Annotated in this window: 55 protein-coding genes, 1 tRNA gene and 1 pseudogene (1 of these 57 running past the window's edge); 20 read left to right on the top strand and 37 right to left on the bottom strand. The window is 29.5% G+C overall.

The genetic code is table 11. The annotated features are described in order from the left end of the window. From L8X28_RS05485 to L8X28_RS05540, 12 genes and pseudogenes are all read right to left on the bottom strand, one after another. Window positions 1–753, bottom strand: a pseudogene (locus L8X28_RS05485) (hypothetical protein); the annotation flags it as partial. 3 nt (window positions 754–756) lie between these two features. Beyond that, window positions 757–2,502, bottom strand: a complete 1,746-nt coding sequence (locus L8X28_RS05490; RefSeq protein ID WP_263665751.1) for a discoidin domain-containing protein — start codon at window positions 2,500–2,502, stop codon at window positions 757–759. Between the two features lie 25 nt (window positions 2,503–2,527). Then, the gene (locus L8X28_RS05495; RefSeq protein ID WP_263665752.1) at window positions 2,528–4,528 is read right to left on the bottom strand and encodes a heparinase II/III family protein; all 2,001 of its coding nucleotides are present in this window, start codon (window positions 4,526–4,528) and stop codon (window positions 2,528–2,530) included. An 8-nt stretch (window positions 4,529–4,536) separates the two neighbouring features. Next, complete coding sequence (locus tag L8X28_RS05500; protein WP_263665753.1) at window positions 4,537–7,584, bottom strand: glycosyltransferase; 3,048 nt, start codon at window positions 7,582–7,584, stop codon at window positions 4,537–4,539. A 5-nt stretch (window positions 7,585–7,589) separates the two neighbouring features. Continuing rightward, entirely contained in the window at window positions 7,590–8,231 is a 642-nt protein-coding gene (locus L8X28_RS05505; protein ID WP_263665754.1) for a class I SAM-dependent methyltransferase, read from the bottom strand. Then, window positions 8,231–9,478, bottom strand: coding sequence for a UDP-N-acetyl-D-mannosamine dehydrogenase (wecC, locus tag L8X28_RS05510; protein WP_263665802.1), 1,248 nt, complete (start codon window positions 9,476–9,478; stop codon window positions 8,231–8,233). Before wecC ends, L8X28_RS05505 begins: the two co-directional genes overlap by 1 nt. Next, complete coding sequence (gene wecB / locus L8X28_RS05515; RefSeq protein ID WP_263665755.1) at window positions 9,474–10,619, bottom strand: non-hydrolyzing UDP-N-acetylglucosamine 2-epimerase; 1,146 nt, start codon at window positions 10,617–10,619, stop codon at window positions 9,474–9,476. Before wecB ends, wecC begins: the two co-directional genes overlap by 5 nt. Window positions 10,620–10,665: 46 nt before the next feature. Further along, window positions 10,666–11,622, bottom strand: coding sequence for a KpsF/GutQ family sugar-phosphate isomerase (locus tag L8X28_RS05520; protein ID WP_412175528.1), 957 nt, complete (start codon window positions 11,620–11,622; stop codon window positions 10,666–10,668). An 8-nt stretch (window positions 11,623–11,630) separates the two neighbouring features. Next, window positions 11,631–13,274 carry a polysaccharide biosynthesis/export family protein gene (locus L8X28_RS05525; protein WP_263665756.1) on the bottom strand — a complete coding sequence of 548 codons (1,644 nt, stop codon included), beginning with the start codon at window positions 13,272–13,274 and terminating at the stop codon, window positions 11,631–11,633. Next, window positions 13,274–14,389: a capsule biosynthesis protein gene (locus tag L8X28_RS05530; RefSeq protein WP_263665757.1), complete on the bottom strand. Its 1,116-nt coding sequence runs from the start codon at window positions 14,387–14,389 to the stop codon at window positions 13,274–13,276. Before L8X28_RS05530 ends, L8X28_RS05525 begins: the two co-directional genes overlap by 1 nt. Beyond that, on the bottom strand, window positions 14,379–15,050 hold the full coding sequence (locus L8X28_RS05535; protein ID WP_263665758.1) for an ABC transporter ATP-binding protein: 672 nt from the start codon (window positions 15,048–15,050) through the stop codon (window positions 14,379–14,381). Before L8X28_RS05535 ends, L8X28_RS05530 begins: the two co-directional genes overlap by 11 nt. After that, window positions 15,047–15,823 carry an ABC transporter permease gene (locus L8X28_RS05540; protein WP_263665759.1) on the bottom strand — a complete coding sequence of 259 codons (777 nt, stop codon included), beginning with the start codon at window positions 15,821–15,823 and terminating at the stop codon, window positions 15,047–15,049. Before L8X28_RS05540 ends, L8X28_RS05535 begins: the two co-directional genes overlap by 4 nt. A gap of 81 nt (window positions 15,824–15,904) precedes the next feature. On the opposite strand from L8X28_RS05540, the gene L8X28_RS05545 reads away from it, so the two are divergent. Beyond that, the gene (locus L8X28_RS05545) at window positions 15,905–16,702 is read left to right on the top strand and encodes a ferritin-like domain-containing protein (RefSeq protein ID WP_263665760.1); all 798 of its coding nucleotides are present in this window, start codon (window positions 15,905–15,907) and stop codon (window positions 16,700–16,702) included. A gap of 3 nt (window positions 16,703–16,705) precedes the next feature. Here the strand turns inward: L8X28_RS05545 and L8X28_RS05550 are convergent. From L8X28_RS05550 to acpP, 4 genes are all read right to left on the bottom strand, one after another. Continuing rightward, window positions 16,706–16,781: transfer RNA gene (locus L8X28_RS05550), tRNA-Phe, on the bottom strand. A gap of 68 nt (window positions 16,782–16,849) precedes the next feature. Continuing rightward, window positions 16,850–17,785, bottom strand: coding sequence for an acetyl-CoA carboxylase carboxyltransferase subunit alpha (locus tag L8X28_RS05555; RefSeq protein ID WP_173787871.1), 936 nt, complete (start codon window positions 17,783–17,785; stop codon window positions 16,850–16,852). A 1-nt stretch (window position 17,786) separates the two neighbouring features. Beyond that, entirely contained in the window at window positions 17,787–19,001 is a 1,215-nt protein-coding gene (locus L8X28_RS05560; protein ID WP_263665761.1) for a beta-ketoacyl-ACP synthase II, read from the bottom strand. Window positions 19,002–19,027: 26 nt separating this feature from the next. Continuing rightward, on the bottom strand, window positions 19,028–19,261 hold the full coding sequence (gene acpP / locus L8X28_RS05565) for an acyl carrier protein (RefSeq protein WP_039617517.1): 234 nt from the start codon (window positions 19,259–19,261) through the stop codon (window positions 19,028–19,030). A gap of 145 nt (window positions 19,262–19,406) precedes the next feature. On the opposite strand from acpP, the gene tenA reads away from it, so the two are divergent. Continuing rightward, window positions 19,407–20,072: a thiaminase II gene (gene tenA / locus L8X28_RS05570; RefSeq protein ID WP_263665762.1), complete on the top strand. Its 666-nt coding sequence runs from the start codon at window positions 19,407–19,409 to the stop codon at window positions 20,070–20,072. A 15-nt stretch (window positions 20,073–20,087) separates the two neighbouring features. On the opposite strand, the gene feoB is transcribed toward tenA, so the two are convergent. The 7 genes from feoB to L8X28_RS05605 all read right to left on the bottom strand — a co-directional run bounded on the left by feoB (window position 20,088) and on the right by L8X28_RS05605 (window position 28,135). Then, on the bottom strand, window positions 20,088–22,112 hold the full coding sequence (gene feoB / locus L8X28_RS05575) for a ferrous iron transport protein B (RefSeq protein WP_263665763.1): 2,025 nt from the start codon (window positions 22,110–22,112) through the stop codon (window positions 20,088–20,090). Further along, window positions 22,112–22,339 (bottom strand): FeoA family protein, encoded by a 228-nt coding sequence (locus L8X28_RS05580; RefSeq protein ID WP_039617512.1) that lies wholly within the window; start codon window positions 22,337–22,339, stop codon window positions 22,112–22,114. The genes feoB and L8X28_RS05580 overlap by 1 nt, the downstream gene beginning before the upstream one ends. A 93-nt stretch (window positions 22,340–22,432) precedes the next feature. Then, window positions 22,433–23,773 (bottom strand): MmgE/PrpD family protein, encoded by a 1,341-nt coding sequence (locus L8X28_RS05585; RefSeq protein WP_263665764.1) that lies wholly within the window; start codon window positions 23,771–23,773, stop codon window positions 22,433–22,435. 6 nt (window positions 23,774–23,779) lie between these two features. Beyond that, window positions 23,780–25,144 (bottom strand): adenylosuccinate lyase, encoded by a 1,365-nt coding sequence (gene purB, locus L8X28_RS05590; RefSeq protein WP_220566812.1) that lies wholly within the window; start codon window positions 25,142–25,144, stop codon window positions 23,780–23,782. A 3-nt stretch (window positions 25,145–25,147) separates the two neighbouring features. After that, complete coding sequence (metC, locus tag L8X28_RS05595; RefSeq protein ID WP_263665765.1) at window positions 25,148–26,317, bottom strand: cystathionine beta-lyase; 1,170 nt, start codon at window positions 26,315–26,317, stop codon at window positions 25,148–25,150. A gap of 12 nt (window positions 26,318–26,329) precedes the next feature. Further along, entirely contained in the window at window positions 26,330–27,769 is a 1,440-nt protein-coding gene (gene dcuC / locus L8X28_RS05600; RefSeq protein WP_220566810.1) for a C4-dicarboxylate transporter DcuC, read from the bottom strand. Between the two features lie 3 nt (window positions 27,770–27,772). Then, the gene (locus tag L8X28_RS05605; protein WP_044598311.1) at window positions 27,773–28,135 is read right to left on the bottom strand and encodes a Rid family detoxifying hydrolase; all 363 of its coding nucleotides are present in this window, start codon (window positions 28,133–28,135) and stop codon (window positions 27,773–27,775) included. Window positions 28,136–28,302: 167 nt separating this feature from the next. On the opposite strand from L8X28_RS05605, the gene L8X28_RS05610 reads away from it, so the two are divergent. Beyond that, window positions 28,303–28,977, top strand: coding sequence for a transcriptional regulator (locus L8X28_RS05610; protein WP_133319588.1), 675 nt, complete (start codon window positions 28,303–28,305; stop codon window positions 28,975–28,977). 3 nt (window positions 28,978–28,980) lie between these two features. Here the strand turns inward: L8X28_RS05610 and L8X28_RS05615 are convergent, their stop codons facing one another. The 4 genes from L8X28_RS05615 to L8X28_RS05630 form a co-directional block, all read right to left on the bottom strand. After that, window positions 28,981–30,312, bottom strand: a complete 1,332-nt coding sequence (locus L8X28_RS05615; protein WP_263665766.1) for an anaerobic C4-dicarboxylate transporter family protein — start codon at window positions 30,310–30,312, stop codon at window positions 28,981–28,983. A gap of 20 nt (window positions 30,313–30,332) precedes the next feature. Then, entirely contained in the window at window positions 30,333–31,730 is a 1,398-nt protein-coding gene (gene argH, locus L8X28_RS05620; RefSeq protein WP_263665767.1) for an argininosuccinate lyase, read from the bottom strand. Window positions 31,731–31,902: 172 nt separating this feature from the next. Further along, window positions 31,903–32,364, bottom strand: coding sequence for an ankyrin repeat domain-containing protein (locus L8X28_RS05625; RefSeq protein ID WP_263665768.1), 462 nt, complete (start codon window positions 32,362–32,364; stop codon window positions 31,903–31,905). A gap of 51 nt (window positions 32,365–32,415) precedes the next feature. Beyond that, a complete protein-coding gene (locus L8X28_RS05630) occupies window positions 32,416–33,840 on the bottom strand; it encodes a catalase (protein ID WP_263665769.1) in 1,425 nt (474 codons plus the stop codon). A gap of 218 nt (window positions 33,841–34,058) precedes the next feature. Between L8X28_RS05630 and L8X28_RS05635 the strand changes: the two genes are divergently transcribed. The 3 genes from L8X28_RS05635 to acpS all read left to right on the top strand — a co-directional run bounded on the left by L8X28_RS05635 (window position 34,059) and on the right by acpS (window position 35,664). After that, complete coding sequence (locus L8X28_RS05635) at window positions 34,059–34,697, top strand: transcriptional regulator (RefSeq protein ID WP_220566805.1); 639 nt, start codon at window positions 34,059–34,061, stop codon at window positions 34,695–34,697. A 65-nt stretch (window positions 34,698–34,762) separates the two neighbouring features. Continuing rightward, window positions 34,763–35,308 (top strand): flagellar basal body-associated protein FliL, encoded by a 546-nt coding sequence (gene fliL / locus L8X28_RS05640; protein WP_133319594.1) that lies wholly within the window; start codon window positions 34,763–34,765, stop codon window positions 35,306–35,308. Further along, window positions 35,308–35,664, top strand: a complete 357-nt coding sequence (acpS, locus tag L8X28_RS05645; RefSeq protein ID WP_263665770.1) for a holo-ACP synthase — start codon at window positions 35,308–35,310, stop codon at window positions 35,662–35,664. The genes fliL and acpS overlap by 1 nt, the downstream gene beginning before the upstream one ends. 8 nt (window positions 35,665–35,672) lie before the next feature. Here the strand turns inward: acpS and fabG are convergent, their stop codons facing one another. After that, window positions 35,673–36,416 (bottom strand): 3-oxoacyl-ACP reductase FabG, encoded by a 744-nt coding sequence (gene fabG, locus L8X28_RS05650; protein ID WP_220566803.1) that lies wholly within the window; start codon window positions 36,414–36,416, stop codon window positions 35,673–35,675. A 14-nt stretch (window positions 36,417–36,430) separates the two neighbouring features. Beyond that, on the bottom strand, window positions 36,431–37,909 hold the full coding sequence (gene gpmI, locus L8X28_RS05655) for a 2,3-bisphosphoglycerate-independent phosphoglycerate mutase (protein WP_263665771.1): 1,479 nt from the start codon (window positions 37,907–37,909) through the stop codon (window positions 36,431–36,433). Window positions 37,910–37,987: 78 nt separating this feature from the next. Between gpmI and mraY the strand changes: the two genes are divergently transcribed. Continuing rightward, window positions 37,988–39,046: a phospho-N-acetylmuramoyl-pentapeptide-transferase gene (gene mraY / locus L8X28_RS05660; protein ID WP_263665772.1), complete on the top strand. Its 1,059-nt coding sequence runs from the start codon at window positions 37,988–37,990 to the stop codon at window positions 39,044–39,046. Further along, window positions 39,046–40,245 carry a UDP-N-acetylmuramoyl-L-alanine--D-glutamate ligase gene (gene murD, locus L8X28_RS05665; RefSeq protein WP_263665773.1) on the top strand — a complete coding sequence of 400 codons (1,200 nt, stop codon included), beginning with the start codon at window positions 39,046–39,048 and terminating at the stop codon, window positions 40,243–40,245. Before mraY ends, murD begins: the two co-directional genes overlap by 1 nt. Here the strand turns inward: murD and L8X28_RS05670 are convergent. Further along, on the bottom strand, window positions 40,237–41,100 hold the full coding sequence (locus L8X28_RS05670) for a LysR family transcriptional regulator (RefSeq protein WP_263665774.1): 864 nt from the start codon (window positions 41,098–41,100) through the stop codon (window positions 40,237–40,239). The genes murD and L8X28_RS05670 overlap by 9 nt on opposite strands. 106 nt (window positions 41,101–41,206) lie before the next feature. Between L8X28_RS05670 and L8X28_RS05675 the strand changes: the two genes are divergently transcribed. Beyond that, window positions 41,207–42,244, top strand: coding sequence for a YeiH family protein (locus tag L8X28_RS05675; protein ID WP_263665775.1), 1,038 nt, complete (start codon window positions 41,207–41,209; stop codon window positions 42,242–42,244). Window positions 42,245–42,301: 57 nt separating this feature from the next. Here L8X28_RS05675 and L8X28_RS05680 read toward each other — a convergent pair whose 3' ends face one another. Beyond that, entirely contained in the window at window positions 42,302–43,138 is an 837-nt protein-coding gene (locus L8X28_RS05680; RefSeq protein ID WP_263665776.1) for a universal stress protein, read from the bottom strand. Between the two features lie 19 nt (window positions 43,139–43,157). Next, entirely contained in the window at window positions 43,158–44,258 is a 1,101-nt protein-coding gene (prfB, locus tag L8X28_RS05685; RefSeq protein WP_039617474.1) for a peptide chain release factor 2, read from the bottom strand. 76 nt (window positions 44,259–44,334) lie between these two features. On the opposite strand from prfB, the gene rimO reads away from it, so the two are divergent. Together rimO and tilS are read left to right on the top strand one after the other, a co-directional pair. After that, window positions 44,335–45,651: a 30S ribosomal protein S12 methylthiotransferase RimO gene (rimO, locus tag L8X28_RS05690; RefSeq protein ID WP_263665777.1), complete on the top strand. Its 1,317-nt coding sequence runs from the start codon at window positions 44,335–44,337 to the stop codon at window positions 45,649–45,651. Next, window positions 45,641–46,603, top strand: a complete 963-nt coding sequence (gene tilS, locus L8X28_RS05695; protein WP_263665778.1) for a tRNA lysidine(34) synthetase TilS — start codon at window positions 45,641–45,643, stop codon at window positions 46,601–46,603. The genes rimO and tilS overlap by 11 nt, the downstream gene beginning before the upstream one ends. Here the strand turns inward: tilS and L8X28_RS05700 are convergent. From L8X28_RS05700 to L8X28_RS05710, 3 genes are all read right to left on the bottom strand, one after another. Further along, window positions 46,584–47,951: a phosphomannomutase/phosphoglucomutase gene (locus tag L8X28_RS05700; protein WP_263665779.1), complete on the bottom strand. Its 1,368-nt coding sequence runs from the start codon at window positions 47,949–47,951 to the stop codon at window positions 46,584–46,586. The two genes, tilS and L8X28_RS05700, sit on opposite strands and share 20 nt — an antisense overlap. A gap of 1 nt (window position 47,952) precedes the next feature. Further along, the gene (locus L8X28_RS05705; RefSeq protein WP_133319607.1) at window positions 47,953–48,951 is read right to left on the bottom strand and encodes a hypothetical protein; all 999 of its coding nucleotides are present in this window, start codon (window positions 48,949–48,951) and stop codon (window positions 47,953–47,955) included. A gap of 253 nt (window positions 48,952–49,204) precedes the next feature. Further along, on the bottom strand, window positions 49,205–49,414 hold the full coding sequence (locus L8X28_RS05710) for a hypothetical protein (protein WP_039662706.1): 210 nt from the start codon (window positions 49,412–49,414) through the stop codon (window positions 49,205–49,207). A 168-nt stretch (window positions 49,415–49,582) separates the two neighbouring features. On the opposite strand from L8X28_RS05710, the gene L8X28_RS05715 reads away from it, so the two are divergent. The 6 genes from L8X28_RS05715 (at window position 49,583) to L8X28_RS05740 (ending at window position 53,327) form a co-directional block, all read left to right on the top strand. Beyond that, the gene (locus tag L8X28_RS05715; RefSeq protein ID WP_263665780.1) at window positions 49,583–50,074 is read left to right on the top strand and encodes a TM2 domain-containing protein; all 492 of its coding nucleotides are present in this window, start codon (window positions 49,583–49,585) and stop codon (window positions 50,072–50,074) included. 51 nt (window positions 50,075–50,125) lie between these two features. After that, on the top strand, window positions 50,126–50,383 hold the full coding sequence (locus tag L8X28_RS05720) for a hypothetical protein (protein WP_263665781.1): 258 nt from the start codon (window positions 50,126–50,128) through the stop codon (window positions 50,381–50,383). A 30-nt stretch (window positions 50,384–50,413) separates the two neighbouring features. Continuing rightward, a complete protein-coding gene (locus L8X28_RS05725) occupies window positions 50,414–50,920 on the top strand; it encodes a hypothetical protein (RefSeq protein ID WP_263660686.1) in 507 nt (168 codons plus the stop codon). A gap of 120 nt (window positions 50,921–51,040) precedes the next feature. Next, window positions 51,041–52,615 carry an ABC-F family ATP-binding cassette domain-containing protein gene (locus L8X28_RS05730; protein WP_263665782.1) on the top strand — a complete coding sequence of 525 codons (1,575 nt, stop codon included), beginning with the start codon at window positions 51,041–51,043 and terminating at the stop codon, window positions 52,613–52,615. Beyond that, on the top strand, window positions 52,612–52,944 hold the full coding sequence (locus L8X28_RS05735) for a hypothetical protein (RefSeq protein ID WP_039617462.1): 333 nt from the start codon (window positions 52,612–52,614) through the stop codon (window positions 52,942–52,944). Before L8X28_RS05730 ends, L8X28_RS05735 begins: the two co-directional genes overlap by 4 nt. A gap of 50 nt (window positions 52,945–52,994) precedes the next feature. Further along, on the top strand, window positions 52,995–53,327 hold the full coding sequence (locus tag L8X28_RS05740; RefSeq protein ID WP_263665783.1) for a hypothetical protein: 333 nt from the start codon (window positions 52,995–52,997) through the stop codon (window positions 53,325–53,327). Window positions 53,328–53,346: 19 nt separating this feature from the next. Here L8X28_RS05740 and L8X28_RS05745 read toward each other — a convergent pair whose 3' ends face one another. Continuing rightward, window positions 53,347–53,928 (bottom strand): IMPACT family protein, encoded by a 582-nt coding sequence (locus L8X28_RS05745; protein WP_263665784.1) that lies wholly within the window; start codon window positions 53,926–53,928, stop codon window positions 53,347–53,349. Window positions 53,929–54,002: 74 nt separating this feature from the next. Between L8X28_RS05745 and galU the strand changes: the two genes are divergently transcribed. The 3 genes from galU (at window position 54,003) to L8X28_RS05760 (ending at window position 56,632) form a co-directional block, all read left to right on the top strand. Then, window positions 54,003–54,833 carry a UTP--glucose-1-phosphate uridylyltransferase GalU gene (gene galU, locus L8X28_RS05750; RefSeq protein WP_263665785.1) on the top strand — a complete coding sequence of 277 codons (831 nt, stop codon included), beginning with the start codon at window positions 54,003–54,005 and terminating at the stop codon, window positions 54,831–54,833. Then, window positions 54,823–56,046: a glucose-6-phosphate isomerase gene (locus L8X28_RS05755; RefSeq protein ID WP_263664823.1), complete on the top strand. Its 1,224-nt coding sequence runs from the start codon at window positions 54,823–54,825 to the stop codon at window positions 56,044–56,046. The genes galU and L8X28_RS05755 overlap by 11 nt, the downstream gene beginning before the upstream one ends. Window positions 56,047–56,176: 130 nt before the next feature. Continuing rightward, window positions 56,177–56,632, top strand: a complete 456-nt coding sequence (locus L8X28_RS05760) for a Dps family protein (protein ID WP_263665786.1) — start codon at window positions 56,177–56,179, stop codon at window positions 56,630–56,632. A 337-nt stretch (window positions 56,633–56,969) separates the two neighbouring features. Here the strand turns inward: L8X28_RS05760 and L8X28_RS05765 are convergent, their stop codons facing one another. Beyond that, window positions 56,970–57,671: the 3' portion of a 2,3,4,5-tetrahydropyridine-2,6-carboxylate N-succinyltransferase gene (locus tag L8X28_RS05765; RefSeq protein WP_263665787.1), read on the bottom strand. It continues 462 nt past the right edge of the window; only the last 702 of its 1,164 coding nucleotides appear in the window; the start codon falls outside the window, past its right edge; the stop codon is at window positions 56,970–56,972.

Consider the following 57,671-nt stretch of genomic DNA (forward strand, 5'->3'; position numbering starts at 1 on the left):
AATTTCATTATGTTTTAATATAGATTTTCTAACTTCAATTAAAGGATCTATATCTTTTTTTAAATCATAAATATCCCTCCAAATATAAAAATCCGTATTTAATTTATAATCAATAGCTATAGGCACAACTGGAAAACGAACATCAAAGTTAAAATTATTATCAACCCATATATCCCAATCATCTCCATAATTTGAAATCCAAAAAAGATCTGTCTCTTGAAAAAACCTAAAATCAGCAACTTTGCATCTTCTAAATATATTTGATCCAATAAATACAAAATTTTCTGGTAATCCTGATGTCATTTTTAACATCTCTCCACCTGAATACACACTAATAAATTCTTCTAACAAAAAAGGTGTGGCAAACAACAAATCAAATCTTAAAAAAATATAATAATCATATGTAAAACATTTTTCTTTTTCATATTCTTTTCTTAATTTATAAACTCTTTTTATAGAAGCATCTCTTCCATAAAAAACATCTTTTTTTTCTATAATGTATCTTTTAGGCTTATACAAAGACAATAGTTCTTTTATATCTTCTTTTGTAACACTAACATGATTTAATTTTGCATTAAATAATCTTCTAGAAGGACCCATACCATCAGTTGTATTCAATTCATCCCAAGTATGAAAAAAAATATCAATATTGCTGGCAAAAGTATAATTCGGATGTAAAATATTTTTTACAAAATATTCATAGGTTTTTTTATAAGTTCTAAGATGGCCATAAAAATGAATTGCAATTTTCATTGGCTAATCCTTGTAAATCTTAAATTTATCATACTCTTTCATTTTTTCAAAATTATTAAAGTACTCATAAAATTTAAATAAAATATGACCTAAGGAATATGTTATATTTTCAATATTTAAATCTTGTAATAAATTAAAAAAAATTATTTGAGCTAATGGTTGCCTATTGTATCCAGATTGTGTCTCACAAGGTAATTTACTAAATATAGTCTCCATTACAATGTTATAATCTTGTTTCATATAAAAAGATATTTTTTGCTCAGCAATATCCATATTACCATAAATTAATGCAAGTTTTGTCTGTTCTATAATATATATATAATTTTCTGGATCGTTTTCAAAGGCCTTATTTAAAATTTCATTTTTTATTTCATAAGAAAAATTATAATTATCTTTAATTGTAAAGTATATATATGCAAAAGAAGCTGCTCTATGTAGATTATTAATCTGCATTTTTGAATTAAAAATTATGTCTAGCTGCTCTTCTATTGAAAACAAATCAGTAAATCTTTTAATTTTACAATCTCCTATTAAACAAGCTAGTTTCATATATAATGATGATTTAGAACAAAATACAGATTTCAAATTTGATAATAAACACAAATCAAAAAATATTTTTTCCATTTCACCTTCTATTTTAATACCCTGGAAATCACTAGATAAAACTATAAAATCATTACCATATAAAATATTAATAGAATTTTTTAATTTGGCAATAACCTCTTCATCTGGACCAATTAAAACTATCTTTTTGCCACTTTGATATAATTCAAAAACTAGCTTTTCAACCAACTCCAAGGGAAAAAATCTATCAAATAACATATCATGAAATATTACTTTTCTATAATCATATCTCATGATATTATCTCCATTGCGAATATGAATTCCCACATATTTATCAAAATCATTTGTTTTAAAATACTGAATAATTTTTCTATATTTTTCTGTAAAACAAATTTCTCTCCATAATTTTTTACATCTTTCAAAATAATCATGGACACCAATACACTCATGATTTATTATATCTGCCTTCCAATATCCCAGCATTTCTCCAAAACAACCTTCGGAAATATTTTTTATATCTATAACATTAATTGGCTCTATAAAATCTATCTTCCTATTTGTATAAGAGTATTTTTTCAGAAAATTAAAATTAAAAATATTCTCTTCTTTTTCAACAAAAACATCATATTTATCTTTTTTACTTCTAGGTAACCACCACAATCCAAATTTAAATCCTGTTTTTTCAGCTAAATACATAGCATTTAAAACAGCTATCATTCTAGCACCAAAACCATCTTGTCGGGTAGGAATTATAATACCTTTATACTTTCTTATAAAAATTTGAACTTTTTTTAACTTTAAAGAATTTTTCCCTTGAAGTGAAAATTTTACGTATCTTGCAGATATTCTTTGAGATAAACTAATCTCTATAGAATTTAAATTATTCCACACAAATAAATCTTTTTCAATATATTGCCAATGCTCCTTATCATTAGAAACATAAACTTCTAATGTTTTTATTGCTTCTGGATCTATTGAACTATTATAAACAATAATAGTCTCTATTTTATGTTCTGATTCTAAATCTATCATCCACCATGGATTAAATTCGCAAGCAGTACAACTACTATAAGGTATTTTTTGATTATATACACAAGGATTAACTGCCCTACAAGCATCATTTTCTCTAGACATTTTACATACAGAACTTTGTGTTGCTATTTTTCCTATGGCAATATCTATCAAATCATCTTCTTTCCAAAACATAACTTTAATTTACTCCCTCTAAAGTATTTTTATTCATTTCAATCAATTCTATCTCAATACTTCCTGAAGACAAAGCAGGAAGCATAAATATTATTTTTTCATCACTATTATTTTCGACTAAATAATACCTATCAAAACGCAATTTAACTCCTTTAATAGAAGTGATATAGTAATATGAACAAAATTCATTATTTTTATCAATAGGATTTATTTTTATCAATAAATATTGAGATTTTATCAACAAAGGAATGTCATGTTTAATTTTGCAATGCTCTTTATTCTCTAAAACAATACTTAACTTTTTAGCAACAGTAGAGCAAAGCAAATCCAATGTAGACTTGATTACGCATATATACTGTTGTTCATAGCACATTAAACTAAAATCATTTTCATCTATCATAGAAGCATTTCTTGTTAAAGAAAATATATTAGAAAAAAATACATTTTTTCCAGTTTTACGTGTTCTAAGATTTTTTATAGGAATATATTTTTCATTATTTTCTCCAGCAATTCCACCGAGAATATTTAGTCCATTTTTATCTTTATAAAATTTTAACTCAGAAATTTCTATTTCGTCATCTAATGTAATATGATAATACATTTTATAAGTGTTATTTCCATCTACTATTTTTATATAATCTTTTTCAATACTAAAAATACAATCGCTAGAAAAATTCCAATTTTGAATAAATATTTCACTCTTAATGGAAATTATTTTATCAACGACAAAAAAAATATCTTTTTTAATATCAATATAAATTGCTCTAAAACGACTTACATTTTCATAAGGTTTATCTTGAAATACATAATAACTTTTATCTTTATAAGATAAATTTATCATTAAATAAGTTTCACTATTCCATAAAAATTTTCTAGCTTTCTCTATGAAAACAACATTATGCGATAAAGGACTTTGCAAAAAGGTTCTATAAGGAGTTTTCTGATATCCTCCAAAACCGCCATCTACTAAAACCATTTTATTGTTAAAAAAATAAGTTAAACTCATATGATCATTATGACCATGAATAATTCTAGCTGGACCAAATCTAATAGAATACTGAGATGCATTATTTTCCCAAGAACTTCTTCCAAAAACATATCCTCTCTTATAAATTTGTGTCAAAGGATATGATTTATCTGCTAAGATTTGCTCACAATACCATTTTAAATCATCATTCATTATTTTAAAATTTGGAGCAATATAAGGAGTATCTCCTAGTGGAATATATTTTCCACTAGGAGTTAAGGAATACTTCAAAAAGACACTTGCCTTTTTTATCATCTCTTCTAAATTTAAACTTTGGCACACATTTATAAAATTAAATAAATTTAAAACATATGAAAATCTAGACATATTGTAATGATGATACATTATAGCTTGTTCGTTAGTGACACCTTCTTCGTCAAAAGCGTGGTTAAAATTATCCATTATTCTATATATGATTTTATCCTGAATATTCCATTTTTTAAAAACAAATTCAGTCTTTAACAAAATAATATTTTGATCTAATCCATGGTTCCAGTTTCCATCATAATTTTCATCATTTAATAGATATTCCATATGTTTTTCTATACTTGCAATAAGCCAAAATGGTACTTGCTGTTTATCTATTAAACAATAACAAAGCAATAAAAAATCTAATCTTAAAGCTACAGTGTGTCCTGACCACACTTGTTCATGTTTATTGATGGTTTTATTGTCCCATTCCCACCAATTTTTTATATGCCAAAGAACTATTTCTCGAGATTCTTTTGTTATAATTTTATTATGCAATGGTAAAATTAAAGATCTAGATAATGTATGAAAATGCCACGCTTCCGATGATTTCATAAAAAAAGTCTTGTCCCAATCTTTTTCAGATGTGACCAAAAAATCTGAAATTTTATTACCACTATGACCTTTTAAATATCCTTGTTTCACTTTTGTATATTCTGCATTTAAGACATCAAATTCAATTTCTTGATATAATTCCGGAAAAAAAGATTCTAAAAACGAGTTTTTCATAAATTTTCCTATAAAACTTTTTCCTTCAATTCTTGATATATTTTTACATTATTATATCTATTTTTTACAATATCTATATTTTTTTTTCTTAACGACTCTCTGCTGTTATAATTTAAAACAAATTTTATATAATCTAAAGCACTCTGAACATCTTTAATAATCCATTCTTTTGTATATATTTTTTCTGCTTCTTCCCAATTCCACAGTATAGGAATACATCCAGATATAACACCATCGGCCAATGCATAATGAAATGACTCATGATCACTAGGAGATAGAATAAAATCTATTTTTTGATACCATTCGGGCATATTATTACCATACTCATCAAATACCACTGCATTTTTCAACGCAATATTTTTTTCGATTCGATCATATTGTTTATAGTAATATTCAAGCTCACAAACCCTACCTGGAGCGTGCATCCACTCATATTGCTCAGGTCTCATACCTTTAATATATAATTTAGCCTCTGGATATATTTTTAATATATTTTCTAACAAATCTAAAGCTCTATCTAAACGTTTGCTCTGCGGTGTAATACCCACCATACCAAAATTTAAACCAATTTTTTTATGCAAGTCATTACATATAAAGTCATCCATTAATACATAATTTGGAATAACACATGTTGTATTTTCTTGCCAACCAAAAATATCTGATGCTAACTTTCTAATCCTCTCTGATACAAAAATAATTTTATCAACATTTTCTATGTTTAGCTGGTGACCAAATTTCACAGCCTTTTGTCTCACTTCCTGTGCATGGATGCGAACTATAAGTTTATTGTTTTTTGAGATATTTTTTGAATACCAGACAGCATTAGATAAACCCCATTCGCAAAAAATCACATCTGAATTATGTACACAATATTTACTTCTATCTAAATATTTATTATCCCCCCATTCCCATAGATCCTTATCCACCATAAAACCTATAGACTTTAAATAAGAATAAAAATGATCTATAAATTTATAGTCATGGCTTGCAATTGTAATTTTTTTATTTTTTACATCACTAAGTTTATCTTCAAAAAAATTCTTGCGATTGTCAAATAAATATGGAAAAACCAACGCTTTGTAGTCAATTTCAACTTGGTTTTTATTTTCTATAACACTCTCTAACTCATCAATTTCATTAATAAAATATGGATATTGCTTACCAAAAAGCTTCTTATTGATTATATTAGGATAGCAAATTATAGGTTTTTCCAAAACTAATGATTCTAAAATTTTTGTTGAAATTTCAAGAGTGCTCTGTTCAAAATATTTTGGTCTAAAGCCGTAAAGATAATCTACAGAAGATAATTTTTCTAATGTTTGATTACGATTTAAATTTGGATAATACTCAACAAAATTATAAACTAAGCATTTCTTAATTTTTTCAATAAATTCAGGATAATCGTCAAAATCACTTCTTGCGCTAATTTTACTAGATATGATCAATAATTTTATTTTTTTACCCTTATCGTTTAACTCTTTAACTTTTAAAATTAATTCTAAAACACCCCATTCAGGTTGAATTTTTCCACCATAACCTATAATAATTTCATCTGATTTTTTTATATATTTTTGTTTTACATTTGTATTTTTATCAAAAACAACTGGTGGAAAATAAAAACTCTTATTAAATTTAATATTTGTTTTTTGCTCTACAAATTCTTTCATTTCTTGGGTTTGCCATAACCAAAAATTAACATGACGATTAATATTTTTTAGAAGATCTCCTGCTAACTCTTTTAACTGTATACCATTTTTATTTAATATATAAAAATCAGTTAAGTATGGAACCAATCTGTATTTAAAATTATTATTTTTGGTAAGTTCGTGTGTAACTGCTATACCTCTGGTTATCAAAAGTTGAATATTTGGTGTAACATAATCTATATAATTTAATATTTGAGATATTTCAGATACTGATAATTCTTCTCTTATATTTAAATCTTTTGGCTCTAAAATCAAATAATTATTTTGTATATTAGGCATAAAATTGGAAATAATCAAATTATTTTGTATATTAACCTTAGAAAAAATAATTACATGTGCATCTAAAATAGCTAAATTAAAAATAGAAGATAACCACACCGAAGAACCATCAACAACATTAAGATTTATATCTCCATATAACAAGATAATAGGCTTATCTTGATTTTTTTTAACAAAATCACTTAACTTTTTGTTAGCATAAACTGTTTTATATAAATCTATCGTTTTAGATTCTAAAAGCTTTTGTTTATTAGTTTGATTTTTGTTAAAAAAACTAAACATTTTTTTTATTTTCAAAGCCATCTTAATTATTTTTTGTTGTTTTAATTGATTATATTTAAATTCATAAAAACTAGCTATACGCTTATATTTTAGCCTAGAACCTTTATAGTCTTCTAGCTCTTTAAGGCATTTTTCATATAATCGCTTATATTTTAGCCTAGAACCTTTATAGTCTTCTAGCTCTTTAGATAAAATTTCATTAGATCTTATTTGCTCTTCATATGTTATTTTATAACTATCCAATTCTTTAGATAAAATTTCATTAGATCTTATTTGCTCTTCATATGTTATTTTATAACTATCCAATTCTTTAGAAGAAGTTTCGTACAATCGTTTATATTTCAATCTAGAACCTTTATAGTCTTCTAGCTCTTTAGATAAAATTTCACATCTTTGATTAAGTATTAATTTTTCATCATTATAATAGATATCAGTATTTTTTAATGCTAAAATTGCTACCAAGTTAAGATTGGTATCTTGGATATTAATAATTTTTAATTTGCACCTACTAAATAAATTGGCTAAATTTGTATATGTAATTATCTCTTCCTTGGTACAAAAACAGACTGTAGCTAAATCTAAATTGAATATTTCTTTAAAATTAATCATATTAGCAATATCAACCAATACTATTGTTTTATCTTCTACATCTTGTAAATTACTACTATAAGGTAGAACAAACTCCTCTGAAATTTTACAATATATCTCAATATTGTTATCTTCAATCAAATTAACTACTTTATTAAAACCACTATCTTTAAAGTAATTTAAAATATCAACAATTCTCATAATAATCAACCTTTTCTATGAAAAACCATAAAACTATTTTTATTTGATAAGATATTATACGGAACCACATTTTTTAAAAAAAACCCAAAAGGTTCTAATACTTTACTATATCTTTTTTTATTGCGGTATTTTATATATTTAATTTTTTCACCAATTGTTTTTTCACTATCAACCGCATCTATATAATCAGAAATAATAATTATAGAATTATTTTTAGCGTGATATGCTAAATTTTTTACAGATTTTTCCCATAAATTATCTTCGACTATATGAAACATTACATCTATGCATACAACCACATCAAAAGCCTTATTTAGAACAAAATTATCAAGATCATCTTGTTTAAAAAAAATTTCCGGATAATTTTCTTTACAAAAACTAATTGCATTCACACTACTATCTATTCCACTTACAATATGTCCTGAAGAAAAAAGTCCATTGGAAAAAAAACCCTTTCCACACCCTGCATCTAAAACTTCTAATGATTTTTTTCCAATATAATATTTATTAATCAATTTTAAAATCATTGATAATCTATGAATATAAAATTCAAAATTTTCGTAATTACTTATTCCTTTATCTCCTCCTGAATACAGACCTAATTTTCCATGCCTTTGATTCCAAAAATCGATAAGATTATTTTTCATTATAAATTACCACAAAAATTTAAAATATTTTTCCCATAAGAAATATCATTTTGGACTTGCATAAATTCTCTATGCTTCACTAATATTGCAACAACATCTGCTTCATTTAATGCCTCTTCTAAAGAAACTAATTTTATATTTACTTTATCTTGTAATTTTAGCGGAAGTTGTTTTATGTTTGGCTCTACAACTAATATTTGATTAGCATCATCATTTGCAAGTTTAATAACTATATCCAAAGCTGGAGATTCTCTTAAATCATCAATATCTGGTTTAAATGCTAAACCCAAACAAGCAATTTTGGGCTGTGATAAATTTTTTACCTTTTCTTTGATTTTTTGTATGACAAAATTTGGCTTATCGCTATTAACCTCCCTAGCTGTTTTTATCATTTTAGCTTCATTTGGATTTTGATGTACTATAAACCACGGATCTACTGCGATACAATGTCCACCAACTCCACAACCAGGTTGTAAGATATTTACTCTAGGATGACGGTTGGCAAGTTTTATAAGCTCCCATACATTTATATCTAATTTGTCACATAAAATAGATAATTCATTAGCAAAAGCTATATTCACATCTCTAAAAGAATTTTCTGTAAGTTTTGCCATTTCTGCTGTCCTAGCATTTGTTTTAATGCATTCGCCTTGAACAAAAATTTTATATAGATTTATTGCTTGTTCTGTGCATTGCTGTGTCATACCTCCTATAATTCTATCATTTTCAACAAGTTCTCTTATAACTTGTCCAGGTAAAACTCTTTCTGGACAATGAGCTATTTTAATATCAGATTCTTCACCGATTTGATGAGGAAAAGTCAAATCAGGCCTTTCATCTGCGAGCCATTTGGCCATTTGTTCCGTTGCTCCAACTGGGGATGTTGACTCTAAAATCACTAAATTTCCCTTCTTTAGGACTTTTGCTACTGATTTTGATGCTGCCTTAATGTAATCCAAATTGGGCTCATGATCTTCCCCTTTAAAAGGAGTTGGTACTGCAATGATAAAAGCATCTGCTTCATCTGGCAATGTTGCTGCTTTAAGATAACCATCTCTCACAACAGCATGCACCAAAATATCTAATTCAGGCTCTATAATATGAATTTTTCCTTGATTTATAGTATCTACTACTTGTTGATTTATATCTACACCTAAAACTTTAACTTTTCTACTAGCAAAAACAGCAGCTGTAGGAAGCCCTATATATCCAAGACCTATTACACAGACTTTGTTAAAATTATTAATCACAACAATCTCCTTTTTTTATTAATACCTCTATAATTTTCTCACAAGCGTTACCACTACCATAAGGGTTACTTGCTTTACTCATTTTTTTATATTCATCTTCATCATCAATCAACTCTTGAGCTGCTTTAATGATACCGTTTTTACAAGTACCCACCAACTTCACTGTTCCAGCTTCTATAGCCTCTGGTCTTTCCGTTGTTTCACGCATTACTAATATAGGTTTTCCAAGACTAGGAGCTTCTTCCTGCACACCGCCAGAATCCGTAATAATAAAATAGCAATTTGACATAAGATACACAAACTCTTCATATTTAAGAGGATTTACTAGATAAATATTAGAAATATTTACAAGAAGTGCTTTTACTGGCTTTTGTACATTAGGATTTAAATGAACAGGATAGACTATGTCAATATTTGGATTATTAATTGCTATAGTTTTTAATGCCTCACAAATTTGTAAAAAACCTTCACCAAAATTTTCTCTACGATGTCCTGTAACTAAAATAAATTTTCTGCTGTTATTTATTTTATATTTATTTTCAATAGAAGATAAAATTTTTGTCTCAAATGCTGTATCATTTTTTATTTTTTCTATCATATAAAACAATGCATCAATAACTGTATTACCAGTTACGAAAATATTCTTTTTATCTTTTCCTTCTTTTATAAGATTTTCAGCACTTTTAGTTGTTGGAGCAAAGTGAATACCTGATAAAATACCAACAATTTGTCTATTTGCTTCTTCTGGCCAAGGATTGTAAAGATTATAAGTCCTTAACCCTGCTTCAATGTGTGCTACTTTTATTTTTTGATAAAAAGCTGCCAATGCTGTAGCACTTGCAGTAGTAGTATCTCCATGCACTAAAACAACATCTGGTTTGAAATCATTCAATACATTTTTCATACCACAAAGAATTTTAAAAGTAACATCATACAGATCTTGATTTTCACTCATGATATTTAAATCATAATCTGGCTTAATATTAAAAACATCTAGAATTTGATCCAACATTTGTCTATGTTGTGCAGTTACACAAATTTTAAAATCTACATCATTTCTATTTTCCATTATTTTAACTAATGGAGCCATTTTTATAGCCTCTGGTCTTGTTCCAAAAACAACTAAAACCTTTCTCATTTAAGCCAAATCCTTTTTTTATATTTTTTTAATATATCACAAAGTTTCACACATTACCTATCGCATAAAGTTGTATAATACCTACTATTTTTTCATCTTGAGTGACAACTATTTCTTTTATTTTATGTTTTAACATAAGCTCTTCTGCTTCACTTGCCATAGCACTTGCTTCTATAGTTTTAGGTTTTTCACTCATGATTTCTTTAGCTTTAAAATCAAATCTTGGCTTACCGTTTGCCCTTAAAGCTCTTCTTAAGTCCCCATCTGTGATGATTCCAACTAGCTTTTCATTTTCAAGTACTATACAAAGTCCTAACTTACCACTAGTCATCACATCAACTAATTCATTAAATTCACTCTCAGGATTTACTATAGGTAGATTATTTGACACCATCAAATCACCCACCCTAGTTAAAAGCTTTCTACCCAAGCTTCCCCCTGGGTGAAATAAAGCAAAATCATCAGGTCTAAAATTCCTTGCTCTCATCAAAGCTACTGCTATAGCATCACCCATAGCTAAAGTGGCCGTAGTAGAAGAAGTTGGAGCAAGCTGAAGCGGGCAAGCTTCTTTTTTTACTGCTATATTTATAAAAATATCTACTTGTTTAGCTAGGGTAGAGTTTTGATTTCCCGTCATGACAATTAAAGGAATTTTTCTTTTTTTAATCGCTGGTATGAGTTTTAAAACCTCTTCAGTTTCTCCTGAATTTGAAATAGCCAAAAGTACATCCTCGCTTGTAAGCATACCAAGATCTCCATGCAAAGCTTCACCCGGATGCATAAAAAAGCTCGGGGTACCTGTGCTAGCTAAGGTTGCAGCTATCTTAGCCCCTATATGGCCTGATTTACCCATACCACTTATTACACATCTACCTTTGATAGATAAAATCAACTCAACCGCTTTATTAAAATCTTCATCTAAGTTATCACATAAATCTAAAATCGTTTTTGATTCTATCTCAAAAACTTCTTTGGCTATTTTAATCGCATCTATTTGGTTCATCTGAATTCCTATATATTTAACACTACATTAGTTGCAATAGCTATTTGATATAAAATTTGTGTTAGCATGCTAAAAATTTGGAGATTTTGACTATCTACTTTTGGTAAAACTAAAATAGAATCTCCCGCTTTGATATCTACTGAACTTCTACTGCTGTATTTAGTTGCTTTACCATTAGCATTGATTACCAAAACTCTTGATATATCAGCCCTATCGCTAAAACCACCCGCTAGGTTAATATAATATCTTAATTTTTCTTTATCCATATATACAAATGCACCTGGTATAGAAACTTCACCTTGAACCAAAACAAGATTATTTTTACTAGGTACATTTATCACATCACCTTCTTCTAATACTATAGAATTATACGCTTTGACATTGTCTATAACGATTTGTCCTTTTGGTTGAGCTTGTTTTGCACGCGCAATAAATTCTAAAATTGTTTTAGCTTGAGTAGCTCTAATGCTAGCTTGCTCAGCATTAACCGAAGAACTTGTTAGAGCTAATGTTTCAAGTTCTTTAAGTTGAGCTTCGATAAGTTGTTTTTGGGTAGCTGCTACACTTTTTCTAAAAACTTGCAAAGCATTAATGTTTGATTGATCATTAACTATAATCATTTTAGCAAGTTCAGCTAAAGTTGTGCCTTTTTTTATCACCACCGAGTGCAAACCACTATGCTCACCTTCTATACTAATACTAATATTTTGCGCAGTATAATCAGGTCTAAATTCTATCTCATCGCCATTGTATAATTTCACACCTAAAAACTGCTTTTTGCTGTAAGCATCCACATGTAATTTATGATCATCTCTATAGCTTTTTACCACAGCATTAGTTACTATAGGTTTAGCTCCTGCGACTTTGGCTATATCTTCTAAATTTAAAATATCATTACTTAACTCAAATCTAAAAGGCTTTTGCACATCTCCTTCAACAAAAACATACTTTTGCACACTACTCACTAAAATCACATCACCCATTCTAAAAGGAAAAAGATCAAGCTGACCCTTAAGTAAAAAATCATACAAGTCTACTTTTTTAATAACTTTATTATCTCTTAAAATTTGAATATCTCTAAAACTACCATATTCTAAATTAATTCCACTTGCTTTATCTAAATACTGTATAATAGAATCTGAACTTAATCCTTGATAAAGGCCTGGTTGATTCACATTTCCTGTAACAAAAACTGATACATTTTGATAAATATCCATATCTGCATATACATAGACATTGCTTTTATAAATTTTATTAATAGCTTTTGTAATAACTTGCACCAAAGCACTATTTTTCACACCCAAAAGATTAATAGCACCTACTTTTGGTATGAAAATATTTCCTTGAGAATCTACTGTTAAGGTTTGTATAAACTCTACTGCACCCCAAATTTTTACATTAATCCTATCGCCTACTGCTAGTTTATAATCAGGATTATAAACATGTTGAGTAAATTTAGTAAAGTTTCCATTAAACAAATGCGCACCAAAAACTTTAGCATTTATAATTACTGTTTTATTTAAATCACTTTGTAAAAATTCTTTATCTTGAATTTGCTTTATACTATCTGCTTGTGTTTTTGCAATTTGAGAAACATCTACCGCTGAAAATAAAAACAAAGGTAAAAGTAAAAGTAAAAATATCTTTCTCATTAGTATCTATGCTCCTCTATAATCATTTTAATAAATTTAACAATTCCATAAATCAAAGATAAAATCATAAAAGCTGTGAGTATATTATACAAAGCTTCTGGGTATTTAGCACTTTGAGGTAAACTTGGACTTTGCACTATAACCACCTGCTTTATCTTTCTTAAAGCTTCTATCCTAGCACTCTCATAAGCTTTTAATGCAGCTGTATAAGCACTTTCTGCAAAACCTGCTTCTATGGTTAGATCTTGAAATTTAGCTGCAAGATCGTTGAGTTTTTGAGAGGATTTTGGGGATGAAACTTTGGATTTTTCTTTTTGAAGTTGTTTTTTTAAAGCTGTGATTTCACTTTTTATAGTAACAATTTGTGGTGCATTATCATTTATATAACTTTGCATCATTAAAAGCTCAGCTTCTTTGGCTGCTATTTTTGATTCAAGTTCAGCTATGAGTTTTAGAGTACTTTCTGCTTGTTTGAGCGGATCAAATACTCCATATTTATTTTGAAAAGCCAAAAGCTCATCTTTAGCCTTTTGATATCTTTTTTTAAATTGCAAAAGCTCTTCTTCAGCAAATCGCATTTGATCTCTTGCGGCTTTATGTGAAATTTCATTGATAAATTTTTCACTTTCTTTAACTATAGTTGAAGCTATCAAATGTGCACTTTTTGGGTCAAAACCTTCAACTTCTACACGCAAAAGCCCATTAGCTGAGTTTTCTTGAGTAATTTTAACACGGTTTTGATAATACTTTAAAAACTCTTCCTGATTAGCTGATGAGGAAACACTATAAAAAAAATCAAGTTTTTGTTTTTGATATAACTCACGAATTTGAACTTTTTCTTCTAAGATATTTAACATATCTAAAGAATGAATATAAGATTTTAAATAATTAATATCCTCGCTTGAAAAAGAATTATTAGTCAAAAATACGGCAATTCCAGTAATAGCTCCGCTATCCCCTGTGGTTGATTTCACACTTAAAACACTTTCGCTCACATAGCGATTTGCTGCTATAAAAATATAATAAAATACAACAAATGCTGTCAAAATCAATACTATTTTAAAAGAATTAAATATTTCTAAATTTTTAAGTTTTTTTAATAACTCATTTTGCATTTATTTTTCCTTGATACACCGCTATACCCTCATCTACATCATCATATATAGTAGCTTGTCCATCTTGCATGAATATAATTTTATCACACCATTGTTTAATTTCAGCTACATTATGCGAAACCATGATAACTTTTGACCTACTTAATTTTTCTTTATAGATTTTAGAACTTTTTTCTCTAAATTTAGGATCTCCCACAGCACCTGCCTCGTCAATTAAATAATAATCAAAATCAAAAGCCATACTTAAGCCAAAAGATATTCTAGCACTCATACCTGCTGAATAAGTATTCATAGGCTCATCGAAAAATTTTCCAAGCTCAGCAAAATCTTCCACAAATTTAATCTTTTTTTCTAAAGCCTTTCCCTTGTAACCATATACTCTAGCCACAAAGCGTGCATTATCTCTTGCTGAAAGTCTGTGTTGAAATGCGCCTGCCAAACCTAGAGGCCAAGATAATTTTTTATTAGTGATAATCTTACCTCTATCAGGAAGCAAGGAGCCACTTAAAAGTTTCATTAAAGTAGATTTTCCAGCACCATTGCGTCCCATTAAACCTATACTGCAATTTTCAGGAAATTCAAAACTTAAGTTTTTAAAAACATAATGCCTTCCACCATTGCGTAAAGGAAAAGATTTTGTTAAATTAACTAATTTTATCATCGTACCGCTATCAACTTTTCTCTAGTAAAATAATAAAAAAATAATCCCAAAAACAAAATCACACTTAAACATGCAATAGGATAATAGTAATTATAATCATCAAGTAATGGATAATTTTGAAAAAAATTATATTTTAAAAGTTCCATAATATGTAAAAGTGGATTGTAATATAAAATGTCTAAAATAGGTTTTGGAACTATCCATATAGGAAATACTACCAAAGTCGTCCAATATAAAATAGCATTTAAATAATTTAAAGCCATTTTTAAAGGCTCTGCAAAATGTCCTGCTATAGCAAAACACATTCCCATAGCAAAACCAAATACTACAAGCAAAAAGAATGAAAACATCACTTCTAAAAAATGCTTAGGTATAACTTGCATATGTAAAAACCAACCTGCTAAAAACATTACACAAATAAAAATAGTAAAATAAATACAAAACTCAAGCAATGCTCTTGCAATAAAAACATGTATGGGACGAATAGGTTTATAAGCAAAAAGAGCTAAATTTGCACCTATGCCATTTAAAAGCTGATTAATAATGCTTCTAAACATAAAAAAAGGTATAATTCCTACTGCTAAAAACAAAAAGATAGAAACACCTTCGGGCATGATTTGATGATGAAATTCTCTAATAGCTGTTATAATGGAAGTGATTACCAAAACCACCATCATAGGCTCTCCAATCACCCAAAAATAGCCCAAATATTTATTAATACCAAATCTTGTCTTTAACTCTCTAAAAAAAAGAGCATGTATGACATTAAACATATTTTTAGCAAACCTTTTTAAATTTTCAAAATTTTTATATTATACTTTTTTATCTTATATAATATTTAACAAGGTTTAAAAATGAAAAGAAATTTTTTTGAGGAATTAGAAAAAATTTTATATCACAAAGATATTTTTAAAAAGATTGAATTATTTAATGAATTTTATGAAAATTTTAAATCTAATTTGTATGATTTTAATCATTCTCACGACACAATCATTTGTGAAAACTCACAAGTTAAAATCCTTCATCCTATGAAAATAAGGCGTCCAAAAGAGGCAAATAGTACTTCATCTTTAGCTAAAATATTACATTCAGTTGCACATATAGAATATAGTGCTATAAATTTGGCTTTAGATGCTAGTTATAGATTTAAAAATTTGCCATTGAAATTTTATCAAGATTGGCTTGAGGTAACTGATGAGGAAATTAAGCATTTTTTACTTTTAGAAAAAACTTTAAATGAACTTGGTTTTAAATATGGAGATTTCTATGCCCATGATAATCTTGAAAAAGCCTTATTTTTAACCAAAGATAATCTTGCTCACAGAATGGGCATAGTACATAGAGGACTTGAAGCAAAAGGACTTGATGCCAATCCTTTTGTCTTAGAAAAATTAAACACAACTAATCATCCTATAAAAAGTTTATTTGGTGAAATTTTTACCATTATATTAAATGATGAGATTAAACATGTAAATAAAGGAGATTTTTGGTGGAATTATGCAAAAAATGAAAATGATGATTACCTTGATCTTTGCGCCAAATATAAAGAATTTAATCTTTTAGGAAAAGTATATAACAAAACAGCTAGAATACAAGCAGGATTTAGTGAAAATGAACTTCAAAAATTAGATGATTTTTATAATAGAAAATGAAGATGGTGGTTAGAGGCAGAATCGAACTGCCGACACGCAGATTTTCAGTCTGCTGCTCTACCGACTGAGCTATCCAACCACTGAATTGAAGTTGTAATTATACAATAGTTTTTTTAAAAAAAGTTGAAATTTGCATAAAAATGCAAATCATTCAGCAAAAGCTCCAAATTTAAAGATTTTTTGCATTCTTAATGCAGCTAATTCACGTTTATCGTATTGTTCTAACTCTTCTATAGCTTTTAAGACATAATCACTTAAATTTTTAATCGCGTTTTCTTTATCTCTATGAGCTCCACTCATTGGCTCTTCGATAACATCATCTATTAAACCTTGAGTTTTTAAATCATCAGCAGTTACTTTCATGGCTTTAGTTGCAGCTTCACTTTTTGATGGATCATTCCATAAAATAGCAGCACAACCCTCAGGTGAAATCACAGAAAAAACTGAATTTTTCATCATAGCAAGTTTATCAGCTACTCCTATAGCCAAAGCACCACCACTTCCACCTTCGCCTATAACTACTGCTATAGTGATTGTTTTAAGGGCGCTTAACTCATATAAATTTCTAGCTATAGCCTCACTTTGACCACGCTCTTCAGCACCCACTCCTGGGTAAGCACCTGGAGTATCCACTAAAAACAATACCGGTATGTCAAATTTTTCAGCCATTTTTGCCACTCTTAGAGCTTTTCTATAACCTTCAGGATGAGGCATACCAAAATTTCTATGAAGCTTATCTTTAGTACCTCTACCTTTTTGTTCACCTATAACAATAATTTTTTTCCCACCTATATAACCTGCATAACACACAATAGCAGGATCATCTCTAAAAGCACGATCGCCATGAATTTCATAAGCGTCACTTAGTATAGCTTGAATATAATCAAGCGCATAAGGACGATCAGGATGTCTTGCAAGCTGTAAGCGTTGGTAATCGCTTAAATTTTTATAAACTTTTTGAGTTTCTTTTTCAAGATTTTTTTCTAAAATTTTTACTGCTTCATCATCGCCTTTGATTTTAGCATTTGCTAAATCCTCATCAATTTGCTGAATATTTTTTTCAAAATCTAAATAAGAAGCCATATTAATCTACTTTTTTGAAGATCACACAACCATTTGTTCCACCAAAACCAAAAGAATTACTCATTACAACATTAACTTCGCTTTTTCTTGCAGTATTTGGTATATAGTCAAGATCACAATTTTCATCTGCTACAATTTGATTGATAGTTGGTGGTAATACACCTTGATCAAGTGCCATTAAAGAAATAACAGCTTCAATAGCACCAGCAGCACCCAAACAATGGCCTGTTTGACCTTTTGTAGAACTAACTAAAGGAATTTGATCTTTGAAAAGCTCTTTAATAGCTGCTGTTTCATTTTTATCATTTACTGGAGTAGAAGTTCCGTGCGCATTAATATAATCTACTTTTGGATTTCCTGCCATTTTTAAGGCTTTTTTCATAGCACGCAATGGCCCTTCTAAAGTAGGTGAAGTGATATGATGTGAGTCCGCACTTTCGCCAAAACCTACCAACTCAGCATAAATTTTAGCTCCACGCTTTTTAGCAGCCTCATACTCTTCAAACACTAAAGCACCAGCACCTTCACCCATTACAAAACCATCTCTTTCTTTATCAAATGGTCTTGAAGCCTTAGCTGGATCATCATTTCTAGTAGAAAGAGCTTTCATAGCAGCAAAGCCACCTATACCCACAGCACAAATGGCTGCTTCAGCACCTACTACAAGCATTTTATCTGCATTGTCTAAAGCTATGCTTTTATAAGCTTCGCCTATAGCATGAGTTCCTGCTGCACAAGCAGTTACGCATGAGATATTTGGTCCTTGTAATCCATGCTCGATTGAAATAATCCCACCAAGCATATTAACTAAAGCAGATGGTATGAAAAAAGGAGTAATTTTACGTGGTCCACGCTGTGCGCAAGTAACGGAATTTTTTTCTATATTTGGTAAACCACCTATACCAGCTGCTGAAACTACACCAAATTCTTCTTTATTTAAAGTTTCATCAAATTTAGCATCTTCCATAGCTTCTTTTGCTGCTTTAATACCAAGTTGTATAAAACGATCTATTTTTTTAACCTCTTTAGCATCACAGACACTTAAAGGATCAAAATTTTTTACTTCAGCAGCAATTTGCACTGGAAAATCAGTGGTATCAAAAAGAGTGATTTTATCAACGCCACTTTTGCCATCACAAATTGCTTTAAATGAGCTATCTTTGTCTAAGCCAAGAGCATTGATCATTCCTATACCTGTTACTACAACGCGTTTCAAACCGCACTCCTTATTAAAAATTAAAATTATTTTTGAAGATTTTCTATATAATTAACAACATCTTCAATTTTTACTAGTTTTTCAGCATCACTGTCTGGAATTTCCACATCAAATTTTTCTTCTAAAGCCATAACTAATTCAACAACATCCAAAGAGTCAGCACCTAAATCTTCAATGATTTTAGATTCCATTTTAACTGCATCTTCATCAACACTAAGTTGCTCAACAACTACTTTTTTTACATCATCAAAAATTGCCATTTTTATCTCCTAGTTTAAAAAATTAAAACGCATTTTACAATAAAAAAATAAATTTCTTGTTTAAAAAGTTAAAAATTAAAGATTATTACGAAAAATTTAATTATCTGTGTTTAAATAAAAGCTTAAATTTTAGCAAAGGAAATTTATGCTTTTGGATAAACTTATAAAAGAAAATAAAAAAACTTGGGAGCAATACATCTATCATGAATTTGTAAAAAAACTTCAAAATGGTACTTTAGAAAAAGATACATTTTTGTTTTATCTTAAACAAGATTATATTTTTTTAAATAATTATGCAAAATGCTATGCTTTGCTTGCTTTAAATGCAAATAACGCTAAAGAAATTCAATTTGCCATTAAAAATCAAAACTACACTTTAGAAGGAGAATTGGAACTTCACAGAAGTATTTTAAAACTAGGCATTGATGTAGAAAAACTTGACTATAAAGATGAAAGTTTAACTAATATTGCTTATACAAGATACTTACTAAGTGTGGGACAAAATGGAGATTATTTGGATATGCTGTGTGCTTTGAGTGCTTGTGCTATAGGTTATGCATATATAGGGGAAGAAATTTATAAAGGACTTAATGAAAAAAGCTTAGAAAATCATCCTTACAAAGAGTGGATTTTAACCTATGCAGGTAAAGAATTTCAAGATGAAATTAAAGAATTTAAAGACTTTTTTAATTCTTATGCAAATAGCATTAGTGAAGAAAAATTTAAAAAATTAAACGAAATTTTTTATACTACTATAAGACTTGAAACGGCCTTTTGGCAACACTCTTTAGAGCAAAAAATGGAAATTTAATCATCATAAAGATGATTAAATTATCAATTTAGTAATATTAATCCCTACAAAAGCGATCAAATACGCACATAAAGATGTAAATATAAAAAGATACCATACATACTTTTTATTTCCTGCTTCTTTAGCAAAAACTATAGTTGCTGCAAAGCAAGGATTATAAATCATAACAAAAAGTATAAAAGCTACTGCTGTGCTAAAAGGGATGTTTTCTTTTATAGCCTCTTGTAAATTTAAACTTGTCTCATCAACTTCATCGCCTAAAGAATAAAGCACGCCCATAGTAGAAATCATCACTTCTTTAGCCGCTAAACCACTTACCAAAGATACACTAAGTTTCCAATCAAAGCCAAGTGGTGCAAAAATAGGCTCTATTGCTTTGCCAAATTGTCCAAGATAACTATTTTCTATCTGAAGCTCTTGAGTTAAAGCATCTTGAGTATTATTTTCTTGTGCAGGAAAATTACTCGCAAACCAAATAAGCAAAGAAGCTATCAAAATAAATGTTCCTGCTTTTTTTAAATACATTTTGGCTTTGTTAAACACCATAAACCATACCAAATTCCAATTTGGCATTCTATATTTTGGCATTTCCATTACAAAAGGTTCATCTTGTCCTCTAAAAGCGCTCATTCTTAAAATCTTAGCTGCAATCAAACCCAAAAACGCACCCAAAAGATAAATCCCAAAAAGATAATTTCCCGCCACATCAGCAGGAAAAAACACTCCAACAAAAAGCACATATACAGGAAGTCTTGCGCCACAACTCATAAAATTAATAATAAAAAGAGTTAATAGTCTATCTTTTTTATTTTTTAAAGTTCTTGTAGCCATAAATGCAGGTACTGAACAGCCAAAACCCGTGATTAAAGGGATAAAACTTTTACCATGTAAGCCAAATTTGTATAAAATTCCATCTAATAAAAATGCAACCCTAGCCATATATCCAGTTGTTTCAAGCAAGGCTATACCAAAAAATAAAATCATAATATTTGGTAAAAAAGTTATAACCGCACCAACCCCACCTAAAACACCATCAGCTAAGGCTGAAGCGATAAATTCATTGCTAATATTATTTTTTACCATATCACCTAAATTAGCAAAAAACATTTCTATATAATCCATAGGGATTTGACCTAAAGTAAAGGTTAGTTGAAATAAAGCCCACATAAAAAACAAAAATATAGGAATTCCTAAAAATTTATTGATTAAAATAGAGTCTATTTCTTTAGTATGATTTTTATACTTAACACCCTTACTTAAAACTTTAACACATATACCATTTGCAAAAGCAATCAGTTCTTCTTTAAAAATACTTTCCATATCTTTGCTATGATATGCCATATAAATTTTTTCTAAAGCTTCATCAAGTATTTTTCTCAAAGCGTGTGAAATGACTATATTGGCTTCATTTTTAAGTAAAGCAAGCGCCAAATCTTTTGTAGAAAAATCTAAATAAGTAATTTCATTTTGATTTAAAAATTCACTTATTTTTGCAAGTTCTTCTTCTATGATATCACTATAAACACGCTCTTTGGCTTCAAATTTAGCTTCATGGGTTGAAATGATTAAATCCAAAAGTGCATTTAGATTTTCTTTAGTTTTAGCGCACACGCCAAGACAAGGTGTATTTAGAAGTTGAGATAAAATTTTAAAATCTATACTAAAACCTTCATTTTTAGCTTCATCTTGCATATTTAAAGCCATAATCATTTTGATTTTAGCTTCTATTAAAGATGCGCTTAAAATCAAATTACGCTCTAAATTTGTAGAATCAAGCACATTTACTACAAGATCAAAATTACCCTTTTTTAAAAAATCTTTTGTAATTTTTTCTTCTTCGCTATAACCATCTAATGCATAAGTTCCTGGTAAATCTATAAATTTAAACTCATAATTTTTATAAATTAATCTAGCCTCAGCCTTTTCAACCGTAACACCGCTAAAATTTCCAACTTTCATATTAGCTTTGCATAGTGCGTTAATTAATAAACTTTTACCAACATTTGGCTGACCTACTAAAGCAACGATGATTTCTTTCATTAAAACTCTTTTGAAATTTGTATTATTTTTGCTTCACTTGAGCGTAAAATCACGCAAGTTGTATCAAGTTCTACCATAATAGTAGAATTTGCAATAGAAGAGCGAATTTTTTTAACTTTTTTGTTTTTTGCAAAACCAAAACTAAAAAGTCTTGCTTGGAGTTGTTTATCTGCTTCAAAGCCTACTATAAGAGCTTCTTCATTATCTTTTAATGTATCTAAAGTCATGTTTTTCCTTACAAAAACTAAGATAAAACATTATATAAAAAATTAAATTATTTCTTTTTTAAAATAATAAGCAATCTCAAAAAAATGAGATTGCTAGAAATCAAAATCATTTAGATTTTCTAAATTTTGAAGCTTTTTGACTAATTCCTCAGCCTTTTCTAAAGAAAGTGCTATGCTAGCATTAGAAAGAAATTTATCTTTTAATTCATCAAAACTTAAAGGATTATCAAAATTTCCTTTATTTATAAACACATCTTTTTTAATTACTCTTCCATCATTTAAAACAGCTTCTAAATGTCCTGGAAAGTATTTAGGGAAACCGCTAGATTTTTTCTTCTCATAGCTAATTTTTTTAGCAAATTCTATTAGTTCAGCTCTATTTAAATTTTCATAAGATTTTAAAGTAATTTTGCCATCAAAAAATGCCAAGGCCATTAAAAAAGGCATGGAAAATTTGGCCGCATAAGCACTTTGTGGAGTGTATTTTGCTTCTATTGGATCACAAATAAATGAAATTGGCACCTCATCTACAAAGCAATGCAAACTTTTGATATCTTGTGCTTTTAAGCCATCATTTCTTAAACTCATAGCACAATCAATAAGCCCGTGTGCAAAATGACAACTTGGATAAGGTTTTAACGAAACTTGCATTACTTGCCAAATTTCATTCAAACCCTTACAAAGTTCATTTTTATCACATTCATCTTCTAAGCCAAAAGTTCTAAAGACATTATCCCTTCCTTCAAATATACTCAAAGGACCACTCATATTAGCTTTTGCGCAATTTGCTACTAAAATTCCATTTTTCAAAGCATTAGCTATGTGTAAAACTTTAGAATTAGATCCATTAGATAAAAATTCATTTACCCCGCTTGCAAAACTTCCTGCTAAACCTAGTGCATTGATGATTTGTTCTTTGTTTAAATCAAGCAAAACACAACTTGCAGCCACACTACCAAAAATTCCTGCTATAGCTGTAGTATGAAAGCCACATTTGTGGAAACTTCCTTTACTTGCTATACCCACTCTAGCAGCAATTTCCCAACCAACAATAAAGGCTTTTAAAACTTTCTTTCCATCTTTACTTACACTAAATCCATAAGTTAAACAAAGCGGGGTTAAAATAGCACTAGCGTGCAAAATAGCTTCAGTATGAGTATCATCAAAATCAAGGGCATGCGCTGCAATAGCATTTACCATCGCAGCATAAATTACATCAAGCTTTTTATCCCCACTCCAAATTTTTTCACTAGGATTTACGCTTAAAGCTTCAAAAGCCTTAGTTGCATTTAAAACACAAGCTTCATTTTTAGCAGCTAGGGCTGTTCCTAGTGCATCAAGCATAAGCTCTTTTGTTCTTTGTTTTACTTCACTAGGAATAGCTTCATAGTCTAAATTTACGATAAATTCGGCTAGTTTTTCACTTAAATACATTTTTTCCTACTTTAGAATTGGTGCATTAGCGATTTTTTCTAAGAACTCATCAACTAATTTTGGTGCATAACCTACATAAGTTGTAGCATCCATTAAAACATCAATGTCTTTTTCACTTAAAACCTTACTTACACGCTCATCTTCAAGCAAAACAACTTTAAAAGTTTTATGATTTTCTATACCTCTCATAGCATTTTCATAAACAATTTCATGTGCATGTTGCTTACCATAATGATCACTCAAAGCAAACATCACGCGTTCTGCCAATACAAAGCCATTAAGCGTATCAAGATTTTTTAACATTTTGTCTTTTTTAACTTCTAAATCATCAAAGACAAATTTCATGTTTGCTAATACCACTGAAAGCATTAAAAATGCTTCTGGTAAAAGCTTCCATTCCATTTTCCAAACTTGACCATCTCTTTCATGCTCATGTCTTTCTATATCACTTAAAATTGCAATATTAGCTCTTAGGGCATTACTTACAGTCACTGCGTTTTCACTTACTGCGGGATTTCTTTTATGAGGCATAGTAGAACTTCCTACTTGACCTTTTCCAAAAGGCTCAGCAATTTCATCGATTTCATTATGAGCTAAGATTAAAAGTTGATGTGCGATTTTGTTAAAGGTTGCGTTGATATTACCTAAAACATAACCAAGCTCAATAAAACGATCTCTTGCTGGTTGCCATGAGATGTCAGGAACTTCTAAACCTAAGCTTTCTAAAGTAAGTTTTTCTACTTCATTAGCCTTGTCACTTAAGCTTGCTTTAGTTCCCACTGCACCTACGATTAATCCTACATATAATCTTTTTTCAAGTTCGATAATTCTTTCATAGTGACGATTAAGCTCACTTAGCCAAATTGCAACTTTGTGTCCAAAAGTTATAGGTAAAGCTTGTAAAGCTAAGGTTCTTCCCATCATTGCAGTGTTCTTATGCTCTTTTGCGATTTTTGCTAAATTTTTAGCTATATCTTTTAAATCTTGTTTGATTAAAGCCATAGCTTCTTTAAATTGTAAAACTATGCCTGTGTCAATGATATCTTGTGTTGTTACACCAAAATGCACATATTCGCCAAGACCATTTTCACAAGCTTTTTCCAAACCTCTAACAGTAGGCACTAAAGGGTGTTTAGTCTTTTTAAACTCAGCAAAAATAAAATCCATATCCATAAATTTATAATGCGCTTTTTTAGCTATTTCTGTAGCTGCCTCATTAGGGATAATGCCAAGTTTTGCTTGAGCTTTTGCCAAAGCAGCTTCTACATCAAGCCATTTTTGAATTCTATTTTCTTCACTAAAAATAGCTCTCATTGCAGGGGTGCTCCAAGAATCTTGAAGCAACCTCATATCAAATACACTCACACCCATGTTTTATCCTTTAAAATTTATTTTTTCAAATGCTTGTTTTAAATCAGCAATCAAATCCTTACTATCTTCAAGACCTATATGAAATCTTACAAAAGGACCTCTAGTGCTCCAATCTGTTGCCGTTCTTGGCGGAGTAGTAACAGTAGCTAAACTCTCATATCCACCCCAACTTGCACCGATTGAAAAATACTCTAAATTATCTACAAATTTAACGGCTTGTTCTTTAGAAATACCATCTGCAAATTCAATTGTTACCATACCATTAGTGCCTTTATGATCACGCATAAAAACTTCATGGTTTGGATGAGTTTTTAATTTTGGATAAAAAATTGTTTTAACTTCTTTTCTACTTTGTAAAAACTCTACTACCTCATCTGCACTTTTTTCATGAGCCCTCATTCTTACATCTAAAGTTCTCATACCACGAAGCACTAAATAAGCATCATCAGGACTTGTAGTAAATCCTAAAGCTTCTGGCAATTTGTCAAAATTTTTCCATTCTTTTTCATTAATTACCACTATACCCATAGTAACATCTGAATGCCCACTTAAGTACTTAGTCGCTGCAATTACTGAAATATCCACTCCAAGCTCAAGCGGGTTTAAAAAATACCCACTTGAATAAGTATTATCAATCGCTACTGGTATGTTATGTTTGTGCGCAATTTCGCAAAGTTTTGGTAAGTCTATGATTTCATAAAGTATAGAACCTGGACTTTCACAAAGGATTAATTTTGTATTTGGTTTGATTTTTTCCTCTACATCAGAAGCATCAGCTTTTAGAAAGTCAATTTCTACGCCCATTTTAGTTAAAAATAAATCACAAATTGTTCTAACAGGTCCATAAATAGCATCAGTGATTAAAAAATGAGCATCTTTACTAGCATAATTTAAAAGCACCATAGCTAATGCTGCAAGCCCTGTTGGGAAAAGTTGTGCTCTATAACCACCCTCAAGCTCACAAATAAGTTTTTCAAGTTCAAAATTTGTAGCTGTTCCTCTAGCACCATAACTTAAAACACGCTCATTTTTTCTTAGCTCGCGGTATTTTTGCCAAGTAGCATGATCTTTAAAAAGTATGGTTGATGCACGCATTAAGGTTGGATTAACTGATCTTGCTTCAGCGTTTTGATCGCCTCTTCCTAGGTGGATTAATTTAGTTTTATTATTCATTTTAAGTCCTTTTTACAAATAAACATAAGTCATAATCACATTAACAATAGCAGCTACAAGCATAGGAATAGCTGTTCTTTTTACAACTTGCAATGGATTTACTTTAGCCATAGCTGAAATTGCCAAAATAGCTGGTGCAATAGGTGAAACACATCTACCAAAACCTGTCATGATTTGGATAGGTGCTATCATAGTTATAGTTTCAACTCCAAAAGATTTTGCTATATTTGGAATGAGTGGTGCAAAAGAAAAAAATGCTGCATTTCCTGAACCCATTAAAAATGCGCACACAGCAAGTAAAATAGAAACTGCTATGATGATAGCAAGCACTCCAAAACCTGCATCTTTTGCAAAGTCTATTAAAGTATCTACAAAACCAACCGATAAAAGGCCACTTGCAAAAACTTGGCCACAAACGATCAAAGAAACTGTGATTACAAACAAATGCCCCATACCTTTGAAAAATACCATGATAGAATTTAAAGTATCAATTAAACTTTTATAACGAATGATTTCAAAAATAATTGCTATAAAAGTTGAAATCATCATAGCAACTGGCACATTCATCCTAATCGCAGTAGATGAAGCTGCTTTAACTTCTTCCATGGTAGTAAATCCCATTAACACCATTATGCTATCTAAAACACTACTAAAGCCCAAAATTAACACTAAAGGTATAATAGGTAAAATCGCATAAATTCTAGGTGGTTTTTTAAGCTCTTCACTTTTGCCATCATGTTCTGCTAATTCTTTTTCAACATCATCACGGTTAAATGTGAAATTTTCTTTTTTATCAAAATATTTTGAGCAAAAATAAATCGCAATACCCACTGCTATGATAATAGGCACAGTTGTAGGAAGCTGATAATGCACAAAATATACCGCAGGATCAATTTCAGCTGTTTTTGCAGCTAAAATTACATTACCACTTCCTGGGCCATGGTCAATGTATTGACAAATAGCAATAATCGAAAGCGCAGAAAGCTTAGAAACACCTGAACGCACTAAAATAGGGTACATTGTAACCATAAGCAAAAGTGCTAAACCTGCATGTGAAGGTATAAAAAGCACTAAAAACTGGATCACAAAATATGAAACCAACAATAAAACATAAGGTGATTTCACAGCTTTTAAAGGTCTTTCAAATACTTTAAATAAAGCATAACTTGCACCTACATGATCCATATAAGCAGAAAATCCTGCTATGCACATTAAAGTAAGTCCAAGACCTGCTAGAGTACTTGACATTTTAGTATTTACTACTTGAAAAATATCAAAAAGACCTAAATGTAAAGATTGTTTTTCATTAATAATTGGAGAAAGTCCAAAAATTCCTGCTAAAGCTAACAAGAATAAACCACTTAAAAGCAACGCCATGTGGGCGTTGATTTTTTTATAGAGCATAAAAACAAGTAAAAATACAGAACATCCTGCAAAAAATAAACCCAACATGCTCTATCCTTTATGAGCAATAACCTCTATCTCCACTTTTGCTCCTTTAGGAAGATCTTTTACCGCAAAAGCACTTCTTGCAGGATATGGAGCTGCGAAAAATTCAGAATAAACCTCATTGAAAGCCAAAAAATCATCAATATTTGCCAAAAAGCAAGTCGTTTTAACTACATTATTAAAATAAAGATTATTTTCTTCTAATATAGCCTTGATATTTAACAATGATTGTCTTGTTTGTTCTTTTACATCTTCACTTTCTATGTTTCCACTTTGTGGATTAATAGGAAGTTGTCCTGAAATAAATAACAAACCATTAGCTTCTCTATAAGCTGAATATGGTCCTATAGCCTTTGGATAATTTGCCATGTATACTCCTTGTGTTTAAATGAAATCATAATATAATATTATCATCATAATAATAAATTGTCAATATTTTTTTATCATAATAATAATTTTTTTTATTGTTGTAAATATTAACAACTTTGATGAAAATATTTTGTAAAATAACAAAAAACAACAAAAAGGTCTAGATCATGGATGAACAACAAAAAGAATTATTTATCAAACTCACTCAATTTTTAGGGCAAGTTCTTGGAGATCAGTATGAAATAGTTTTTCATGTGATTTCACCTGAGGGTTCATATATAGCAGCCATTGCAAATAATCATATTAGCGGAAGGACAATCAATTCTCCATTAACCTCTTTTGCGAGTGAGCTTGTACAAGAAAAAGAGTATTTAAATAAAGATTTTTTATGTGATTACAAAGCAAAGGTTGGAAAGTCTAAGATCGTTACCGGATCAACCTTTTTTATAAAAAACCAAAATAAAATTGTAGGAATTTTATGTATAAATCACGACACCACAGAACTTAGAAATGCTATTAGTAAAATCATAGAACTAGAAAAAATTAATGATTTTAGTGATTTATTAGATATTCACAATCAAAACAACGTAAATTTACACAATGTGAGTAATATAGAAACACTTAGTCATTCTATAGAAGATATTCTAGCTGAAAACATAGACTTAAAATATTTAAATTCAGGATATAGCTTAAGCACTGAACAAAAAGATGAGATTATTAAAAAGCTTCATTCAAAGGGAATTTTTAATATAAAAGGAAGTATACCTATAGTTGCTAAGTCACTTAATATATCAGAACCTAGCGTCTATAGATATTTGCAAAAATTTAAAAATAGCCTTTAATAGCTAAAAAACTATTTGCGATATAAAATAAGCACTCGCAACAGCACCAATGATTAAAGCAAAACCTGGTCTTAAATAAGAGTGATTGATCACAAATTTTCCTATTTTTGTTGTGCCTGTTCTATCAAAAGCCACACAAGCTATTTGATTAGCTCCTGGAACTATAAAATCTCCACTCACGCAAGGATAAAGCACGATAAGAATTTGAGGAGGAATTCCCAAACTCACACCCAAAGGCATCAAAGCAGCTACTGTTGCAGCTGGAGAAAAAATCACCATAGAAAAGGCAAATAAAGCTACACCAAATAAATACGGATAATCTTCTACAATATGTGATAAAGAATCACTAAATAAAGGCTTGTAAGCTTCAAAAAATGTCCCTGTCATCCAAGCTATACCAAAAACCCCTACAACGCCTATAAGTCCTGATTTAAATACAGAAGCTTCACCAAGTTTATTAGCAGGAACTTTAGCAAAAAGCATAATTAAACAAGCTGTTGCAAGCATGATCATTTGAATTAAATTTGGGGTAGAAAGTCTTTCTATTTTACCATTTGCAAGCTCATAGTGAGGTAACAAATTTGTAAAAGTCCCAAAGAAAATAATGGTTAAAATCCCCAAAGCAAATATTAATAAAGCTCTTTTTACTTTAGGATCTGTTTCTTGTTTATCTTCTTGTTTATCTTGAGTTAAAAACTGATATTCCCCTGCTCTTACTCTTCTTTGAAATTCCTCATCTTGCTCAAGCTCTTTTCCTCTTTTAAAAACGCTCAAACAAGCACATATAACACCAATTAAAAATGCTGGCATTACCACAGCTAATATTTGAACAAGTCCTACACCACTAATGGCTAAAATGGCTACCATACCTGCAGTGGCTGCACTCATAGGAGAAGCTACCACTGCAATACCTGCTGCTATAACTGAAACTGAAAGTGGTCTTTCAGGACGAATTTTAGCTTGAGCAGCTACTTCAGCAATCACTGGATAAATAGAAAAAGCCACATAAGTAGTACCACAAAATATTGTAAATGTGGATGTGATTAATGGGCCCATAAAAACAATAGCTTGAGGTTTTTTCTTTAATGCTTTTTCAGCTATTTTTACTAGCAAATCAAGCCCGCCTGCGCTTTGCAAAACACTCACGCAAGTAATCACAGCAAGTATAATAAACACAACACTCACAGGAAGTGAAGCTGGTTGCATACCAAAAACTAACGCCAAAATACACATACCAAGCCCACCTGCAACCCCAAGTCCTATACCACCATATCTACCACCTATGGCTATCATAGAAAAAATAATAAAAAGTTGAAGTATAAAAATAATATCCATCTAATCTTCGCCCTTATTGTTTATTTTTTACATTTATCCAACAATTCTTTTGCATGTTCAATTTGCTCTAATACAACTTTAGTTCCTGTACCACCATAAGAAAGTCTTGCGTCTATACAAGTTTCTAAAGCAATTGCTTCATAAATATCTTCTTGGATATTTTCATTAAATTGATGGAATTCTTCCATGCTAAGCTCTTCAAGCATTTTTCCGTGTTTAATACAATAATTCACAGCTGAACCTACTATACTATGAGCTTCTCTAAATGGTATATTTTTTCTTACTAAATAATCAGCCATATCTGTGGCATTTGAAAATCCTTTTGCAGCTGCTGCTCTTGTATTATTAGCATTTACTTGCATTTTTTCTATCATAGGAGTTATAATTTTTAAACTTGCCATTAAAGTATCCATAGAATCATAAACTTGAGCCTTATCTTCACTCATATCAGTATTATAAGCTAATGGAATACCTTTCATAATAGTTAGCATTGCCATAACATTACCATACATTCTACCTGTCTTACCACGCATTTTTTCAGCTACATCAGGATTTTTCTTTTGAGGCATTATGCTTGAACCGGTACAAAAATCATCACTTAATTCTATAAATTTAAAATCTTGACTTGAAAAAAGTATAAGCTCTTCACAAAAACGACTAAGGTGCATGAAACACATTGCAGCAATAGCAGTAAATTCAACCATGTGATCTCTATCACTTACACTATCAATGCTATTTTCTGTTGGTTTAGTAAAGCCTAGTTCTTTGGCACAAAAATGTCTGTCTATATTAAATGTAGTTCCACCAAGTGCAGCTGCTCCCAAAGGACACTCATTCATTCTTTTATATAAATCTTCAAAACGAGAATAATCCCTACTTAACATCCAAAAATATGCCATAATCCAATGTGAGAAAAGCACTGGCTGGCCCGTTTGTAAATGTGTATAACCTGGCATAATAGCTTTGATATTTTTTTGAGCTTGATGGATAATTTCTTCTTCTAAAGCAATAATTTGACCTAAAATTTCTTTAATAACTGCTCTCATATGCATTTTTGAATCAAGTGTAGTTTGGTCATTTCTACTTCTTGCAGTATGAAGTTTTCCACCTACTGGACCTACGATTTGTGTCATTCTTTTTTCTACAGCCATATGAATATCCTCATCAGCTATATCAAACACAAAAGTACCATTTTGAATTTCTTCTCTAACTTGTTCTAAGCCCTTAATGATAGTCTTTGCTTCATCGTCTTTTATAATACCTTGTTTTGCAAGCATGGTGCAGTGAATTATACTACCTTGTATATCAAAAGGAGCAAGTCTTGGCTCAACTGGTAGTGAAGCAGTATATTCTTCAACTAATTTATTTGTAGGTAAATCAAAACGCCCACCCCATAATTTTTCTGTTTTGTTAGACATTTGTTATCCTTTCATTAAAAAATTAGGGGTAATTTTATTTGAATTTATTTTAATTTAGCTTAAATTTTTTATTTCTATAATAAAAAATTTTAAAAATTTATAATTTAATAATAGAATTTTTTGATAATTTTAAATAAATAAAATATATTTTTAATATATTATAAATTATTAACTATTTTTTGAAAATTTTTAATACACTAAAAGCTATTTTTTTAAGAAAACTTTTTTTAGAATTCTTTGTTAAAAACTCTACTATATCTCTATGCCCAAACATCAACGCAAAAGTAAAAGGTGTCATACCAATACCATTGTTTTCATCAATATTTGCTCCATGTTCTACCAAAAGCTTACACATAGGTAAATATCCTTTAAAACACACCCCTGCTAATGGAGTTTGCCCTCTATCATTTTTCTCATCTACCCTAGCATTATTTTCTAGTAAAAACTTAGCACATTCATAAGCATTATGATAACTTGCAAGCATTAAAAGACTATCGCCTTTATGATTTTTTAAATTCACACTCAAACCTGCTTCTATCATAATCTTTAAATTTTGTAAATCATTTTGTCTTGCGTAATCAAAAGCCATAGTGCAAAGCTCTTGAATTCTTTTTTCTTCTTCATTACTAAACATATTTTTCCTTTATAATCTTTAGTTTGCCACTTTTAAAGTGGCAAGTAAAAATTACATTTTCAAAGCTTTTTTAACGCCATTTGCATATTCACTTGAAATTTTTTCAAAATGACTTAATGCTCTAGCAATAATTTTTTTATCAACCCCACTCATAGAAGCAGCGATATTTTTAAATAATTGCTCTTTTTGATCTTGATTCATTATATCAAACAAGGCTCTTGGTTGGGTGTAAAAATCATTATCAAGTGGAGCATATCTTTGCGCATTACCTTCAAGTGCTAAGTCAGGTTCTAGGTAATTTTTATCTTCTTTTGGACTATCATCATAACTATTTGGCTCATAATAAGCAAGGCCATTTTTGTAAGTGTCAAAATTCATAGCACCTGCTACATTATAAGTATTTACTTCACTTTTTGCACGATTAACTGGTAATAAATGATAATTTGTCCCTATGCGGTATCTGTGTGCGTCAGGATAAGAAAAAATTCTAGCTTGCAACATTTTATCAGGACTAAAACCAATACCAGGAACAATATTGCTTGGACTAAATGCAGCTTGTTCTACTTCATTAAAGTAATTTTGTACATTTTTATTAAGCACTAATTCGCCTACTTCAATTAAAGGCACAATACTATGTGGCCAAACTTTAGTTAAATCAAAAGGATTAAAACCTAATTTTTCTGCTTCATCTTCTTTTAAAACTTGAATTTGGAAAGTCCATTTTGGAAAATCTCCTTTTTCAATAGCTTCATATAAATCTCTTTGATGACTTTCTCTATCATTTGCTATTAAATTTGCCGCTTCTTCGTTGGTTAAATTTTTAATACCTTGCCTTGTTTTAAAATGAAATTTCACCCAAAATCTTTCGTTTTTATCATTAATCAAACTATAAGTGTGACTTCCAAAACCATGCATATGACGATAGCTTGCAGGAATACCTCTATCACTCATTAAAATAGTAACTTGGTGTAAGCTTTCAGGACAAAGGCTCCAAAAATCCCATGCAGCATTATTGCTTCTTAAATGAGTTCTTGGATCTCTTTTTTGAGTGTGGATAAAATCAGGAAATTTATATGCATCTCTTATAAAAAATGTCGGAGTATTATTACCTACTAAATCCCAATTTCCTTCTTTAGTATAAAATTTAATAGCAAAACCTCTTACATCTCTTTCTGCATCAGCTGCACCTGCTTCGCCTGCAACGGTTGAAAATCTTATAAATAAAGGTGTATTTTCTCCAAGCTGTAAAACTTTTGCCTTGGTATATTGAGAATTATCTTTAGTGATTTTAAGCTCCCCATAAGCACCGCTCCCTTTTGCATGAACAGTTCTTTCTGGAATTCTTTCTCTATTTTGATGGGCAAGTTTTTCTAACAAAATATAATCTTGCATTAAAAGTGGACCCTTAGCGCCTGCGCTTAATGAATTTTGATTATCGGCTATGATATTTCCGAAATCATTGGTTAGTTTTTTCATCTTTTCTCCTTTTTATAAATAATAATTTTTATTATTTGATAAATTATATCCCTATATTATTAAAATAAAATTAAACAATAAAAATTATTATTTTTGAAAAAATAATCTTTTTTTAAGCATAATTATTTTTATTTTGTATTAAAATTGTTGAAAAATAAGAATAAGTGCTCTTATTTTAAATATTTTTACTACAAAATTAATAAAAAAAGGAGAGTTTAATGGATAAAGAAACAAGAACTTACTATATTAAATTAGTGAAATTTCTTGCTGATGCTTTGGGAAGAAATTATGAAATAGTTTTGCATGATGTAAGTGAAGATGGTACTAATATAGCAGAAATAGCTAATAATCATATTAGCAAAAGAACTATAAATTCACCTCTAACAGGCTTTGCTATTGAAATGATTAAAAACAAAATCTATTTAGAGCGTGATTATATAACACATTATAAAACTTCGGCTAAAAGCTCACAAGTAATGTCAGGCTCTACTTTTTTTATTAAAAAAGATGAAAAACTTGAAGGTTTGCTTTGTATTAATCATGATACTTCAGCATTTAAAAAAATCTCTGATGAAATTTTAAATCTTGGAAATATTTATGATAATTCTTATGAAAGTCCTGAACAAGAAAATAAAGAATACATAAAACTTGATTTAGAAGAAATCGTTGAAGATATTACGGGGATAGATATTGAAAGTTTTAAAAATAAAAGTTTAAAACCAAAGGAAAAACAAAAAATGATAGCTAGCTTATATGAAAAAGGCGTATTTAATGTAAAAGGTGTTATTCCTAAAGTTGCGGAGCTTTTAAATATTTCAGAACCTAGTGTTTATAGACATTTACAAAAGATTAAATAATCATAATTTAAAAAAAATATAATTTTTGATACAATAACATTTTAAAATTTTATAAAAGGAAAAATATGGCTGATGATATGATGGATGAACAAGGTGAATCAAAGAAAAAAGGCGGGAATACTTTAGTAATCATTATCGTTGTATTTTTATTTGTATTTTTACTTGTTATTGTAGGAGCAATTGCTTATCTAATGTTTAGTGGCGGCTCTGAAGAAAATCCTACCCCGCAAACTGAAGAAAGCGCACAAGTTGCACAAGCTCCTAAAAAAACAAATGCAGTAGCAGCTAGAGGGAGTGATTATGCAAATATTGGCGTGATGTATCCTTTAGCACCTTTTACGCTAAATTTATTAAGTGATGGTGGATCAAGATATGTAAAATGCACCATTCAACTTGAACAAAATGTTGAAACATTAACTCCTGAACTTGATAAAAAAGTTGCTATTATTAGAGATATTATCATTAGAACTTTAACATCAAAAACCTTTGAAGAAGTAAGCACTACAAAGGGTAAAGAAAGATTAAAAGATGAATTAACCGGTAAGATCAATGAAGTTTTAACTGATGGTTTTATCAAAAATATTTATTTTACCGACTTTGTAGTATCTTAATGATAGGCTGTGACATAGTCGTATGCTCTCGCATAGAAAAAATTTATGAAAGACATAAAACACTTTTCTTGGATAAATTTTTGTCCAAGAAAGAGCAAAGTTATATAAAAAATACCAACACTCTAGCCGGATTTTGGGCTATTAAAGAAGCTGCCTCTAAGGCTTTGGGGGTTGGAATTTCTAAAGAATGTTCTTTTTTTGACATCATCATCTCTAAAGATGACAAAAATGCTCCACACATTAGTTTTTCTCAAAAAGTCATGCAAGAGTTCAAAATTAAATCAGCAAGTGTAAGCGTAGCGCATGATGGGGGTTTTGCTATAGCAATAGTAGCTATAGAAACTAAGCAAGGTTAAAACCTTGCTTACATATAAAGCCCGCCATTGACTTTTAAAATTTCTCCTGTGATATAAGAAGAATGATCACTTAATAAAAACGCCACAGCTTGAGCTACTTCGCTTGCATCTGCAAAACGCTTCAAAGGGATATTATTAATATAATTTTGTTTTATTTCATCACTTAAAACTTCAGTCATATCACTTTTTATAAAACCCGGGGTAATGCAGTTATATCTTATATTTCTTGCTGCACCTTCTTTAGCAAAAGATTTTGTTAGAGCTATCATACCGCCTTTACTAGCACTATAATTAGTTTGGCCTGCATTTCCCATTTCTCCAACTATAGAAGCAATATTTACAACCGCACCAAAACGCTTTTTACTCATAGTTTTTAATGCCTCTCTACAACCTAAAAAACTTGAATTTAAATTAGCATTAATCACTGAAGAAAAATCATCCATACTCATTCTAAGTGCTAATTTATCATTAGTAATACCTGCATTATTAACTAAATAACTAAGCTCACCATCACTTTCTACTATAGTTGCAATAGCGCTTGTAAATTCTTCTTCAACACTTGCATCAAATTTAATCACAGCCGCACAACCACCACTTTTTTCTATCTCTTCTTTTAGTGCATCAGCAAGTTCAGGCTTACTTCTATAATTAATCCAAACTTTTAAACCATAACTTGCTAATTCTTTGGCTATTGCTGCACCTATACCTTTACTTGCACCTGTTATTAAAACATTTTTTCCACTAAATTTCATTGTTCTCCTTTAAATTAAAATAAAGCCTCATCCATTTCTTTTGGGATAGGTAAGTTTAAAATTTTAAGCACGCTTGGTGCTATATTACTAAGCCCCATGCCTTCTTTGAGCTTATCTACTCCTTTAGCTTCGACAAAAGCAAAAACATCAAAAGTTGTGTGATTAGTGAGCATATTTTCTTTTTCATCCCTCATCGCTTCACAGTTTCCATGATCTGAAGTAATAATAAAAGCATAATCATGCTCTCTTGCTTTAGCAATAACCCTACCTAAACACTCATCTACACATTCAACCGCACTAATCGCAGCTTCAAAATCACCCGTATGTCCTACCATATCACCATTTGCAAAATTTACTACGATAAAATCCATACCACTTTCTATACCCTTAAGCACCTCATCTGTGACTTCTTTAGCACTCATTTGAGGTTTTTCATCGTATGTTTTTACTTTAGGACTTGGAATTAAAATTCTTGTTTCATTGCATTCTAATTCTTCTTTTCCCCCATTAAAGAAAAAGGTTACATGAGCATATTTTTCTGTTTCAGCTGTGTGAAGTTGGCTTAAATTTGCATTAGCTATCACAGAAGCTAAAGTATTATTTAACTCTTCTTTTTCAAACATCACAGGTAGTTTAAAACTCTCATCATACAAACTCATAGTAATGGCATTTTTTATAAGCACTTCTTTTGGAAATTCATTAAAACTTTCTTGGGTTAAAGAAGCGACTAATTGACGCATTCTATCATTTCTAAAATTGATAAAAATCACACCATCTTCAGCCTTAATTCCATCAAAGCTTTGACTAATAACTGGGGTTAAAAACTCATCCGTGATATTTTCATCATAGTTTTTTTGTATAAATTGCATAAAATCATCACACTTTGGTGCCTTAGCAAATAAAGTATCATAATAAGACTTAACCCTATCATAGCGCTTATCTCTATCCATAGCATAAAATCTTCCCGATAAAGAAGCAAAATTAACCCCTTCTTTTTCGCAAAATTCCTGTAAAGATTTTATAAATTCTAAACCTGAATTTGGAGGACAATCTCTACCATCACTAATTGCATGCGCAAAAACTTCTTTATTTTCTTGCCTACAAATTTTTAAAAGTGCATTAAAATGTGTATGCATAGAATGCACCCCGCCATCACTATAAAGCCCTATAATATGCACTCTTTTGCATTTTTGCAATAATTCTTTTAAAGCCTTATTGTCTTTTAAAGTGTCATTTTCTATGGCTTTATTTATCTTGACTAAATTTTGATAGATTATGCGTCCACTACCTATACACATATGCCCTACTTCGCTATTACCCATTTGACCTTCAGGTAGGCCAACTGCCAAGCCACTTGTTTTTATCAAAACATTAGGGGTATTTTCAAAAAGCTTATCATAAGTTGGCTTTTTAGCATGAAAAAAAGCATTATAGTTTGAATTTGTATTATGTCCTATACCATCTGTGATTATCAAAATACATTTTTGACTCATTTTTTACTCTTTTTTATAATTTATTTATGTGATTTTACTAAAATTATGCTTTTAAAAAACAAATATAAGGTTAAAATTTTGCTTTATCTTACAGAATATACAAATTATATGTTTTTTTCTTATATTAGCGTGCGTGCTGGTTTTGCATTTTTTATTGCTTTATTTTTGAGTTTGTATTTAATGCCAAAATTTATCAAATGGGCTCAAAATAAAAAAGCAAATCAACCTATTTATGAATACGCTCCACAATCACACCAAGCTAAATCTCATACCCCTACTATGGGTGGCCTTGTTTTTATCTTTGCTACTATCATAGCAAGTGTTTTAAGTGCTGATTTAAATAATAGTTTTGTAATCGTTGGATTATTATGTTTAGTATTATTTTGCACTATAGGCTTAGTTGATGATTTGGGGAAAATTTTAAAAAAAGACAATCACGCAGGATTAAGCCCAAAAATGAAACTACTAGGGCAATTTAGCGCTGCTTTTATTTGTGTTGGATTATTATATTTATTTGATATAAATACTGAATTTTATTTACCTTTTTACAAACATGCTATTTTTGATGGCGGTATGTTTATGTTGTTTTTATGGATTTTAGTTATTATATCAAGCTCCAATGCTGTAAATTTAACCGATGGGCTTGATGGTCTTGCAACCGTGCCTTCTATATTTTCTCTTTTAAGCCTTGGTGCTTTTTTGTATTTAAGTGGAAATGCTATTTATAGTTCTTATTTATTTTTACCTAAAATTCAAGGACTAGGAGAACTTGTGGTGCTAAGCTCAGCTTTAGTTGGCGCGCTTATGGGATTTTTGTGGTATAACTGCTATCCTGCACAAGTTTTTATGGGAGATAGTGGGAGTTTAAGCATAGGAGCGTTTTTAGGCTATCTTGGTATAGTAAGTAAAAATGAAATTTTGCTTTTGCTTATAGGCTTTGTATTTGTTTTAGAAACTATTTCAGTGATTTTACAAGTAGGAAGTTTTAAAATCTTTAACAAAAGAGTATTTAAAATGGCACCTATTCATCATCATTTTGAAAAAATAGGTTGGGTGGAAAATAAAATCATTGTGCGTTTTTGGATGATAGCCTTACTTGCAAATATCATTGCATTAATTAGTATAAAGTTAAGATAATGAAAATTTCACTTTTTGGATACGGAAAAACAACTAAAGCTTTTGCACATCGTTTTGGAAATTGCGATATTTATGATGATCATTTTGCAAGTATAAGTAAAGATGAATTTAACAATACACTTTTACCGCCTTGTGAATTTGATCCTTTAAAAAGTGACTTAGAAATTCCAAGTCCTGGCTTTCCAAATGATCATTTTCTCATACAGCAAGCAAAAAATTTAAGTAGTGAGTATGATTTTTTTTATGATGGCATGCCAAAAAGTGTTTGGATAAGCGGAACAAATGGCAAAACCACCACCACCCAAATGACACATCATCTTTTAAAACACATCAATGCGCAAATGGGAGCAAACATAGGAACTCCTTTAGCACAAATGGATATTAGTGCTAAATTATGGATTTTGGAAAGTTCATCTTTTTCGCTTTTTTACACCAAAGTAGCTAAACCTGAAATTTATGCACTTTTACCTATCACGCCTGATCATCTTTCTTGGCATAAAAGCTTTGAAAATTATGAGCAAGCAAAGCTTAGCGTGCTTGAAAGAATGAATGAAAATGATGTGGTAATTTTACCTAAAAAGTATGAGGCTTATCCAACCCATGCTTATGTTATAAGCTATGAAGATGAGCAAGATTTAGCTAAAAAAATGCAAATTGATTTAGAAAAAATTCATTTTAAAACCCCTTTTTTGCTTGATGCTCTTATTGCCTTAAGTATAGAAAAAATCATACTAGATCGTTGCTCTTATGAGCTTTTAAATGAGTTTAAAATAGAAAAAAATAAACTTGAAGAAATATTTGATCATAAAAATAGACTTTGGGTAAATGATACTAAAGCGACTAATCTTGATGCTAGTTTAGCTGCTCTTAAACGCTATAAGGATAAAAAAATTCATCTTATCATAGGTGGGGATGATAAGGGAGTGAATTTAAGTACTTTATTTGCTTTTATGAAAGAGCTTGATATAGAGCTTTATGCCATAGGAAAAAGCACCAATAAAATACTTGATTATGCTAAAAATGCTAATTTAAAAGCATATTTTTGTGAGTTTTTACCTAAAGCGGTAGAAAAAATCAACCAAAACTTAACTAATGATGAAGTAGCCCTACTAAGCCCTGCTTGTGCAAGCTTAGATCAGTTTAAATCTTATGAAGAAAGAGGAGAACTTTTTAAAAAATGTATTCAAGAATTAAGCTAAATCTTTTTGAATGCAAAATTTTAAAAACTCACATAAATTTATAAATTTATTGCTTGGTTCTTTATTTTTATGATAAATCAAGCAAAGCTCTCTTGAAATTTTAAAATTTTTTAATCTTACTTCAAATAAACTTTTAGCTTCAAGCTCTTCTTTAACACTAAATTTAGGTAAAACTGCTAAAAATTTACCTTTTTTAGCCAACTCTTTTATCATAGCAGTTGAGTTTAACTCATAAACCAAATTAAGCTTTACATCTTTAGGCAAAGCATTTAAAAACACTTCTTTTGCACCTGAACCTTGCTCACGACTTAGCCATTTAAAATCCTTTAATTCATCTATGAAAAATTCTTTTTTGAAGTCATTTTTACTCACCACAATAAGCTCATCATCACAAATTTTAATCTTTTTTATATCCTTATCTTTGCAAATACCTTCAATTAAACCTATATCGATTTCTTTATCTAAAATATCTTTGATGATATTTTGACTATTATCCAAAGACAAATTTAACTTGATATTTTCCGCCTTTTGATCTAAAAAAGTTCCTAGTAAATAAGTGCCTACATTTTGACTAACTTTCATACTTATTTCATAGCTTTGATCATCTTGCATTGCTTTTTCTATGCGTTCAAATTCTAAAATCAAAGGAGTAATTTGTTTTAAAAAAACCTTTCCTTTTTCATTTAAGCTTAAAAATTTAGCATTTCTATCAAAAAGCTTGGTGTTTAAACTTTTTTCAAGTTCAAATATAGCTAAAGACAAAGCAGATTGAGTTATATTTAATTCTTTAGCACAAACTCTTAAATTTAAATTTCTACACAAGGCTTGAAAATATTTTATTTGTTTAAAAGTCATAAGCACTCTTTTGATAAATATTTTTAATCATTATATCAAATAAAATTAATTTTACTTATCATAAAAAAATCATTAAGATTACAAAAAACAAAAAAAGGAAAAATTCATGCATAAAAATATATATAAAAATAGAAAATTTGAAGCTTTTTTACTACTTTTTACTCTTGCTTTTTGTGCTTTTGCTATTTCTGAGCTTAATTTTTTTAAAAATCTTGGAATTTCAGCTTTAATCATAGCCGTGATTTTGGGAGCTTTAATAGGAAATTTAGCACATCAAAATGCAAATTTACTTAAAAAATCAGGAGTTTTAAGCATAGCAACAAAAGAAATTTTAAGACTTGGAATTATACTTTATGGTTTTAGAATTACTTTTAATGATTTAGAAAAAGTTGGATTAAATGGGATTTTGCTAGCATTTTTAGTGGTATTTTCTACCTTTTTTATAGGGCTTTTGTTAGGAAAATTATTCAAACTTGATCTTAAAGAAAGCATACTTATAAGTAGTGGCTCAAGCATTTGTGGAGCAGCTGCTGTGATGGCTAGTGAAAGCATTGTTAAAGGTGGCTCTGCTAAAGTTGGCGTAGCAGTTTGCACTGTGGTGGTTTTTGGAACTTTAGGGATGTTTTTATATCCTTTGGCTTGGAATTTAGGTTGGTTTGATTTTTTTAATTTAAAGCAAATGGGGTATTTCATGGGAGCAAGCTTACATGAAGTTGCACATGCTGTTGCAGCAGGTGAAGCTGTACAAGCAGGAGATGGTGCTGTCATAGAAAAAATGTTGCGTGTTTTAATGCTAGTACCTTTTTTGATTTTCTTAAGTCTTTTTTCATTGAAATTTCTAAGTAAAAATAATGAAAAAATCTCCATTAAAGCAAATATTCCTTATTTTGCCTTATGGTTTTTATTTGCATGTGGTATTAGCTCACTTGAAATATTAAATACCAATTTTGCGCTTAACTATATAAAACCAAGCATACAAACTATAGACACACTTTTGCTTTCTATGGCTATGGTAGCTTTAGGAGTAAATATCCATAAAAATGTTTTAAAAAATGCAGGTTTTAAACCATTTTTAATAGCATTTTTTCTTTTTATATGGTTAATCTTTATATCAATTAGTTTTATTTTATTATTAAATTTATAAATACATGAAAATTCTTCATGTATTTATTTTATAATCTTTAATCAAAATAAATTAATGTTAGCGAATTAACAATAAAGGTTTTTTAGCCTTAGTTAAAATATCATTTGTCAAACTACCAAATAAAATACTTTTTAACCAATGATGTGAATAAGCTCCCATGATCAATAAATCTATATCATTTTGCTCACCAAAATCAAATAAAGCTTGAGTAATCTCTCCACTTAAATGCTGTGTTTGTACATTTAAATTTGCTTCTTTAAAAATTTGACCTACTTGAGCTAATAACTCACAAGAAGCTTTTTCATCTTTAGAAACATTTACTATATAACGCTTTGCTTCTTTAAAAATAGGTCTTTTAATGGCTTGTTCTATAGCCTTTTTAGCTAAATTACTCCCATCATAAGCCATCATCACACTTTTAATCTCTTTAAAAGCAGAATTTACAAGCAAAATAGGCACATTTAAAGCTCTTACTAATTCTTCTGTATGAATACCTATTTTATTTTTCTTACCCCCGCCTTTTAAACCTGCTATGGCTAATCTTATTTGATCATTATATTCTTTTAAAACCTCTTCTAAATCTCCATCTCTTTGCACACTAAAGCATTCTTTTACGCCTTGTTCTTTTGCATAAGCACAAAATTCTTCTAAAATTCTTTGCCCTTTTTTGCAAAGATTTTCATTTTTTTGGCTTTGCTCTTCTACTAAATCTTCAATCACACACCCACTAGCACCTATGCCAAAACTACAAGCTAATTCAGCATTAGTAAAATTTGGTTCTATAGTATATAAAAACATTAAAGGTAAATCTAGCTTTTTAGCTAAATACACCCCATAATGCAAACTTTCCCTACAAGGCTCTAAAACATCTACACAAACTAGAATTTTTTCCATTTAATATCCTTTTGTAGTATCAATCTTGCGCTTTTTGCGCTATTAAAACACCTTCTATGATTTTTTTAATATCCCCATCTAAGATATTATCAACTTGCGAAAAAGCTTCATTTGAGCGTGTATCTTTGACTTGTTGATAAGGAAAAAGCACATAAGAGCGGATTTGATGACCCCAACCTATCTCACTTTTTTCACTTGAATTTGCTTCATCTTGTTGTTTCATAAGCTCAAGCTCATAAAGGCGTGATTTTAGCATTTTAAAAGCAGTTGCTTTGTTTTTGTGTTGGCTTCTATCGTTTTGACATTGCACTACTATACCACTTGGCATATGAGTTATGCGCACTGCTGATTCAGTTTTATTAACATGTTGTCCACCTGCTCCGCTTGCTCTATAATAATCAATCCTTATATCTTTTTCTTCAATTTCTATTTCAATATCATCATCAAGTTCAGGTGAAACCATCACACTAGAAAAACTCGTATGGCGACGTCCTGCACTATCAAATGGAGAAGTTCTTACTAAACGATGAATGCCATTTTCAGCTTTTAAATACCCATAAGCATTTTCACCTTTTACTAAAAAGCTAACATCTTTAAGTCCTGCTTCTTCACCTTCTTGAAAGTCAAGCGTTTCTACTTTAAAGCCTTCTCTTTCACAAAATCTCAAATACATCCTATAAAGCATGCTAGCCCAGTCATTACTCTCCGTTCCACCTGCTCCTGGGTGAATGGAAACTATGGCATTTTTACCATCATTTTCTCCACTTAAAAGCATAGAAATTTCAAGATTTACAATAAGATCTTCTAGCTTGTTTGCATCTTCAAATAAAGCTTCTATGGTGTCTAAATCATTTTCACTATTGGCAAGATCAAAAAGCTCGCTTGCATCATTTAAAGCATTATTTGCATTTTCATAATTTTTAAGTAAATTTGAAATTTTAGTTTTTTCTTTACCTATAACGCCTGCTTGTTTTACATCACTCCAAAAAGAAGGGGAATTTTCTAAATTTTCTATTTCTTTTAATCTTGCTTTTATCTCTTCAGGTTTAATGATAGAAGCGATATTTCCAACTTTGTTTTTTAATTTTTTTAAAAGTTCGCTGTATTCGTAATTATCCATAAAAATTTTCTTTCTAATTTTGATATAATTTAATCTTATAATTTTAGCAAAAAATAAAACATTTAAAGTGAGAAATATGCCAAAACTTTTTTTAATGTCTTTAGGTTGTAATAAAAATTTAGTTGATAGTGAAATCATGCTTGGAAGATTAAGTGATTATGAAATTTGTGATGAGCCAAGCTTAGCTGATGTTTTGATTGTAAATACCTGTGGTTTTATAGATAGTGCTAAAAAAGAAAGCATAAATGCGATTTTAGACTTACACGAGCAAAGAAAAAAGGACTCGTTGCTGGTTGTAACAGGATGTTTAATGCAGCGCTACCGCGAAGAATTAATGAAAGAACTACCTGAAGTTGATCTTTTTACCGGTGTGGGAGATTATGAAAAAATTGATGAAATGATACTTAAAAAAAGTAATCTATTTTCAAATTCTACTTACTTACAAGATAAAAATACCAATCGTGTGATCACAGGATCAAACTATCATGCTTTTATCAAAATAGCTGAAGGGTGCAATCAAAAATGTTCATTTTGCGCTATACCAAGTTTTAAAGGCAAACTTAAATCAAGAAGCTTAGAAAGTATTATAAATGAAGTAAAAGAACTTGTTAAAAAAGGCTATAAAGATTTTTCTTTTATTGCTCAAGATACAAGCTCGTATTTGTTTGATCAAGGTCAAAAAGATGGACTTTTAAAGCTTATTGAAGCTATAGAAAATATCCAAGGTGTAAAGGCTGCTAGAATTTTATATCTATATCCAACAAGCATTAGTAAAGAAGTGATAGAAAAAATCATTCAGTCAAAAGTTTTTGTAAATTATTTTGATATGCCTTTGCAGCACATCAGTGATAATATGCTTAAAATCATGAAACGCGGGGCTAATAAAGCAAAACTAATCGAACTTTTAAATTTAATGAAACAAGCTCCAAATTCATTTTTACGCACAGGTTTTATAGTAGGACACCCTGGAGAGAGTGATGAGGATTTTGAAGAATTATGCGCTTTTATAAAAGAATTTGGTTTTGATAGAATTAGTGTTTTTGCTTATTCTAAAGAAGAAGATACTGCAGCTTTTGACATGGAACAAATTCCTAGTAAAATCATCAATGCAAGATTAAAAGTGATAGAAAAAATCGTCGATGAATGCATAGAAAAAAGCTTTAATCAACAAGTTGGTAAAAAGACTTTAGCATTTTGTGAAGGTCAAAGCTCTGAAGGAGAATTTTTCATCGGTGCAAAAGATTTGCGTTGGGATAGAAATATAGATGGAGAAATTCTCATCAATGAAAGTGATTGTGGCGATTTAGAAATGGGTGAGCTTTATGAGTGTGAAATCACACAAAGTTTAGATAAAAAACTCATTGCAAAAGCCTTAAGAAAGCTTGATGATTGATAGCAAATATTTAAATCATTTAAAGCAAGGGAAAAATCTTTTAGCATTTTCACATGGGAGTGATTCTAGTGCTTTATTTTTCATACTTTTAGAAAAAAATGTAGATTTTGACCTTGCTTTTATAAACTACAAAACTCGCAAAAATAGCGATAAAGAAGAGCAAAGTGCCAAAGAATTAGCCAAGCATTTTCATAAAAAAATTTACATCAAAACTGCACCCAAGATAACAAAAAATTTCGAAGCCCATGCAAGAGCTTTGCGTTATGAATTTTTTGAAGAACTTTGCAAAAACCACTCTTATGATAATCTTTTACTAGCTCATCATTTAAATGATAAACTAGAATGGTTTTTAATGCAATTTTCCAAAGGCGCAGGACTTAGAGAATTACTTGGTTTTAAAGATATTGAAAAAAGAAAATATTTTACCATCATAAGACCCTTGCTTGAAATTCCAAAAGAAGAAATTTCAAACTACCTAAAAAACAACAATATCGCTTATTTTCATGATGAGAGTAATGACAATGAAAAATATTTTAGAAATTTCATACGCAAAAATTTTGCCAATGAGTTTTTAAAGCTTTATCCAAATGGAGTAAAAAAGAGCTTTAAATACCTAGAAAAAGACTTAAAAGAAGAAAATATTTGTGAATTTAAAAATATTTACATTACTCATAAAGATGAAAGTTTAATCGCAAAATGTTTTAAAAAACTTGGAGTACTTTTAAGTGCTAAACAAAGACAAGAAACTTTAAAAGGCGATGGAGTAATTTCGCATAAAATAGGCATTGTTTACATACAAGAAAAAGTTTTGATTTTTCCTTTTGTAAGTTGTGAGAAAATGCCAAAAGAATTTAAAGAAATTTATAGAAAAGCAAAAATCCCTAAACTCTTAAGAGCATATTTATACACAAAAAATATTGATGTAAAAGAACTTATGCAAGCTCTTTTATGATTTCTTCAAAAAGTTCTTTTACTCTTGTTTCTAAAAAGTCTTTAAATTCAGCACTTGTAGCTTCAGCACGCATGATAAGATATGGACTTGTATTAGAAGCACGCAAAAGCGCCCAGCCTTCTTTAAAGGTAATTCTAACTCCGTCAATTTCATTACAATCAAGCACATTTTCAAAAGCATTTGCTTTTACTTTTTCTTTAAATTTTTCTATGATTTGAAATTTATTTTCTTCACTAACCTTAAGCTTAATCTCTTCACTTGCATAAAGTTTTGGTAATTCTTTAACTAATTTTTCTATATCAAAACCATTTACTAAAAGCTCTAAAGTTCTTAAAAATGCATAAATTCCATCATCATAACCAAAATATCTATCTTTAAAGAAAATATGCCCACTAAGCTCTGCTGCTATATCGATATTTTGCTCTTTCATCATTTTTTTAATATTAGAATGTCCAGTCTTACCCATCATGATAAAACCAAATTTAGCTACCTCATCAAAAAGGTTTTTAGAGCATTTTACTTCACCTAAAACTCTAGGATTTTTTATATTTTTAGCAAATAAATAGCAAAGCTCATCGCCCTTAAATACATAGTCTTTACTTGCTACTACTAAACGATCCCCATCTCCGTCAAAAGCAAAGCCCATTTTTGCATTTTCATTTTCTTTTAGCGCAACTTGCAATGCGTGTAAATTTTCAAGCTCTGTTGGATCGGGCGCGTGATTTGGGAAATTTCCATCAGGATTTTCAAATAAAATTTGTGCATTAAGATTTAATTTTTCCACCAAAGGCTTTATAATCACTCCAGTAGCTCCATTTGCACAATCAATAATGATTTTTTCTTTATAGCCCTTAAAATGTGAAAAATGTTTAGCTAAAAAGTCTATGTATAAGCTTTTAATATCATAATTTTCATATCTTAAATCATCATTGATTTCAAGTTCTAAATACTCTTGCACTTTTAAAGAAAGCTTTTTCAAATCAGCACCAAAAAAACTTTCTTTATTAATCGTTATTTTAAAGCCATTGTATTCTTTTGGATTATGCGAACCTGTTATCATGATATTTGCATCAAAAATATCATCAAAAAATAAACTAAAATACCCCATAGGAGTTGGTGCTAAGCCTATATTGAAAACTTGCATATTAGCTTTATTTAAACCGCTGATTAAATAGTTAAAAAGTTCATTTGCACTATATCTTGCATCATAACCTACGCTTACTTTCTCACAACCCCTTGATTTCATTTCTAAACCCAAAGCATAGCCTATAGCTTTTACACTTTTTTCATTTAACTCACTTGGGTAAAGCCCTCTTATATCATACTCTCTAAAAATCAAATCTAACATTTTAATCCTTTTGTCTTCTAAGTTCTAATTTTGCTTGTTTTAAACTTTCTTCTATGTTTTCATTTTTGCTTGATAAACAAAGTTTAATTTCTAACTTTACATTTTGTTCTTTAAATTCAAAACAATATTTTTGCATAAAATTTTCAAGCATTTGAAGCTTGCTTTGCACAAAGGCTATATTTTCATTTTCAAATACAATAATAAAATAATCCTTATCATCTTTAAAAACCCTAGCATGTAAAGCTTTTTTTAAAATCCTAGCAAATTCATGCATTATAAACTCGCCCATTTTTGAGTCTTTTTGATGATAAATTTCATTGATATTTTTTACTTCAATCAAGGCTAAATGAAAATTTTCAAGTCCTTGGGCATATCTTCTTAAGGCCTTTAAATTTGGCAAATTGGTTAAAGTGTCAAAAAAGGCTATTTTATAAGCTTTATACACTAAAAATCCTATCAACACCAAAGAAGCAAATTCATAATAACCCAAATCAACACTATTGTAAAATAAAAATTGCACGCTCAAGCCCATATAAGCTAGCAAAAAATGAAAATCATTATTTTTAAAATATGAAAATAATAAAAATATCATTCCTACCCAAAATACACAAAAGCTTAACTCACTAATAGGCTTAAAAAATTGCGTTGAAAGGCCGAAAATTTCACTTGTAATGCTTGCATTAAAATTAGTACTTGTGCTAAGTATTAACGCTACAAAACCCATAAAGGCTAAATACGCAAATTTAATAAAATTAATTCTTTCAAAAACAAGCTTACTATCTTGCAAAAACACAAAAAGCACAAAAGAAAAAGGTAAAAATACCGAGATAAACAAATGCGCTTGATATTCACTTGCCACTAAAGATAAAGCCCTAGCACATAAAATCAACAAAAGCAAGAAAAAAATCTTATTTTGTTTAAAAAAATAAGCTAAAAATAAAGCTAAAAATTCCAAAACAAAACTAAAAGAAGGTAAAAAAGATAATAAAACTAAACTCAATCAAATAACCTTAATTTAAAAATAATTTTAAAAATTATACAACAATTTTGAATTATTTTTTTAATACATATTATAAGTAAAATAAAAATAGAAATTAAAATAAATATGCCTGAAATATGCTTAGTAAAAAATAATGTAATTTATCTTAGATAGTTAAATTTCAAAGCAACAAATGATAACACGAAAAAACTTTTAAAATAAAACTTTACGAAATTAAAAAGCTAATAAATATATTAAAATCATTAAATTATTTTTATTTAAATTTTGCAATTTCATCTTGTATGGTTTGATTTATCTCAAGTAGCTCTTCATAATTTTTTTTATTTTTTTCCAAAAGTTCATCAAATTTAAAGCCAAGCATAACGATGCGATATAAATTAGGTTTGTATTTTCTCCAATTATACAAAGTGCTAACATCAATATCTAATTCATATGCCATATCGCGTTTGCTCTTTTTTGCCATAAGCTACCCTAAATTTTTAAATACTTATGGGCTGATTTTACATTAAAAATTCTTTATTAAAAACAATTGAAATATTCTATGTTTTATTTAATTAATATTGATTATTTCAATATTAATTAAGCTAAATTGTGGAATAATTCAAGTTATCTTAAGTTAAGGAGTGAAAGAATGGATGCTACAAGTTTATTTTTATCAATAAAAAATAAATTACCAAAAGAATATGGGTCTTTTAGAAAAAGAATAAGTCGAGGATATAAATATTCTGATCCTATTATGTCAAATGAAGATCTAAAAAAGAAACTTGAAACTTTAAGTTCTGATAAGTTGGATAAAGTATATACAAGACTTCAATACACCAAGCTCAAAAACCCAACTCTAGTCTTTTGGGTTTATAATTTTTTATTAGGTGGTTTTGGTGTTGCAAGATTTTATATAGGTCAAATTGGATGGGGAATTTTTAGATTAGTTTTAACTTTGCTTGCTATGATAATTGGCTTTATTGCTGATTCCTCATATGATTCATTTTGGATAGCTACTTCAAATATAATCAATTATGGTAATTTTGGTATTTGGTTTATAGATTTGTTTATAGTTGGCGTATTGCTTAGAAATCAAAATCTTGAAAAAATTAACTTAATTATAGACGATATAAAATCTTAGTATATTTGTGGAAGAAAATATTCTCAATTTTTACTTATTTAAGGAGATAAAATGAATGAAAAACACGCACCTTTTGAAACAGAACCCACTTTGATTTATGAGAAAAATACTTTTAAAATTGTCGCTGGAAAAACATATACAAATAAAGATGAAAAATTTTGCATAGGTTTAAAATCAAATGATTTTCCTAAAAATTCTTATCTTATATTTCCGCCACAGCTTAGCTTAGATTTATTAAAAAATCTTTTAAGCCAAGATGGGGCTAATAATAGTGAAATTATCAAATTTATTAAAATAATAACCGAATAAGCAATGAAAAATATTTTATTAAGTTTCATAATGGTTTTGTTATTTACAGGATGTTTTAATAATAAGCCAAAATGCGATGATGAGGTTGTTCAGCTTACATTAAAAAGTATTTTAGATGATGATGAGTGGGTTTATATTGAGTATGGACTAAGTGAGCAGTCTTTAAAGGCCTTAAAAATAAGCTTAAATGGCATGGATATAAGGGATTTAGAGGCTATATTATCTACCGATACCATTGGAATTTTAAGAGCTCATTTAAAACCTATATTTGACTTAAAAGATTATGCTAATGAAGTGGGTTATACTTCTTTTAGTAGTTTTATAACTCAAGATAGTAATGATAAAAAAACAAGTTTTTGTAGAGCTAGTTTGAAATTAACTTACCCACAAATGCCAGATGATATGAGAGAAAATTATGCAAGAGGCACTTTAAAAGGAATTATATTTGATGGGGGAGAGCATGAAGTACAAATTTCATATAGCGCTCAATTTAGCGATGATAAAAAACAAGTTTTTGTAGAACTTTTGGATTATTAGTTTATTTTGGCAATGAAATTTTATTTTATTGCCAAGCAAAATTTATACTCAATTAATTTCAAGTCTTTTTTTGTTACAATTTCTTAAAAATTTTTATAAGTAAAAATTCTAAGGAAAATTATGGTAGAAGTAAAAAATCTCACTATGCGTTTTGCAAACCAACTTTTATTTGAAGATGTAAATTTAAAATTAAACCGTGGTGAAAGATATGGACTTATAGGTGCAAATGGCGCAGGAAAATCAACCTTTTTAAAAATTCTCTCAGGTGAAATAGAATCAAGCAGTGGAGAAATTTGCATAGATCCAAATTTAAAAATCGCAGTGTTAGGACAAGATCAATTTGCTTTTGAAAACTACACTATCAAAGATGCGGTAATGTGTGCAAATAAAAGATTATATGATGCACTAAAAGAAAAAGAAAAACTTTATATGAGTGAAGAATTTACCGATGAAATCAATGATAGATTAAGCGAGCTTGAAATCATAACAGCAGAAGAAGATCCAAACTATGATTGTGAGCTTAGATGTGAAAAAATTCTTAGCTCTTTAAATATTAAAGATTTTAATGCTCTCATGAGCACTTTACAAAGCGCAGATAAATTTAAAGTTTTATTAGCTCAAGTATTATTTTTAGGTGCTGATGTATTATTTTTAGATGAACCTACAAACAACCTTGACTTAGAAGCTATTTCTTGGCTTGAAAATGAACTTTTAAGACATGAGGGAACTTTAGTAGTAATTAGCCATGATAGACATTTTCTAAATAAAGTTTGTACAAGAATTTTAGATGTAGATTTTAAACAAATACGCGATTTTGCTGGAAATTATGATGATTGGTATATGGCTTCAACCTTACTTGCTAAACAAGCTGAACTCAAACGCGATAAAACTTTAAAAGAAAGAGAAGAATTAGAAAATTTCATACGCCGTTTTAGCGCTAATGCTTCAAAAGCCAAACAAGCTACAAGTAGAGCTAAAGCTTTAGAAAAACTTGAGCTTGAAGAGATTAAAACTTCAAGTAGGCGTGATCCTAGTATAGTTTTTAGAACAAATAGAGAAATAGGAAATGAAGTTTTAGAATTAAAAGGTATTAGCAAAGCTTATGATAAAACTTTATTTGAGAATTTAGAATTAAAATTAAAAAAAGGTGATAAAATAGCCTTAATCGGAGCAAATGGTGTTGGAAAAAGCACTTTAGCCAAAATCATTGCATCAAAATTAGAACCTGATAGTGGCCACATCCACCTTGGTGCTACCATAGAAATGGGATATTTTTCACAAGATACGACAAATTTAATCAATGAAAATTTGAAACTTTATGAATGGTTAATGAGTGAAAAATTCAAAGATTTAGATGAAATTCGCAAATGTCTTGGTAGAATGCTCTTTAGCGGAAGTGATCAAGAAAAAATGGCTTCTAGCTTAAGTGGAGGTGAAAAACACCGCTTAATGCTTTCAAAGTTAATGTTAGAACGCGGAAATTTCTTGCTTTTAGATGAACCGGATAATCATTTAGATCTTGAAAGTATCATTGCATTAGGTGAAGCCTTGTATAATTTCAAAGGTTGTGTGATATGCATAAGCCACGATAGAGAGCTAATTAGTGCTTTTGCTAATCGTATATGGTTTTTAGAAGATGGGAAATTAACAGACTTTAAAGGAAATTATGACGAATTTTTAGGAGGTTTAGAATGAATTCGTTTAAGATAAAATATGCAGCTGGTTTTGGACATTTTACTCAAAATCACAGAGGTTTTGGCCCAACTATTTATGTAGAAGAAAGTATTGATTTTCAAAGTGAAAAAGATTATTTTGACTATGTTGAATTTTATGAAAAATTCAGCAAAGAAGATGATACTTATTTTCACATTTCATTTTTAGAAGATCGCCCTTTAACTTCTCAAGAATTAGAAAGTAGAAATGCTTATAGAAAACTAAGAGATGAGCGCTGTAACAAAGCTAGAGAAGAGTTTATCAAAAACAATGAAATAGAAGCTGAATACTACCCAACTCATGGTGATTAAGGAATGATTTTTGCTTGTTTTTTCCTTGTAATATTTTGAAAGGAGAAAACATGCAAGTTAACCATGATAATTTATCGGTTAAAGAGTATGGATATGGTCAAAGTAGTGCCTATAAAAGCACTCAAGGAGCTAATGAAGACTTTATGTCTTTACTTAGTCAAAACAATAGCGAAAATTTAAACGAGCAAAGTATAAAACTTGATGAGCTTTTTTCAAAAGCCATGAGTCAAGATCAATTTAGCACAGGAATTTTTAGCTCAAATATGTCAAATATTTATAATTATCGTTTTAGAGGACAAAACGAAACTCCTATGCAAGCTAATATAGAAGAAAAACAAGAACCACAAAAAGATATGATAAAAGATCTTTTAAATTCTTTATGAAAATGAAGTAAGCAAACGCTTACTTCCAAATAAGTCCACTAAATTCAAACTCTTTTGCAAATTTTTTAAATTCCTCTTCTTCTTTTACATTAACACTTAAAACCAACTCAACATTTTCTTGAAATTTTTTTTCATATGAAATGTTATTTTTATTTAAAAAATGCTCAAATCTTGCATAAAGATAAAAAGGAATGTTTAAACTTAAAATATTTTTAGCTTCAAATTCTAAAAGCATCGCATTTAAAATAGCTTCATTTGTAGCTTCACTATAAGCTCTTACAAGACCACCTGTACCAAGTTTAATCCCTCCAAAATAACGCACCACAATCACCGCACAATTAACAAGTAAAGCCCCTCTTAAGACATTCAAACAAGGCATAGCAGAAGTTCCTTTTGGCTCACCATCATCGCTTTTATCTTCTATGATTTGATCAAATTCATTTAAATACCTATAAGCATATACAAAATGCACGGCTTTTAAATGCTCATTTCTTAGCTTTTGCATTAAAGTTTGAAAATCTTCAAAAGGACATAAAAACGACAAAAAAGTTGATTTTTTGATTTCTATTTTTGCTTGATAAATTTGATCAATAGTTTTCATTTTTTCCTTAAATTAGTTATAATATTTAAATAAAATTATAATCAAAACAACTTATAAAAATTTAAGGATAAACTATGCTTCAAACTTGTATTTTTCCTGCAGCAGGTTATGGTACTAGATTTTTACCTGCTACAAAAACCCTACCTAAAGAAATGCTACCTATACTAACTAAGCCTTTAATCCATTATGGTGTAGATGAGGCTTTAGAAGCTGGTATGGAAACCATGGGCTTTGTTACAGGGCGTGGAAAAAGAGCTTTGGAGGATTATTTTGATATTTCTTATGAACTTGAACACCAAATCGCAGGTACTAAAAAAGAATATCTTTTAAATGAAATAAGAACACTCATAGATCGCTGCACTTTTACTTTTACAAGACAAAATGAAATGAAAGGCTTAGGAGATGCGGTTTTAAAAGCAAAGCCTTTAGTGCAAGATGAAGCTTTTGGAGTTATTTTAGCAGATGATTTATGTGTAAATGAAGATGGGGTAAATGTCTTAGCTCAAATGGTAAAAATTTATGAAAAATACCGCTGCTCTGTTATAGCTGTGATGGAAGTTGAAGCTGATCAAGTTTCAAACTATGGGGTTATAGCAGGAAATGCTGTGGAGGAGGATTTGATCATGGTAAATTCTATGGTAGAAAAACCTGATCCAAAAGATGCTCCAAGCAACTTAGCTATCATAGGAAGATACATTCTAACGCCTGATATTTTTGGTATTTTAGAAAATACTAAAGCAGGTAAAAACGGAGAAATTCAACTAACTGATGCATTACTTTCACAAGCAACTAATAATATGGTTTTAGCTTATAAATTTAAAGGAAAAAGGTTTGATTGTGGAAGCGTAGAAGGCTTTGTTGAGGCGACAAATTATTTTTATGAGAAAAGTAAAAATGCTCAATAATACTTTATTTTTTAAAACCCAAGATTTTAAAAAAATTACCGCTTATGCAAATAGAATGAATGATGAGTTAGAAAGTGGCGATATAGGGTATTATCATTTAGTAGATACAAGCTTTGATTTAATCAAAGAAAGTAAAGAATTTATCGCAACTAAAACTCATATAGAAAATATCGTTTTAGTAGGCATGGGTGGATCAAGTTGTGGGGTTAAAGCTTTAAAAGAGCTTTTATTTGATCAAGTAGAAGAAAAAAAACTTTTCATTATAGATAATACTTCCTCACATACTTTTACCCAAACTATGCAAAAAATAAATCCCCAAAAAACACTTTTCATCATAGCAAGCAAATCAGGCACAACTATAGAAGTGATTTCTTTATTTAAACTCATCATTGCTCATTTTGATTTTAAAAATGAAAATTTACACAAAAATTTTGTGTTTATTACTGATTTTGAGTCAAAACTTCACAAACTAGGAGAAGAATTAAACATAAAATGCTTTTTTATACCTAAAAATGTCGGTGGTAGATTTAGTGTTTTATCTGCTATTGGTATTGTTCCTTTGAGCTTTTGTGGCTATGATACTAAAGCCTTATTAGAAGGTGCAAAAGCTTGTTATGTGGATTTTTTTGAGAAAAAATGTGATCAAATTTTACAAAAGGCTTATCATTACTGCACACATAAAAGTGCGCATATTAATGTGCTTTTTTCTTATGGGGATGCTTTTAAAGGTTTTAATGAATGGTATATTCAACTAATTGCTGAAAGTCTAGGTAAAAAACAAGGCTTTAAACGCATAGGTTTAACTCCTATTGCTTTAATTGGTGCTAGAGATCAGCATAGCTTTTTACAACTTATCATGGATGGACCTAAAGATAAAACTGTTACTTTTTTAAAAATCAAAGATAGTCAAAAATCTCCTAGTATCCCGAATATAAGCTTTAATCATTTACAAAATTGTGATTTTACTAATGAAGTTAATTTGCATGATCTTTTAAACGCGCAATGCGATGCAACCATGCATGCATTAATTGCTGAAAATTTAAGTGTTGATGTAATAGAACTTGAGAAATTAGATGCTTATCACTGTGGGTATTTGATGTATTATTATGAGTTATTTACTTCTGCATGTGGCATTATGCTTGGAATTAACACTTATGATCAACCTGGCGTAGAGGTGGGAAAATTAATACTCAAAAATATATTAAGTAAATAAATTTGCTTTATTGTAAAAAAAGAGTATAATGAAAATATAATAATTATTAACATTAAAATTTATTAGATAATAATAATTATTATTTAAGAATTTTATGTTATAATTTTAAAAATAAAAAAAAGGAGATAACATGTCAGTAACAAAACAATTATTACAATTACAAGCAGATGCTCATCATTTATGGGTTAAATTTCATAATTATCATTGGAATGTAAAAGGTTTACAGTTTTTTTCAATTCATGAATATACAGAAAAAGCTTATGAAGAAATAGCAGAACTTTTTGATGATTGCGCTGAAAGAGTTTTACAACTTGGAGAAAAAGCTATTACTTGCCAAAAAGTTTTAATGGAAAATGCAAAAAGCCCAAAACTAGAAAATGGTAAAGATTGCTTTACTCCTGTAGAAGTTTTAGAATTTATTAGAGAAGATTATAAATATCTTTTAGCTGAATTTAAAAAATTAAATGAAGAAGCTGAAAAAGCAAGCGATACTACAACTGCAGCATTTGCTCAAGAAAATATCGCAAAATACGAAAAAGTTCTTTGGATGCTTAATTCAACTATCCAAAATACTTGCTCTATGTAAGAATTTATAATGTTTTTTGACTTGCAAAGCTTTATTGCTTTAAGTCAAAAAACAAATTTAACTTCCCAAGAGAAACTACTCTTATAAAATTCCAAGTTCACTTAAGTACTATTTTATAATTATAGTTTATAGCAACTCAATGTATTTTTAAACAAAAATATATCATTGAAAAATGATCATCACAAAATATTATTTAGATAAGTATTCAGCTCAAGCTTTTATGTAGGATTTTTCACTAAAAAAACTAAATACTAAAAATCATTTTTACAATATCTATAGTTTAATTTAAAATCTACAACATGAGTTTTAAAATTCTTAACCCATAAGGGCTAAGAATTTAATGTAGATCTTCATTAAGTTTTACGGCTTTTTTGTTTAAAGCTGCTATCATCACTCCACTTTGAGAATCTTGTCTAAAATGTAAGCCATTTAATCCTGCTAATTCTAAACCTTTATATATATCTTTATCAAATTTAAAATCAGGGTTGATTTTTTGAAGTTCTTCTTTATTTTTTAAAGCAAATTTAGTCCCTTCTAAAACAGCAATGCCTGCATCAACGATACAATTATCTCCTAAAGGAATCCCCGTAACTGAATTTGCGCCCAAAAGACAAGCTTTACCAATACTAATAGCATTACCACTTGTACCACTTAAAACACCAAGTATAGAAGCACCACCTCCTACATCACTACCTTCACCCACAACAGCTGAAGAACTAATGCGTCCTTCTACCATACAAGCTCCAGTTGTACCTGCATTAAAATTCACATAAGCAGCCCCTGGCATTATAGTAGTACCTGCAGCTAAAACCGCCCCCATTCTTACTTTAGAACTTTCTAAAATTCTAGTATTATCCTCAGGAATGATATGAGCTAAAAATCTTGGAAATTTATCTACATAATCAATCCTTGGATACCTTCCACTCATTTTTAAATCAATCTCATTTTCTCTTAAAAAGTCTAAATCAATAGGCTTATTATCGCTCCATGCAACATTTGGTAAAATCCCAAAAGCACCTGTTAAATTTAAACTTCTTAA

Source organism: Campylobacter sp. CNRCH_2016_0050h, assembly GCF_025772605.1.
Lineage (GTDB): Bacteria > Campylobacterota > Campylobacteria > Campylobacterales > Campylobacteraceae > Campylobacter_D > Campylobacter_D lari_D.

What these genes read in the sequence shown, in the direction of transcription:
- L8X28_RS05495 (WP_263665752.1), bottom strand. Translation starts at nt 4,528, where the DNA reads ATGAAAAACTCGTTTTTAGAATCTTTTTTTCCGGAATTATATCAAGAA.
- L8X28_RS05500 (WP_263665753.1), bottom strand. Translation starts at nt 7,584, where the DNA reads ATGAGAATTGTTGATATTTTAAATTACTTTAAAGATAGTGGTTTTAAT.
- L8X28_RS05505 (WP_263665754.1), bottom strand. Translation starts at nt 8,231, where the DNA reads ATGAAAAATAATCTTATCGATTTTTGGAATCAAAGGCATGGAAAATTA.
- wecB (WP_263665755.1), bottom strand. Translation starts at nt 10,619, where the DNA reads ATGAGAAAGGTTTTAGTTGTTTTTGGAACAAGACCAGAGGCTATAAAA.
- L8X28_RS05520 (WP_412175528.1), bottom strand. Translation starts at nt 11,622, where the DNA reads ATGAACCAAATAGATGCGATTAAAATAGCCAAAGAAGTTTTTGAGATA.
- L8X28_RS05525 (WP_263665756.1), bottom strand. Translation starts at nt 13,274, where the DNA reads ATGAGAAAGATATTTTTACTTTTACTTTTACCTTTGTTTTTATTTTCA.
- L8X28_RS05530 (WP_263665757.1), bottom strand. Translation starts at nt 14,389, where the DNA reads ATGCAAAATGAGTTATTAAAAAAACTTAAAAATTTAGAAATATTTAAT.
- L8X28_RS05535 (WP_263665758.1), bottom strand. Translation starts at nt 15,050, where the DNA reads ATGATAAAATTAGTTAATTTAACAAAATCTTTTCCTTTACGCAATGGT.
- L8X28_RS05540 (WP_263665759.1), bottom strand. Translation starts at nt 15,823, where the DNA reads ATGTTTAATGTCATACATGCTCTTTTTTTTAGAGAGTTAAAGACAAGA.
- L8X28_RS05545 (WP_263665760.1), top strand. Translation starts at nt 15,905, where the DNA reads ATGAAAAGAAATTTTTTTGAGGAATTAGAAAAAATTTTATATCACAAA.
- L8X28_RS05555 (WP_173787871.1), bottom strand. Translation starts at nt 17,785, where the DNA reads ATGGCTTCTTATTTAGATTTTGAAAAAAATATTCAGCAAATTGATGAG.
- acpP (WP_039617517.1), bottom strand. Translation starts at nt 19,261, where the DNA reads ATGGCAATTTTTGATGATGTAAAAAAAGTAGTTGTTGAGCAACTTAGT.
- tenA (WP_263665762.1), top strand. Translation starts at nt 19,407, where the DNA reads ATGCTTTTGGATAAACTTATAAAAGAAAATAAAAAAACTTGGGAGCAA.
- feoB (WP_263665763.1), bottom strand. Translation starts at nt 22,112, where the DNA reads ATGAAAGAAATCATCGTTGCTTTAGTAGGTCAGCCAAATGTTGGTAAA.
- L8X28_RS05580 (WP_039617512.1), bottom strand. Translation starts at nt 22,339, where the DNA reads ATGACTTTAGATACATTAAAAGATAATGAAGAAGCTCTTATAGTAGGC.
- L8X28_RS05585 (WP_263665764.1), bottom strand. Translation starts at nt 23,773, where the DNA reads ATGTATTTAAGTGAAAAACTAGCCGAATTTATCGTAAATTTAGACTAT.
- purB (WP_220566812.1), bottom strand. Translation starts at nt 25,144, where the DNA reads ATGGGTGTGAGTGTATTTGATATGAGGTTGCTTCAAGATTCTTGGAGC.
- metC (WP_263665765.1), bottom strand. Translation starts at nt 26,317, where the DNA reads ATGAATAATAAAACTAAATTAATCCACCTAGGAAGAGGCGATCAAAAC.
- dcuC (WP_220566810.1), bottom strand. Translation starts at nt 27,769, where the DNA reads ATGTTGGGTTTATTTTTTGCAGGATGTTCTGTATTTTTACTTGTTTTT.
- L8X28_RS05605 (WP_044598311.1), bottom strand. Translation starts at nt 28,135, where the DNA reads ATGGCAAATTATCCAAAGGCTATAGGACCATATTCAGCTTATAGAGAA.
- L8X28_RS05610 (WP_133319588.1), top strand. Translation starts at nt 28,303, where the DNA reads ATGGATGAACAACAAAAAGAATTATTTATCAAACTCACTCAATTTTTA.
- L8X28_RS05615 (WP_263665766.1), bottom strand. Translation starts at nt 30,312, where the DNA reads ATGGATATTATTTTTATACTTCAACTTTTTATTATTTTTTCTATGATA.
- argH (WP_263665767.1), bottom strand. Translation starts at nt 31,730, where the DNA reads ATGTCTAACAAAACAGAAAAATTATGGGGTGGGCGTTTTGATTTACCT.
- L8X28_RS05625 (WP_263665768.1), bottom strand. Translation starts at nt 32,364, where the DNA reads ATGTTTAGTAATGAAGAAGAAAAAAGAATTCAAGAGCTTTGCACTATG.
- L8X28_RS05630 (WP_263665769.1), bottom strand. Translation starts at nt 33,840, where the DNA reads ATGAAAAAACTAACCAATGATTTCGGAAATATCATAGCCGATAATCAA.
- L8X28_RS05635 (WP_220566805.1), top strand. Translation starts at nt 34,059, where the DNA reads ATGGATAAAGAAACAAGAACTTACTATATTAAATTAGTGAAATTTCTT.
- fliL (WP_133319594.1), top strand. Translation starts at nt 34,763, where the DNA reads ATGGCTGATGATATGATGGATGAACAAGGTGAATCAAAGAAAAAAGGC.
- acpS (WP_263665770.1), top strand. Translation starts at nt 35,308, where the DNA reads ATGATAGGCTGTGACATAGTCGTATGCTCTCGCATAGAAAAAATTTAT.
- fabG (WP_220566803.1), bottom strand. Translation starts at nt 36,416, where the DNA reads ATGAAATTTAGTGGAAAAAATGTTTTAATAACAGGTGCAAGTAAAGGT.
- gpmI (WP_263665771.1), bottom strand. Translation starts at nt 37,909, where the DNA reads ATGAGTCAAAAATGTATTTTGATAATCACAGATGGTATAGGACATAAT.
- murD (WP_263665773.1), top strand. Translation starts at nt 39,046, where the DNA reads ATGAAAATTTCACTTTTTGGATACGGAAAAACAACTAAAGCTTTTGCA.
- L8X28_RS05670 (WP_263665774.1), bottom strand. Translation starts at nt 41,100, where the DNA reads ATGACTTTTAAACAAATAAAATATTTTCAAGCCTTGTGTAGAAATTTA.
- L8X28_RS05675 (WP_263665775.1), top strand. Translation starts at nt 41,207, where the DNA reads ATGCATAAAAATATATATAAAAATAGAAAATTTGAAGCTTTTTTACTA.
- L8X28_RS05680 (WP_263665776.1), bottom strand. Translation starts at nt 43,138, where the DNA reads ATGGAAAAAATTCTAGTTTGTGTAGATGTTTTAGAGCCTTGTAGGGAA.
- prfB (WP_039617474.1), bottom strand. Translation starts at nt 44,258, where the DNA reads ATGGATAATTACGAATACAGCGAACTTTTAAAAAAATTAAAAAACAAA.
- rimO (WP_263665777.1), top strand. Translation starts at nt 44,335, where the DNA reads ATGCCAAAACTTTTTTTAATGTCTTTAGGTTGTAATAAAAATTTAGTT.
- L8X28_RS05700 (WP_263665779.1), bottom strand. Translation starts at nt 47,951, where the DNA reads ATGTTAGATTTGATTTTTAGAGAGTATGATATAAGAGGGCTTTACCCA.
- L8X28_RS05710 (WP_039662706.1), bottom strand. Translation starts at nt 49,414, where the DNA reads ATGGCAAAAAAGAGCAAACGCGATATGGCATATGAATTAGATATTGAT.
- L8X28_RS05715 (WP_263665780.1), top strand. Translation starts at nt 49,583, where the DNA reads ATGGATGCTACAAGTTTATTTTTATCAATAAAAAATAAATTACCAAAA.
- L8X28_RS05720 (WP_263665781.1), top strand. Translation starts at nt 50,126, where the DNA reads ATGAATGAAAAACACGCACCTTTTGAAACAGAACCCACTTTGATTTAT.
- L8X28_RS05725 (WP_263660686.1), top strand. Translation starts at nt 50,414, where the DNA reads ATGGTTTTGTTATTTACAGGATGTTTTAATAATAAGCCAAAATGCGAT.
- L8X28_RS05730 (WP_263665782.1), top strand. Translation starts at nt 51,041, where the DNA reads ATGGTAGAAGTAAAAAATCTCACTATGCGTTTTGCAAACCAACTTTTA.
- L8X28_RS05735 (WP_039617462.1), top strand. Translation starts at nt 52,612, where the DNA reads ATGAATTCGTTTAAGATAAAATATGCAGCTGGTTTTGGACATTTTACT.
- L8X28_RS05740 (WP_263665783.1), top strand. Translation starts at nt 52,995, where the DNA reads ATGCAAGTTAACCATGATAATTTATCGGTTAAAGAGTATGGATATGGT.
- L8X28_RS05745 (WP_263665784.1), bottom strand. Translation starts at nt 53,928, where the DNA reads ATGAAAACTATTGATCAAATTTATCAAGCAAAAATAGAAATCAAAAAA.
- galU (WP_263665785.1), top strand. Translation starts at nt 54,003, where the DNA reads ATGCTTCAAACTTGTATTTTTCCTGCAGCAGGTTATGGTACTAGATTT.
- L8X28_RS05755 (WP_263664823.1), top strand. Translation starts at nt 54,823, where the DNA reads ATGCTCAATAATACTTTATTTTTTAAAACCCAAGATTTTAAAAAAATT.
- L8X28_RS05760 (WP_263665786.1), top strand. Translation starts at nt 56,177, where the DNA reads ATGTCAGTAACAAAACAATTATTACAATTACAAGCAGATGCTCATCAT.